Raw genomic sequence first — 57671 nt, 5'->3', positions numbered from 1 at the left:
CGCTGCCGGATATCCGCTTCTGCGGTGTCAGTGCCGTCTCGCCGTGCCGCAGCAGCAAAAGGGTGGTGGGGGTGCCGGTGCTCATGGGGTCGCCTTTTCCCGTCAGCGCAGCTCGGCGATGACCGGCGCGAAGTTCTCCATGTTGTATTCCATGACCGTGAAATAGGTGAAGCCGTAGCGTTCGCGGCGGTCCTCGATTTGTTGCGCCATCTCCGCCGGGGTTCCGGTCAGTACGCTGGGAATCTCCTCGGGGCTGTGTGCGGCATCAGGCGGCAGCGGCTCGAACCTGTCGGGCATCACGGACTGTGCGGCGGGCGGAATCACCTGCTGCACCAGAAGGTTCAGCTCCACGGCGTCGGCGCGGTCACCGAGCAGGCCGCGCACATAGGCGAGCCGTTCCTCCATCTGTGCGGCGCCGGCCAGATGAATGTCCTCGCCGTCGGCACTGGCCCAGCCGCCGGGAAAGGCGATGATGTCGGCGTGCGCGGCGGCCACCCGCAGCAGCCGGTCGCCCCAGCCCGCGATCAGCAGCGGAGGCCCGGACGGCTGGGCCGGACGCGGCTGGTATTCCTTGTCCGCGAACAGGGAACGCAACGTGGTGACCGTCCGTTCCAGCTGTTCGACCCGTTTCCCGCCGCTGGGGAACGGCATTCCCGCGGCGTCGTACTCGGCCTTCACATAGCCTGCGCCGAGCCCGAGTTCCATGCGACCGTCGATGAATTGGTCGGTGCTCGCCACGTCACGTGCGAGGAGGACGGGGTTGTAGAACGGCGTGTTCAGTACGAATGTGTTCAGCCGTACGCGTTCGGTCGCTTCGGCGGCGAGCAGCATTGCCGGGAAAGGCGCGGAGAACCCGAGGTGATCGGCCACTCCGATGACGTCGAAACCGAGTTCCTCGGCTCTGCGGAATTTCGCGCTCCACTCGCGGCGCGAACCGGGAACGAACATGTTGACACCGAAGCGTAATTGGCGCTGCGAAGGCATGACGTCTGTATATCAGACTTCCGGGGCGACCGGTCCTGCCGCACACCGCGGTTGCACACCCCCGCCCCGGGCCGCCGGGGGCCCGCCGTGCGCAGATTCCGCCACGCTGCCCGCCGGGCCGGCCGCCGGGGATGCCCGGTGGGCGACCGGCCCTGACGTACCCCTGACAGATGAAAGCAAGGTTTCAGGCCACGTTCACCTGACATGTGGTCAGAGAAGCGCGCGCTGTGCGCTATCTTCTAAGGCGTTCCCCCGTGACCGCGCGTCAGATCTCAAATCGTAGTCGCGTCACGACGGTGAGGATGCAATCCACGCACTTCACGGAACACCTTCGACAGTCGCGCGACGGGATCAACTGGCCAGACCCCGCCGCGCGTTGCTGTGCCACGAAAAACCGCACAATCTTCAACCAACCGAACGACCTAGGCAAAGGCCGTATGTCCGTCCTTCAACTTTCGGACCTCATCCGTTATGCCCGCCATAACTCCCCCTTTTATGCGGCGCTCTACGCCGGTCTGCCGCCCGGCACCGACCGGCTGACCGACCTGCCCGTCGTCGACCAGGACGCCTTCTGGGCGGCCAACACGCTGCACGGCAACCAGGTCCTGACCGGCCCGCTGTCGGAGGCGGTCGTCTACAAGACCGGCGGCACCACCGGCGCCCCCAAGTTCTCCTGCTACTCCCGCGAGGAATGGCGGGAGTTCACCGCCGCCTTCGGCCAGGGCCTCGTCGACGCCGGCCTGCGCGCCGGCCACCGGGTGGCGGACCTGTTCTACGCCGGCGAGCTCTACGCCAGCTTCCTCTTCGTCCTGGACTCCCTCGCCCAGGCCCCCGTCGACAACGTCCGCCTGCCCATCGGCGGCGCCGCCGACCCCGCAACCACCGTCACCGCGCTCCTGGACTTCGCGGCCCAGGTCGTCGCCGGCACGCCGACGACCCTGTGCCGCCTCGCCGAGCACGTCGTCGCCACGGGCCGCACCCTGCCCTCCGTCGAGCTGCTGTTCTTCGGCGGCGAGGCCCTCTTCGACGACCAGCGCAGGCTGCTGACCGCCGCGTTCCCCCGTGCCGAAGCGCGCTCCCTCGGCTACGCAAGCGTCGACGCCGGCCTCCTGGGCCGGCCCGTGCCCGGCCCGGACACCCGCCTGCACCGCGCCTTCACCCCGCACACCGTCGTCGAGATCCTCGACGAGACCACCGGGGAGCCCGTCCACGAGGCCGGCCGCCCCGGACGCGTCGTCGTCACCCAGCTGTACCGCCGTCTCATGCCCGTCATCCGCTACCCCGCCGGCGACCGCGCGGAGTGGATCGACCCCGGGGCCGGCACTTTCCGCATCCTCGGCCGGGCCGAGGAGGGCGTACGCGTCGGACCCGTCTCCCTCTACGCGCAGGACACCTTCGCCGCCGTCGCCGAGGCCGACACCGACGGCCGCATCACCGGCACCCAGCTCGTCGTCCGCCGCCGGGACGGCCGCGACGGGCTCGTCCTGCGCCTGGCCACCGCCCCCGGCGACGACGACCCGGCCGGCCTGGAAGTGCTGGCCAAGTCGGTCGTCACGCACCTGGACGAGGTGCGCCCCCTGTACCCCGACAGCGTCCGGGCCGGCCATGTGCACCCGGTCACCGTCGAATGGGTGCGCCACGGCGACCTGACCGTCAACCCCCGCTCGGGCAAGCTCGTCCGCGTCATCGACGAGAGGCCGACCGCATGAGCGCCTCCGTCCCCGAAGCCGGGCGTCGCACGCGTCGTACGCCCCTCGTCCTGCGCAACCGGGCCTTCGGCACCGTCTGGGCGGCCCAGGTGCTCACGCAGGCCGCGGTGCGCATGTTCCAGGTCGGCGTCTCCTGGTGGCTCGTCGCCTACGCCGTGAGCGGCGGCCGCGGCCTGGCCTCCGGGCTGTTCATGGCCGTCAGCACCCTGCCCGCGGTCGCCCTGGCACCCGTGGTCGCCCGGACCGTCGCCCGCCACGCCCACCGCTCGGTGCTGCGCACGGCCGCCGCCGGCGCGGGCACCACGGCCGCCGCCCTCGCCTGCTGGGCGTACACCGCCGGCCTGCCGCTGCCCGCCGCGTACGCCGCGACGCTGGCGCTGGCCACCTGCCAGGCGTTCTTCGACCCCTGCCTGACCACCTCCGTCCCCGAACTCGTCGACGACGCGGACATCGAGGCCGCCACCGGCTTCGAACTGTCCACCCAGTCCCTGGCGAGCCTGGGCGGCGCCCTCCTCGGCGCCCTGATCGTCGACCGCGCGGGCCTGGCCGGCCTCGCCACCGGCTGCGCCGCCGCCTACGGGACGGCGGCCGTCCTCATCACGACGGTCCGCTTCCGCCCGCAGGCCGCTCCCGGCTCCGACGAAGGCGCGGACGCCGCCGCCCGGCCGAACCTGCACCGGATCCTCGGCGGGCTCCCCTTCGTCCGCCGCATCCTGCTGTGCTTCACTGCGGCCAACCTCTTCACCACCGCCGTCTTCGTCGTCATCCCCCTCTACACCCGGTCCGTGCTGGAGGAGGGCGGCGGCACGGTGGCCCTGCTGGAGGCCGCCCTCGGCACCGGCACCCTCCTCGGGTCCTTCACCGGGGCCCGCGTCCCCGGCCGGCCCACGACCGCCGGTTCCTGCCTGCTGGCCGTCATGGCCGCCGCCCTGGCCGTGCCGGGCCTGCTGCCGGGCCGCCCGGTCATGGCCGGCTGCCTGCTCGTGGCCGGCTGGTGCGTCGGTGTCATCGGGGTGCGCTTCGTGGCGCTGTTCCAGCGGCTGGTGCCGCCGGCCGACAAGCCCGGCTTCTTCGCCGTCATGCAGGCCGTCCTCGGCGCGACCTTCCCCGTCGCCTCGCTGTTCTTCGGCCTGCTCGGCGACCACGTCGGGCCGCGCACCCTCTGCCTGGTCCAGGCGGCCGGACTGCTGCCGGCGGCCTGCGCGCTCGCGCTGCTCCGCGAGGAGCGCACCGCCGATGCCGCCCCCGCAACCCCCGAACCCCAGTTCACCGCCTCCGGAGGAGAGCGATGACCACCACGGCGAGCACCACCGCCACGACCACCGCCACCGCCACGACCACGACGATCGACCGGGCGGCCCCCGCCGACATCGCCGACCTGCGCCAGCTCTACTACGCCGTCTACGGCCCGCACTACCCGGCCGCGCTCGGCACCGACCCCGCCGAGATGTCCCGGCTCATCGCCGACCCGCACACCCTGTGGCTGGTGGCCCGCTGTTCCCGCACCGGCCACCTGGCCGGCTCGGCGGCGATCCACGGCGAGCCCGGCAGCCGCATCGGCCGCCTCGAAGGGCTGGCCGTGCACCCCGACCACCGGGCCGGCGGCCTGGCCGGCACCCTGACCGACGCGCTGTGCCGGCAGCGGCTCGGCACCGGCGCCGACCGCCTGGACTCGGTGTACGCGACCGTACGGACCGTCAGCCCGGGCCCGCAGCGCGTCGTCACCCGCAACGGCTTCCGGCCGCTGGGCGTCCTGCCCAACGCCGTCGACCTCAGCAGCCGCGAGAGCCTCGCACTCTACGCGCGTCACTCCCCCGGCGTCCTGGACCGGCGCCGCCCCGTGCCCGAGGTCCCCGCACCGCTCGCCCCGCTGCTGCGCACCGTCGCCCTCACCCTGGGCACCGACGGCCCCGAACCCCGCACCACCCCGCCGGCCCCCGCGCCCCGGGGCCACTCGGCGGCGCGGCTGGAGATCGTCGAGGCGCCCGCCTTCGTACGCCGCCGCTTCCACGAGCGCTTCCCGGACGCCACCAGCTGGTTCTACCCGCTGCACACACCCAACGCCCTGCTCGTCGCGGACGACGGCGCCTTCGAGGTGTACGCCTACCTCAACCGCACCGGCCGCTACTGCGCCCTGATCGCGGCCCACCCGTCCCCGGCCACCGCCGCCGGGTACCTGGAGGCCATCACCCGGACCCTCACCCGGGCCGGCACCGGGTACGTCGAGGCGCTCGTGCCGCTCGCCGAGCACGGGCCGCTGTCGGCCTTCCTCGCCCAGGGGTTCATCCCCAGCGCCCTGTACCCGGCGATGCGCCCCGACCCGGACGGCGACGGCTTCCACGACTACGTCGTGATGACCCGCACCGCCGAACAGATCGACTTCCGCGGCGTGGTCGTCGACACCGCCCTCCAGCCCTACCTGGACGCCTACCTTTCGGCCTGGGCGGCCACCTACCTGCCCACACTCGAGGTTGCCCCATGAACCCGAACGATCCGGTCAACTCCCATCTCGCACCGGTCGCCGTGCCCGACCCGGCCGCGCTCGCAGCGGTGCAGCGGCTGTGCGACCTGACCGACCCGTACGCCACCGGCCCTGCCGAGGACGAGCTGTTCGCCACCGCCATGGCCGAGATCAACGCCTGGCACGCCGAACGCTCGCCGTTCTTCCGCAGCCTGTACGAGGCCACCGCGGCCGGTGAGCCCTTCCGGGCGCCGCTGGTGCACGCGAACTTCTTCAAGCGGCACGAAGTGCTCTCCATCGACCGCGACGCCGTCGACCTGCACCTGACGTCCTCCGGCACCACCGGCCAGAAGTCGCAGATGTTCTTCGACACCTGGACCATCCGCTCCGCCCAGCGCATGGTGGCCCGCATCTTCGAGCGCAACGGCTGGATCACGCCCCACGAGGAGGTCAACTACCTGCTCTACAGCTACCAGCCGGCCCCCGACCTGAAGCTCGGCACCTCCTTCACCGACAACTACCTGTGCGACTTCGCGCCGGCCCGGCAGGTCGAGTACGCCCTGCGCCACACCGGGAACGGCCACGAGTTCGACCCGTTCGGCTGCATCGCCGCGCTCCGGCGCTTCGCGCAGGACGACGTCCCCGTGCGCATCCTCGGCTTCCCGGCGTTCCTGTGGTTCACCCTGGAGCGCATGCGGGCCATGGGCCTGCCGCCCGTGCGGCTGCCGGAAGGCTCCCTCGTGATCCTGGGCGGCGGCTGGAAGGGCCACGCCGACCAGCAGATCGGCAAGGACACCTTCTACGCCCGCGTCACCGAGCAGCTCGGCGTCCCCTCGGACCGGATCCGCGACACCTTCGGCTCCGTCGAGCACTGCATCCCCTACATCGAGTGCGCGCAGCACCGCCTGCACGCCCCCGTCTGGTCCCGCGTGTTCGTCCGCGACACGCGCACCCTGGAGCCGCTGCCGTACGGCGAGGTGGGCTTCCTGCACCTCGTGTCGCCGTACATCACCTCCGTGCCGGCGCAGAGCGTCGTCATGGGCGACCTGGCCGAGCTGCATCCGGGCGAGAGCTGCGGCTGCGAGCTGGACACCCCCTGGTTCGTCCACCGCGGCCGCGCCGGAGTGAGCCGGAACCGAAGCTGTGCGGTTGCCGCCGCCGAACTGATGAAGGGCCTGTCGTGACGACCGAGAACACCGAACACCACTACTGGCAGGGCGCCTTCGTCGACGACGAGGAGGCCGGCCGCCGCCTCGCCGCGCTGCCGGAGGCCGTCGAGGCCGCCCTGGCGACGCCGCTGGAGACCGAGACCGTCCTCGCCGCCTGTGACGCGCTCGCCGCCGCCCTGGCCGAGCCAGGCCACCCGGTCCGCACCCGCCTGGCCGGGCACCTGCCCGCCGACGAGGCGGACGCCGTCCTGGCCGAGCTGTCGGCGTTCCTGCGCCGCCCGCAGCTCACCCGGAAGCTGCGCCGCGAGCTCGGCGACGGCACGCCCCACCGGCTGACCCGTCCCGACGCCAAGGAGACCGTCTACGAGGCGTGGGCGCCCGTCGGCCTCGTCGCCCACATCGCTCCCGGCAACGCCGCCACCGTCGCGCCGCTGAGCGTTGTCGAGGGCCTGCTCGCCGGCAACGTCAACGTGCTCAAGACGAGCAGCGCCGACACCCTGCTCGCCCAGCACCTGCTCGCGGAGCTCGCCGCGCTCGACCCGACCGGTGCCGTCGCCGAACGCGTCGTCGTGCTGCGGTTCCCGTCCTCGCGGCAGGAGTGGCTGCGGCAGATGTGCGCGCCCGCCGACGCGGTCGCGGTGTGGGGCGGCGAGGCGGCCGTGGAGGGCGTCGCCGCGCACGTACCGCCCGGCTGCCGGCTCGTGGAGTGGGGCCACAAGATCTCGTTCGCGTACCTCACCCGTGAGGCGTGGCAGGACGCCGCCACCGTCGGCGCCCTCGCCGCCGACGTGTGCCTCCTGGAGCAGCAGGCGTGCTCCAGCCCCCAGGTCGTCTACCTCGACACCGAGGACGAGAAGGAGGTCTTCGCCTTCGCCGGGCGGCTGGCGGAGGCCCTGGCCGCGCAGCCGGCCGCCGAGGGGCAGCAGCCGCTGAGCCCGGGCGAGGAGGCCGAGCTCACCGCCACCGAGCTCGTCGCCCGCCTGGAGGAGCACCTCGGCCTGACCCGGGTCCTCGCGGCGCCCGACGGCTCCTGGCGCGTCATGGCCGACACCCGCCCGGCGCTGACCGCGTCGCCGCTGCACCGCAGCGTGTGGGTCAAGCCCCTGCCGCGCACGGACCTGCTGCGGACGCTGCGGCCCATGCGCCGCTACCTCCAGACGGCGGGCATCGGCGGCAGCCGGGCCGACGTCGCCGAGCTGTCCCGCCTGGTCCTGGCGGCCGGCGCGACGCGCGTCACCCCCGTCGGCGCCATGCTGGGCAGCTACGCGGGCGAGCCGCACGACGGCGTGTACGCACTGCAGCGCTACAGCCGCCGCGTCGCCGTGCAGGCCGACGAGCGCTTCGCCACCACCGCGTGCCTCGACGACCTCGTCCGTACGCCGGCGTTCCCGGCACCGGACGGCCCGCTGCTCGACAAGGCCGCGGTGCAGGTGCTCAACGACTCCGTCGCGGCGCAGGACGCCGAGCTGTACTTCCGCAGCGGCGGCACCACCGGCAAGCCCGCCCTGTCCCTGTTCACGTACGACGACTACGACACGCAGATGCGTGCCGCGGCCCGCGGCCTGATCGCCGCCGGCTACGACCCGGCCCGCGACCGCACCGCCAACCTGTTCTACTGCGGCGGCATGTACGGCGGCTTCATCAGCTTCTTCTCCATCCTCGAACGCCTGGGCGGCGTCCAGCTGCCCATGGCCGCGGGCCCGGACCACCGCGTCACCGCCGAGACCCTCGTCGCCCACCGGGCCGACACGCTCTTCGGCATGCCGTCGTACCTGTGGCAGCTGCTGCACGACCAGGCGGACCTGCTGCGCTCGTACGGCGGCATCCGCAAGATCTTCTACGGCGGCGAGCACTTCACGGCGGAGCAGCGCCGCACGCTCACGGAGGACTTCGGCATCGAGGTCGTCCGCTCCGTCACCTACGGCAGCACCGACCTCGGCCCGCTGGGCCACCAGTGCGCCGAGAGCACCGGCGGCGTCCACCACCTGCACGCCGACCTGCACACGCTGGAGATCCTGGAGACGGACGCGGACCGCCCGGTCGCCCCCGGCGAGACCGGCCGGCTGGTGTTCACCACCCACGCGCGCCGGGGCCAGAAGCTGGGCCGCTACGTCATCGGCGACCTGGGCCGCGCCGTTCCCGGCCCGTGCCCCTGCGGCAACCGCTCTCCGCGGTTCGAGCTGCTGGGCCGCGGCGGCGACGTGATGCGGGTGGCGTCGTACTTCCTCAACTACCGCCGCTTCCTGGCGATAGCCGGCAGCGACTGCGGCTACAGCGGCGAGCTCCAGCTGATCCTCACCCGCACCCCGGCCCGCGAGCACCTCACCGTCCGCGTCGAACGTACGACCACCGCGCCGGAGGCTCTGCGTACGGCGTTCCTGAGCGGCTACGAGGAGCTGCGGTCGGCGGTCGAGGACCGCCTGCTGGACCTGGAGATCGAGCAGGCGGACCTGCCGGCCTTCACCCGCACCCCGAGCACGGGCAAGCTGCGGACGGTGGTGGACCACCGCCACTGACCGACAGGACCGACGGTTCCGGGCATCCTCACAGGCCGCTGCGGATGCGGCGGCCGCTGAGGGTGCCGACCGGGATGCGCACCCAGGTGTCGCGGTCGCCGCCCGGCCAGGGATGCGGGTCGGCGCTGCTCCGCAGGCACTCCTGCTCCTGCGGGGTGGTGACCGGTTCGGCCACTCCCCTGACGAGGATGCTCCAGCCCTCGTTGCGGGCCTCGTCGATCCGGTCGATCTCGAAGGCGACGTCCCCGCCGACGACACCGGCGAGCGCGCTCCCGGCCGCCGTGCGGAAGACGATGGCGTCGCCCATGAAGGCGTAGTTGACGGGGACGGCCTCCGGCCCCTCCGACCGGGAGAACACCACGCGGCCGATGCCGCCCGCCGCCAGTTTCTCGCGGCACTCGGCGAGCGGCAGGTCCTCGAGGACCGGGCTGCGGGCGAGGGATCCCCTGCCCGGCGGCTGCTCGGTGCCCCCGCCCAGCAGGGCGGGGACCGAGGTCTCCAGCGCACCGGCCAGGCCGGTGAGGGCCTCCATCGGGACGACGCCGGCCTGCGACTCCGCGTACGCGACGTAGCCGGGGTCCATCCCGGCCCGGGCGGCGGTCTCCTCACGGGTCAGGCCGAGCTCCTCCCGGCGCCGGGCCAGCCGCCGGCCGAGGTCGCTGCCGGGGCCCGGCCGAGGAGGGCCGGTTCCGTCCCCTGGTTCCGTGGCCATGGCCGTGTCCCGCCTCCTGAGTCCTGGTGTGCCCTCCATCTTCCCGAGGGCGGCGGCCGGGCGCATGTCGGGACCCTGGGGCCCACCCCCTGCGGCGCGCTCGGGGTGCGGGGCGCCGGGCGTGTGGTCAGGCTGGCCGGGCGGGGGTCCGCCGACGGAAAGGACGGGACGTCGTCGTGAAGCGCAGTGGTGTGCTGGCCGCCATCCCCGAGGGGCCGCGGGAGCGGTTGATGGGCCTGAGCCGCGAGGTGTCGTTCGACGCGGGCACCCGCATCTTCGAGGAGGGAGGCCGGGCCGACCGCTTCTGGATCATTCGCACGGGCAACGTGGCCCTCGACCTGCACGTGCCCGGGCGCCGCGCGGCGGTGGTCGAGACCCTGGGCCCGGGCCGGATGCTGGGCTGGTCGTGGTTGTGCCCGCCGCACCAGTGGCACATGGGGGCCGAGGCCACGAGCCCCGTCCGGGCCTGGGAATTCACGGCGTCGGAGGTGCGCGAACTGTGCGAACGCGACCACGAGCTCGATCACGCCCTCCTGATCTACGTCGTCGAGGTGATCGGCCGCCGCCTGCGGGCCGCCCGCACCCGCCTGCTGGACCTCTACGGCCCGTACGGAAGCGGGGCCCCGGAATGACAGCTTCCGCCCGCCATGGCGGGGGGCGGCCGGGCGTGGTGTGATGGGAGTGGCGGGAGGACCCGTACAGACGCGGGGAAGCGGCGGTTGGGCCGTGCACCGCGCAATTCGGATCCGCGAGAAGCGGATGGGGCCCTCCCGTCCGGAGGCCGACGCGGAGGTCCGGCATGCACAGCGACGAGCCCGACGGGCCGGATCCCGGCTCCCCCGGCGAGCCGCACGAGGACACGGTGGCCACGCGCTGTGCCGTCCGCCGGGAGCAGCTGGGGCTGACCCGCGAGGAGCTGGCACGGCGCGCCGGCATGTCCGTCGCCTACCTGGGCCAGCTGGAGACGTTCAGCGGCGATTTCGACCCGGCGGCGCTCACGCGGGTGGCCGCCGCGCTGGAGATGCCGTACGACGAGCTGGTGGAGGGGCGGCGGGACGCGCCGCCCGGCCGGCAGGAGGCGGCCCGGCACCCCCTGCTGCAGCAGCTTCCCGAGGACGAGTGCTGGCGCCGGCTCGGCACCCACGGCATCGGCCGGATCGGCCTGACCGGCACCGGGTCGGCGCCCGTCGTCCTGCCCGTGAACTTCCTGGTCGACGGCCGGACGATCGTCTACCGCACGGAGTCGGACGGCGGCGCTGCGCCGGCGGAGGGCGAGCGGCTCGCGTTCGAGGCCGACCACATCGACGAGCAGCTCAGGCGCGGCTGGAGCGTGCTCGTCACCGGGCCGGCCGAACACGTCACCGACCCCGGCACGGTGGAGTCCCTGTCCACCCGGCCCGGCGCACGGCCCTGGGCCGGCGGGCAGCGCGACCTGTGGGTCCGCATCCGCCCCGGTGAGGTGACGGGGCGCGCGATCGAGACCCGGTGAGACGGCCGGTACCGGGGGCGCGTGAGTGTGGCAGTGCGCTGGTGGAGGCTTCCATGCGCTCACGTCTGCCGCATGGCTGTGCATCAACACCGGTAGCCATGGCACATGAGCAGACCTCTCATCTGGCGCCGCCGTCTCGCTGCTGCGTTCGTGTGCCCCCTGGCCCTCTGCCTGGGCCTGGCCACGGCCGCGTCGGCGCACACCCCCTCCCCCTCCCCGTCCTCCGTGCCCGGCTACGCGGCTCTGGGCGACTCCGTCGCCTCCGGGACCGGGGCCGGCCCCGGCAGTGGCGACTGCCGGCGCAGCCCGGGCGCCTACCCCGTGCTGTGGGCCGGGTCCCACCGGCCGGCGCAGTTCGCGTTCGCGGCCTGCTCGGGGGCGAAGATCCCCGACGTGACCGCCCGGCAGCTGCCCGCCGTCCCCCCGGACACGACGCTGGTCAGCATCACCGTGGGCGCCAACGACGTCGGTTTCGTCGACGTCCTCACGACCTGCGTCCTGGGCGGTGAGGACGCCTGCCTGACCGGGATCGCCCGCGCCGAGCAGGTCATGGACCGGGACCTGCCCGGCGCGTACCAGCAGCTGTACCGGGCCGTCGGGGCCAGGACCGCACCGGGCGCGCGCGTGGTGGTCACCGGTTACCCGCATCTGTACGCGGACCGCGCCTGCCTCACCGGTGGGCTGACGCAGCGCGAGGTGACGGCGCTCAACGCCGCCGTCGACCACCTCGACCGCGTCATCGAGGACCAGACCCGCACCCACCGCGACGTGGTCTTCGCCGACGTCCGCCCCCGGTTCGCCGGGCACGGCCTCTGTTCCTCCGACCCGTGGATCCACCCGCCGTCGCTCCTCGCCCTGTCCGTCTCCTTCCACCCCACGGCCGAGGGCCAGCGCCACGGCTACCTGCCCGCCTTCGCTTCGGCCGCCGCCGGCCACCGCTTCCCTCAGTAGAAGGGACCTCAGTAGAGATAAGGGATCACCTTCCAGCGCACCCGGCGGCAGTAGTCGCGGTAGGCGTCGCCGTACTTGGCCAGGCAGCGCCGCTCGTCCCGTCCCGTGCGGTCGGCCAGCAGCACCGCCAGGTACACCGGGTAGAACCAGGGCAGCACCCGCGCGCTGCCGGCCGGGGCGGCCCAGCACACGGCCAGCACCACTTCCGGCAGGTAGTGGAAGTGCCGGGACAGGCCCCACCAGCCCGAGTGGAGCAGCACCGTCGTGTGCTCGGTCCCGTCGCCCGTGGAGTAGCGTGCGCGCAGCGTCTTCGCCGGGCGGCCCCAGATCCGCGTGGCGCCGCCGGTGCGCCGTACCCGTTGGCGCTGTTCGTCGGCCGAGTAGTTGACGGCGAGCGCGGTGAGGCCGGTGGTGAGCAGCAGGACGGTCTCCCACGGCGGAAGGTGGCGCGGGTGGGCGACCAGGTACAGGGTGCTGAGGGGGTAGATCCCCGGCAGCCATACCGTCACGCCCCAGCAGAGGTAGTACCCGAAGCGGTCGTGCATGACGTCGAGGGTCGCGAAATAGCCGGTCTCCCAGACGAAGAACTTCACGATGTAGGCGAGCTGGAGCCCGGTCGCCACCGCCATCGAGGACGAGATGCCATGGGTCCGTTCGTGCTGTGCCGCGGCGCACGACACCAGTAGCAGGCCCCAGGACATCATGCCGACCCGGCAGTTGAAGAGCTGCTTCAGGTCGATGCCGCCGAGGGTGGGGTGCAGTTCCGTGCCCCAGAAGAGGTCGAGGACCCGGTGTCCTGTCGTCCCGTGGTCGGGTCCTGACGGCCGTCGCAGGCCCTTGACGTACAGGGCGGCCGACAGCGCCCAGGCCAGGACGCACGCCGTGGCCAGCAGTTCACCGGACCGGTCGTACAGGATCCCGGGCGGGAACCAGCCGAGCCCCAGGGAGGCGGCGAGGTACGCGGCGTGCGTCACGGCGAGCGCGGCCGGGCCGTTCGCCCGGTAGACGGGACGGACGCCGGCCGGTGTGACGGGCCCGTACCGTCGCGGTCCCGGCAGCAGCCGCAACAGCGCCGCCTCGAACGCGACGAAGCCCGCGATGGTGAAGGCCGCCCGGAGGGTCGGGCGGGGAAGCGCGGCCACCAGGGCGGGCCACTGGGCCGGGGCCAGGAGGGGGCGCAACGCACCGTCGAAGGCAGCCACCAGCGTCCATAGGAGCAGTACGACCGGCGGGGTGACGAGCAGCAGGGCCAGCGGGCCCACCGTGCAGCGCAGCACGGATGCGCGGGGCGCCATTCATCCGCTCCTTGGGCGGACGGTGCGGAAGCGGGCGCCGAGGCACATGCGCCCGTAGAAGTTGAACCAGCGGGTGGCGTCGCGGTTGGCGGCGAACGGGTAGTCGGCGCCCAGCTGGCGGGCCACGGCCAGGCCGGACAGGAAGGCGTGTTCCTGGCTGTTGAGGGTGGTGTGGGCGCCGCAGTACCAGGTGTTGCGGCGGCCCTGGAGCAGCGGCAGCAGCGCGTGCAGCACGAGGGTGTGGCGCACGTCGTGCACGACGTGCTGGAAGCGGTGGCGGGCGAGGACCTTCTCCGGGTCCGGTTGCCGGTGGGCGTTGTAGGTCACCAGGCAGGGCGACGCGGCGCCGTCGCCCCAGGGCTGCTGGTTGTGCATGATGTACGTGATCTCGTAGTCGTCGGGCCGGTCGTGCGGGCCGCCGGCGTGCCGTACGAACGTGCTGCGGGTGCCGGAGACGTCCAGCTCGTCGTCCGGCAGGAGCGAGGCGTCCGTGTGGACCACCGCCTCGCCGTGCAGCCCGGCCTCGTAGCGCACGGCGCCGAGCAGTCCGCGCTCCAGGGCCGTGGGCCGCTGGAGCAGGGCCAGCGCGTGGTTGGCGTTGCAGGCGAGGATCACCTGGTCGAATCGTTCCGTCACACCGTTCGCGTCCCGCACGTACACCCCGTCCGGCCAGCGGGTCAGCTCCGTGACCGGGCGTCCCGTGTGGATGCGGTCGGCGAATCCTTCGGTGAGCCGGGCGTAGACGGCGCGGGTGCCGCCTCGCCAGGTCACCATCGGCGTGCTGTGCTCGACGTCGAAGAAGTCCATGTAGCGGACGAACATCGACGCCGGCATGGCGTAGACGCCGGACGTGAGGACGAAGTTCACGAACAGCGGCTTGAGGACCTTGTGGCGGAACTCCTGCGAGACGCCCCAGAGGTCGAGGGCGCGGCGCATGGTGACGTAGTTGAAGGGGTTGAGCGCTGCGGTGGTCCAGGACGGGCGCTTGTTGAGGGTGTTGAACCGGTCGACGGTGCGCAGCAGGCGCCGGAAGGCGGCGATGTCGCCGGCCAGCCGGCGTCGCAGGGGGGTGTCCACGTCGTGGGCGTAGACCTCGTCGCCGTGGTGCACGGCGTAGCGGAAGCGGGTGCCGACGGTGTCGATGCCGAGGTGGGCCAGCAGCTCGACGTAGTTCTGGTAGACGGAGGGGATGAAGGCGGTGACGGCGATGTCCGCCGGTACGGTGCCGCCGTCCCGCTGCGGGAAGTCCGCGGTCCGGCCGTTGCCGCCGGGCGTGGGGGCGGCTTCGTACACCTCGATGTCGTAGCGGCCGGGGTGGCGGCTGAGGGCCCACGCGGCCCCCAGGCCGGCCACGCCGGCCCCCACGACGGCGATCCGTTGCGGTGCTGCTGCGCGCTCCACCGGCTCACCCGCCGGGGGTGTCCGGCGTGCGGGCCTCCCAGAAGTCGATGAAGAAGGCTCCTTCGCGGGCCGCTCGCGTCAGTGCTCGGGCGCCTTCGGCCATGAAGGCCCTGACCGGGTCGTCGTCGAGCTGTTCGCCGAGGTCGGCCAGCTGGTCCAGGTAGTCCCAGGTGGTGGAGAGGTCCTCCGTCGCTTCGGCGTCGCCCACGACGATGCCGGTGAAGCCGGCCTGCCGCAGCTGGTCGGCGAGCTGCGCCGGTGTGGAGAGGTTCGGCAGGGCGTAGAAGCGGCAGACCGGCTCGATGAGGCGCTGCATCTCTTCGGCGGTGAGTCCGTCGGCGGCGAGCCATTCGTATCCGATCGAGAGCCCGCCGGGGGCGAGGACCCGGGCGATCTCGGCGTGGCTGCGGTATTTGTCGGCCGTGTGGCACAGGCTTTCGAGGCAGTAGACGACGTCGAACGAGGCGTCCTCGAAGGGCATGCACATGGCGTCGCCTTCGACGAACCGGGTCCGCTCCTCCAGTCCGTGCTCGCGGGCCCGGCGGCGGGCCTGCTCGACACGGCACGGGGTGAGGTCCAGCCCCGTCACGTGGGCGCCGGTCATGGCGGCGATGTTGAGTGCCGGGCCGCCCACCCCGCTGCCGACGTCGAGGACCCTCATGCCGGGCCGCAGGCCGGCGCGGCCGGCGAGGTACTTCTGGCGGACGACGAGGGCTTCGGCGTGCGAGTCGCCGGGTTTCACGGGGCCGAAGTGGTGGGACGGGCCCCACCCTTCCACGTACAGGTCCGTGACCAGGTCGTAGTAGGACAGCACGAGTTCGCGGTAGTGGCCGCCGCGAGCGGAGTCGCCGCCCGAGGCCAGTCGGTGGTAGCGCTCCAGCGCCGCCTCGGTGGTGTCGGTGGTGTCGGTCATCGGGAGGTCTCCCCTTCTTTCACGGACCGGACGAGGGCCCGGAACGAGGCGGCGGCCATCCACAGGTTGCCCACGAGCCAGGGGAGGTTCGGGACGTAGAAGAGGACGTAGCCGCCGACGCTGTGGTGCGGCATGTCGGGGTATCCCGCGGCGTGGGCGTGCCAGAAGTAGAGGACGACCGAGCCGGAGAGATAGGAGCCGATGGCGAGCTGGAGGGGGTGGCGCCAGGCGCGCCGGCGGACGACGGCGTGGGCGAGTGCGCAGTTGAGCACCTGGACGACACAGAGGTTGATGGTCTCCAGGGCGAACGGGAGGTAGACGTCGCCCTGCCCGGCGTAGGTGCGGTCGCCTCGTCCGTAGAGCTGGAACCCGCGCGCGAACAGGTCGTGCCGCTCGTCGAGGTCCTGTGCGTGGAGGACGAAGTACAGCTCCAGGGTGAGCGCCGCCGTGAGGCTGAAGGCGAGGAAGCCGAGCACCATGCGGTCGCCGGAGGCCGGGGCGGGCCGGCGCGCCGGGGTGGGGGGCGAGTCCGCGAGCAGTGGCACGGTGATGGCCCTTCTGCGGGGTCAGTGGCAGCTGACCTTGTCGTAGAGGGAGAGGAAGGCGCCTTCGGCCCCGTATTTCTTGCGCGCGGCGTGGTAGGCCCGGCCGTCGAACATCGACCAGAACTCCTCGCGGGTGAGGTGCGAGGCGACGTAGGGGACCTGGAACCCGCCGTGGTCCAGCAGCCAGGTCTCGAAGGCCCGGACGGCCTGCCGGGCGTCCCAGGGCCGGCCGCGCCGGACGGGTTCCGGGGTCTCGAAGACGACGGCGACGTCGACGTACAGGCCGTCCTCGGTGGCGGGGCTCACCAGGCCGGGCGGCTCGGTGCGGCGCAGTGTCACCGGGCACAGCCACATGCGGTCGACGTGGAAGGCCTCGCGGCACGTCCCGATCGCCTCCGGCAGGGTGCGCAGGGGGACGAGGGCCTCCTGCGTCACGGTGTTCCGCAGGTACATGCGGCGGATGCCCGGCGTCTCGGTGCGTTTGAGGAACGCGACCTTGGGCGGCATGAGCCAGCCCAGGGGGTACCGGAACAGCGGGTGGTTACCGCTGGGGACGAGCATTTCGGCGGCCCAGTAGATGCTGCGGCTGTGCCGGAAGTAGTAGTCCCGCAGCGGCACGTACTCGGCGTTGTGCTGCCGCCGGCTCTGCGTCCGGACGTGCTCGTGGTACCAGGGCTTGTACCACCGGCCGATCCGGTTGACCACGCCGTCGCCGCGCGGGCGGTCGGCGAACGTTCCGGTGACCACGACGCTCTCGGCCGGGGAGAAGTGGAAGCCCTCCACGAAGTCGGGCGCGCCGGGGCCGGAGGAGTACGCCTCGATGCACTCGGTGAGGGCTGCCGCGCTGCCGAGCCGGTGGTGGGTGAGGCGGACCCAGGGGGCCGCCGGGACCATCCGCAGCTGCACGGACGTGAGCAGCCCCAGGGTGCCGCGGCTCCACGGCAGGGCGTGGAACAGGTCGGCGTGGTGGGTGCGGTCCGCGGTCACCACCTCGCCGTCGGCCAGCAGGACCTCGCAGGACGTGACGTTGTCGGCGAACAGGCCGTGGCGGTGGGAGGACGTCTCGATGCCGTAGCCCATGAGGAGGCCGCCGACGGTGAGGTCCTCCAGCTCGGGCACGACCGGCAGCGTCCAGCCGCGGGGCAGCCCGGCGATCAGGCGTCCCATGGTGATCGCGGGGCCGACCGTCACGGTGCCGCGGTCCACGTCCACGCCGAGAATGTCGTCCAGTTGCGTGGGCACCAGGAACGCCTCGTCCTTGTAGGACGTTTCGCGGGAGTGCGCCATCGACCGCCACGGCGGGCGCGCGGTGCTGATGAGCGCTCCTCCGCCGTGCCGTTCGCGCTCGCGCACGCGGGCCTGCATGTGGGCCACCCGCCACTGATGGCGTCGTACCACCCCTGTGCGGCGGCGGCGCAGCCGCGACGTCAGCGCCTCGGCCAGGGCGTACGCCTTGGACAGCGGCAGCAGGACGGGGACGACGTACAGCCAGCGGTGGTCGGCGAGCCACTGGGCGGAGCGGGGGACGGTGGTCCGGCTCGTGGTCCGGCTCATGGCTCAGCGATCCGGGGGCGGGGGGACGACGCGGCCGTCGGCGGCGGCGATGCGTGAGGGGCGGGGGCGGTCTCGGTCGCGGTCAAGGAATTCCTTCCATTTGCGGATGGTGAGGTCCTGGAAGAGGCCCACGGCGGGGTTGAGTTCGACGACGGGGGCGGCGTGGTGGATCTCGTAGCCGAGCTGTTCCGCCTCGACGGCCTGCCCGTCCTCGCGCAGCAGTGGCCTGATCACGAGTGCGCCGGCCAGGCGTACGAAGAGTGGCAGCAGTCCGCGGGGCAGCGCCCGCCGGGTTCCGGGGACCTTCACCGCGCCGGGGGCGAAGTAGAAGAGGAAGAACACCCGGGTGGTGCGCCGGTCCATCGGCAGCACGAAGCACCAGTGCTTGATCGATCCCCCGGTGTCGGAACGCTGGTAGGGGTAGTCGAAGGCGAGGTCGATGGAGGTGGTGTCGATCCGGTGGCGGTCCACGAAGCGGGAGGTGAGGGGCCCGCCGCCGACGCACGTCTCGTACGACAGCTCCACCCGGTCGCCGTTCAGCGCGTGGTGGGTGAGCTTGGCGTCCCAGAAGGGGCGGTAGCGGCGGTGCAGATAACTGTGGCTGAAGTCGCTGACGTTGTCGATGATCAGCGAGTGGTGGGCCTGCCAGGTGTACGAGGCGTCCAGCCGGGCCCATGGCTTGCTGCCCTCCAGCTCCGGGATGGCCGGGATGGTCCGTACGGGGGCCAGGGCGGGGTCGCCCGGGAAGATCCAGACGAGGCCGTGCCGGGTGGTCACCGGGTAGGCGGCCACCGTGACCTCCGGCCGGGCGCGGCCGAAAAGGTCGTGGGCGTAGTGGACGACGTTGCCGTGGCCGTCGTAGGTCCAGCCGTGGTAGGTGCAGGTCAGGTGGCAGCCGTTGACCTCGCCGCCGGAGAGCTTCAGCTGCCGGTGCGCGCAGCGGTCCTCCAGGGCGTGCAGGCTGCCGTCCGTGCCCCGGTAGACCACGACGGGGTGGCCCCAGAAGCGGGTGGCCAGGGTCGTGCCGCGGGGCAGTTCGCTCTCGTGGGCGACGGCGTACCAGTAGTCGGGGTCCATGCCGGCGGCCCGGACCCTGGCGCGCTTGCTGCGGGCCTCGGCGAAGGACGGAGGGCCGGACGGGACCGGACGCACCGGCCGGTCGCGCCGGGCGCCGCCGGTCACGACGGCCTCCCAGGACGCTTGCGGTACCGGACGGTGCACGGAGTTGCCGGGCCGGGGACCAGGGTCGAGTAGTCGGGCACGTAGCCGGACCGGGCGGGCCGGAGGTCCACCTCGCGCAGCAGGACGCTCCACGCCGCCTTGACCTGGAGGTAGGCGAAGGCGGGCCCGACGCACCGGTGCTTGCCCCCGCCGAAGCTGATGAGGCTGTACGGGCGGCGGTGCTCGGCGCGCCCGGCCGCGTAGCGCGACGGGTCGAAGCGGTCGGGGTCGCGGAACACCTCGGGCATGCGGTGCGCCACCGCGGGCGAGACCATGACCAGCGACCCGGCCGGCACGTGGTGCCCGAGGATCACGGTGTCGCGCAGCGCCTTGCGCATGAGGAGGACCAGCGGCGGGTACAGCCGTTCGGCCTCGCGCACACAGTGGTCCAGCAGTTCCATGCGGTGCAGGGCCCGGGTGCCGAGCGGGCTGCCGGGGGCCCACAGCTCCTCCTGTTCGCCGCGCAGCCGCGGGACGTACTCCGGGTGGTGCAGGAGCAGCACGCCGGTCCATGCGGCGAGTACGGCACTGGTGTGCTGGCCCGCGAAGACCATGGCGATCAGCATGCCGGTGACGATGTCGTCGGGCAGGGGGCGCCCGTCCTCGGTGCGGGCCGCGAGGAGCACGGCGAGCATGTCCTGTCCGTCGGCGGCCGGGCCCGCGGGCTCGTCGGGCGGACGCCGCCGGCGGCGTTCCGCGATGACCTCGCCGATGGCCTCGGCCAGGGCGGCGCGGGCCCGGTCCCGGCGCCGGAAGGCGGGGAGGGGTGCCTTGGCGCTGAGGATGCCCGCGAAGCGGATGCCGCTTTCCAGTTCGCGGTACAAGCGCGGCAGTTCCGGCCCCATGCGGCGGTGAAACTCCTCCCCGATGAGACAGCGCGTGGCGATGGCGACGGTCAGCCGGTTCAGCTCGGTGAGCAGATCGATCTCGCCCTCCGCCGGCCAGCGCGCCACCTGGGCCCGCGTCTCCGCCTCCATGACGCGGACGTACCCGTCGAGGTTGCGGGAGCCAAGCGCGGCCCGTAGAGGGGCGATCTGTGCGTCCATCTCCTCCGGTGTGGCGGCGTCGTAGGCGACGCCGCGCCCGAAGACCGGCTTCAGGAAGCGGTACGCCTCACGCGGGCTGAGGACTGTCTCGTCCGCTTCGAAGACCTCGGCGTGCGCCTCGGGCCCGCTGACGAAGACGACGTCCTGGCCCAGCAGGGGGAACGCGAAGGCGTTGCCGACGCGTTCACGGGCGCCGCGGAGCAGGGCGACGGGGTCGCGGTGGAACGCCGGCAGCGGTCCCAGCCACGGCAGGTGGCGGGCCGGCATGCGGGGCAGGGGGACCGTCGGCGGGCCGCCCGAGGTCCGGGTTCTCATCGCGGCCCCACGCCGGCGTGGTACGGGCGGCGGGCCGGGCGCGGTGCGGGCCTCGCCGTGCCGCGCCGTTCGATCAGCCGGCGGTCCACGAAGCAGCGGTACGCCTGCTCGACGGCCGTGGCGATGCCGGTGGGGCGATACCCCAGGACGTCGCGGGCGAGGGAACAGTCCGCCCGCCGCCCGGAGCGCAGAAAGCGCACGGCCGCGGGGGTGAAGCGGGCCTCCCGGTGCGGGGTCAGTACGGCCCGCGGCCCCTCGGCGAGCCGGGCCAGCGCCGCCATGGCCGGCGCGGGCAGGCGCAGCCGCGGCGGGCGGCACCCGGTGACCTGCGCGTAGAGGGCCATCATCGCGTCGACCGTGCGGAACTCCGTCGACAGCAGGTATTTGTGGCCCGAGAGGCCGCGCTCCATGGCCAGCAGATGGCCCTCGACGAGGTCCTCGGCGGAGACGAACTCGAAGCCGCCGGGGAGGTAGGCGAACAGCCGTCCGTGCGCGAAGTCGAGCAGCACGCGCCCCATCCGGGACGGGACGTAGTCGTGCGGGCCGATGATGGCCGTCGACACCGCGACCACGACCTCCAGGCCCTGGGCCGCGGCCTTGCAGCACTCGTGCTCCACCAGCACCTTGCTGCGCGTGTACGGGGTGTGGGGCCCGAACGGGTAGTGCAGGTCCCGCTCCGTACTGGCCCGTCCCGGCGCCGGGCCCGTGGCGCTGAACGACCCGGTCACCACGACCCGGCGCACGCCGTGCCGCCGCGCCGCGTCCAGGACGTTGCGGGTGCCGAGCACATTGACCGCGTGGATGCCGCGGTGTCCGCGAGCGGTGGTCGAGACGCGGGCGGCGCAGTGGTAGACGCGGTCACAGCCTTCGACGGCGGCAGCGACCGCCGCCGGGTCCCGGACATCGCCGACCGCCCGGCGGAGCGGAAGCCCGGCCAGCGCCTGGACGGCAGGGCCGGAAGGCTCCACGAGGGCGCGGACTTCGTGACCGTCGGCGAGCAGACGTCGCACAAGATTCGCGCCCAGATGCCCGGTTGCGCCCGTCACAAGAATCACGGCTCCGCCCCCTCCCCGACGTGGAACACATTCCCGTCGATTCACCGGAGGAAAACCCACGAAGGGGGGCGCACGGAAATCCATATCATCGGACCATCCGCCTTCCCTATCATGCCTAGTTCCTTTTCTCTTTCCTCGCTGGATTGTCGATCAGAATCCGCAGGCAGAATTCCCCGTAGCCGCTCCACTCCGGCCGAGGGGAAGCAGGAAGGGGGGTGCCCGGCGCATGGTGATGCCCGACGCGCGCCGCGTCCACGAAGCCGCTTGCGGGCGCCTGCTGGCCCTCCAGGGCGAGAACGGCGCGTGGGAAGGGGAGATGGAGTGGAGCACCATGATCCTCTCCCAGTACGTCATCGTCCTCCACATCCTGGAGCGCCCCCCGGACGAGCCGGAGCGGCAGGCGATCCTCCGGTGCTACCGCACGACCCGTACGGCGGACGGGGGTTGGGGCATGCATCCGCAGGCCCCGCCGTCGGCGTACGCCACCACGCTGGCCTACGTGGCCCTGCGCCTGCTCGGTACGGACCCGGAGGACCCGCTCACGGCCGGGGCGAGGCAATGGCTCCACGCACAGCCGGGCGGGGTCCGTGCCGTTCCGCAATGGGGGTTGTTCTGGCTCGCGTTGCTGGGCCTGGTGCCCTACCGGGACGTGGCGCCGGTCCCGCCCGAGATGATGCTCCTGCCCCCGTGGGTGCCCCTGCACCCCGGCCGGCTGCTGGGCTGGACGCGGATGCTCTACCAGGCGATGGCCTACCTGTACGGCGCGAAGTTCCAGGCGGACCTGGGCCCCGTCACCCACGACCTCCGCCGCGAACTGTTCGCCGGGCCGGGCCTTGGAGCCGGCGCCCCAGGAGCCCGGAACACGGACGTGTACGTCGCCGGCGGTCACGCGCTGCGCGTCTCGCAGTGGTGCCTGCGCGGATGGGAGAAGGTGCACAGCGGCCGCCTGCGCCGGGCCGCGCTGGAGCGCTGTCACCGCGCGGTCGTCGACGAGCAGCACGCCTCGCCGCACCACGGTCTGTCCTCGGTCAACGCCCTGGTGGAGTGCCTGGTGCTGTACGCCCACGACCGGAAGCACCCCCTGCTGGAGGACGCCGTCTCCCGTCTGCGCTACTGGTGCTGGGAGGACGGTGACCGCGGGCTGCGGGTCTGCGGCGACCGGTCCACCGTGTGGGACACGTCCTTCGCCGTGGAAGCACTGCTCTCCGCAGGAGACGGGGCCGCACGGGCGGGCCCGGCGCTCGGCCGCGCGCACGCCTTCCTGCGCGCGGCGCAGATCACCACGTACACCGGAGGCGTGCCGCCCCTGCGTACGGTCCGCCACGGCTGGGCGTTCTCCGACGGTCACAGCCGCTGGCCCGTGGGCGACTGCACGGCCGAAGCCGTGAGCGCCCTGCTGCGTGTGCAGGACGCGGCCGGCCCCGGCACACCCGGCCTCGGTGGGGCGGCCCTGCACGGTGCGCTCGACGTCATGCTGGACCGGCAGAACCCCGACGGCGGCTTCGGTACGCTCGACCGCCGCCGCGCCGGCACCTGGCTGGAGGCGCTCAACCCGACGGAGATGTTCGCCGGGTGCATGGTCGACACGTCGTCGGCCGAATGCACCGGCTCCGTCCTCACCGCCCTCTCCCGTATGCGGCCCCTGCTGGAGCCGGCCGCGCGCCGCCGCGCCGCACGGGCGACGGCCCGGGGCGTCGCCCACCTCCGCGCGCAGCAGAACCACGACGGCTCCTTCAGCGGTACGTGGGGCATCAACTACACGTACGCCGCCTTCCACGCCGCCCGCGGGCTGCGCGCAGCAGGGGTCCCGGCGGACGACCCCGCGTTGAAGGCGCTGGGGCGCTGGCTCCAGGAGACCCAGCTGGAGGACGGCGGCTGGGGCGAGGACTGGCGCAGCTGCCTCGAGCACCGGTACATCCCCCTCGACCGGGGCATGCCCGAGATGACCGCCTGGGCGGTCATGGCCGGTCTCGACACGCTCGGCCCGCGGCACCCCGCGGTCGAGAAGGGCGTCCACTGGCTGTGCACCCACCAGCAGCCCGACGGCTCCTGGGCCGGCGGGCACGTCAACGGTGTCTTCTTCACCACGATGATGCTCGTCTACCGGCTCTACCCGGTGTACTTCCCGGCCATGGCCGTCGGCCACTATCTGCGGGCGCTCGCCGGGCCCACTGCCGCCACCGCCACCACCGTTGTCGCGCCCGACGACACCGCAGACCCCGGGGAGCCCGCATGACCACCGAAGCAGAGGCCGTCACCCGGTCCGGAGGGCGGGAGATCCCCGTGGCAGACGGCGCGCTACCGCTGATCGGCCACGCGATCCCCTTCTTCCGCGACCCCGTGGGCTTCCTGCTGCGGGCCCACGAGAAGTGGGGCGAGGCCGTCGTCTTCCTGCTGCCGGGCCGCCGGCTGGCGTCGTTCTGCGGGCCACGGGGAAATGCCGCCGTCCTGGACCTGGAGGACGACACGGAAGCGGACCGCCGTCAGGTCTTCGACCCGCTCCTGACGCCCCTGCTCGGCCCGGGAGTGAGCTTCAACGTCCCCACCGACGTGATGACCTGGCAGCACTCGCTGCTGCTCCCCCACCTCCGGCGCGACGCCTTCGCCCGGCACCTGCCGCTCATGTCCGGCCAGGTCGAGCAGTACATCGCCGGATGGGGCGAGCGCGGCACGTTCGATGTCGTGACCGCGATGCGCGACCTGGCCCCGCGCATCACCGCCCACTGCCTGATCGGCCCGCGGTTCGGCCGCACCATGGGCCCGTCCCTTCCCAGGCTGCTGCGCCGGCTGGATGCCGGCCTCTTCCTGCCCGCCGTGACCGGCCCGCGGATGCGCCTGCACCACCGCTGGACCGGGCGCACACGCGAGGAGCTCGCCCGCGCCATCAAGGAGATCGCTCCCGACGACCGCCCCGAGGGCAGTGATCACAGCCCGTTCGGGGAACTCCTGCGCGCGGTGGGGCCGGGCGGCCGTTCCCTGAACGAGGACACCGCAGCCCACCTCGTGATCACCTGGCTGTTCTCCGGGGTCTCCACCTCGGTCCATGCCGCCTGGACGGGAGTCCTCCTGCTCCAGCACCCCCAGTGGCTCCCCGTCCTGCGCGCGGAACAGGAGACGGTCCTCGGGGACCAGCCACCCACCACCCTCTCGTCGCTCCGCAAGCTGGAGCGCCTGGGCCACTGCGTCCTCGAAGCCGAACGCCTGCACCCGGCCATCCCCGTACTGCCCCGCACGGCCGTACGGGACCTGTGCATCAACGGCTACCGGGTGCCTCGCGGCCAACTGGTGTGTGCCACACCGGGCCCGTCCCATCGCCTTCCGGGTGTGTTCCGCGATCCGGAGAAGTTCGATCCCGACCGCTACCTGCCCGGGCGCGAGGAGAACCGCGCCACGCCCCACGCCCTGATCGGTTTCGGCGGAGGCCGCCACCCCTGCCTGGGCTCGACCTTCGCCCAGCTGGAGATCAAAATCATCTGGAGCGTTCTGCTGCGCGCCTTCGACCTCGAGCTCGTCCGCCCCGAGGTGCGTGAGGCCCGCACCAGCACCATGCGCCCGCCCCGCCGGCCCTGCACGGTGCGCTACCGCCGCAGGAAACGATGAGCACCGATGAAAGCGCCGTGCGACGTCGCCGTCGTCGGTGCGGGCCCGGCCGGCTGCGCCGCCGCACTCGCCCACGCCCGCGCCGGCCACCGCGTCCTGCTGCTGGAGGCCGCGCACCGGCTGCCCACCCGGCTGGCCGGCGAGTGGCTCCACCCCGGCGGCGTCGCGGTGCTGCGCAGGCTCGGCGTCGACATGCCCACGACCGTCTTCCTCCCGTCCCTCGGTTTCATCCTGCACCCGGAGGACGGCAGCCCGCCGATCACGCTGGACTGCCCGGCCGGGGACCGCGCCGCCACCGTGCCCCACCACGGGCTCGTCTCCACGCTCCGGGCCGCCGCGGCGGACCACCCCGCCATCACCCTCGTCCTCGGCGCACGCGTCACCTCCATCCGGAACACCACGGTCACCTACACCCCGGAGGGCGGCGCCGAACAGCACGTCCGCGTGGGACGCGTCATCGGTGCCGACGGGCAGTCCTCGATGGTGCGGCGGGCCCTCCGCTCCCCCGCCCCCGCGGCGACCGTCTCCCGCACGGCCGGCGTGCTGCTGCGCGGCGTCGCCCTCCCCGCGGAGGGATACGGTCACGTCTTCGCGGGCGGCCCCGGTCCCGTACTGGCCTACCGGCTGGACGAGGACACCGTCCGGGTCACCGTCGACGTCCCCCTGTCGTCCCCGCGCTCCACGGACGTGCCGTCGTACGTGCGGCGCGCCTACTGCCCCCACCTCCCCACCGCCCTGGCCGGCCCCCTGTGCGCGGCCCTGGAGCGGGGGGCGGTGCAGTGGGCCGCCAACCGGGTCCGGCTGCGGACGTTCCACGGCCGGGGACCGTACGCCTTGGTGGGGGACGCGGCCGGCACCTGCCACCCGCTCACCGCCTCCGGGCTCACCATCGGCCTGCGGGACGCCGAGTGCCTCGCCGGCAGCGAGGACCTCGCGGCGCACGGGCGTCACCGCCGGGCCGCCGTGCGAGGGCACGAACACCTCGCCGCCGCCCTGCACCGCATTTTCTGCGACCCGGGCCCGTCCACCGGGGACCTGCGCCGCAGCATGTACGCCGTCCTGCGCGCCAGCGGACACGAACGGGAACGCATGATGCGGCTGGTGTGCGCGGAGGAGCGGAGCTCCCTCTCCCTGACGGCCGCCGTCCTGCACGTCGCCGGTCATGCACTGCACGAACACCTCGCGACGCGTCCGTGCCGCACGGCGTGGCGCACATCCCTGCGGGCGGGCGGGGACTACCTGGGCTGGCTGCGCTGGATGAGCCGCCCTCCCGGCCAGGAGGCCCGGTGGACTCAGTAGACGTACGGGAACATCCGGAACCGGGCGCGGCGGCAGTACTCGTCCCAGAGCTCCCCGTACTTGGCGCGGCAGCGCCGGTCGTCGCGGTGGGCCCGGTGCACGAACAGGACCAGGAGGAAAGCGGGGAGCAGGTACGGCAGGACGGACGCCGTGCCGCAGAGCAGCGTCCAGCTGAGGTAGACCAGCAGTTCGCCGGTGTAGTTCAGCTTCCTGCCGATGCCCCAGAAGCCCGACACGAGGAGCCGGCCGTCCAGTGTCTCGGCGGGACGGCCCCAAATGGTGGCCGCACCGTCGGTCTTGAAGCGGTGCTTCTGGTCGTTCGCTCCGCGGAAGAGCCAGAAACCGAAGACGAACAGGGCGCAGCACACCGCTGCCAGCCACGCCGGAAGGGGATCGCGGACGTGCAGGAGGGTGCGTCCCGCGATGCCGTAGAAGAACGGCACGAGGACGTAGTCGCCCCACACCAGCCCCCACCCGAACCTCTCGGCGACGAGGTCCCAGGTGTGCACCATGCCGCCCTCGAACTGGAAGTAGTTGGCCACGTAGACGAAGAAGAAGATCTGGTAGAGCAGCATGCGGCCGCTCAGCGAACCGTGGTCCGTGTACTGGGCGGCGGCGGCCGACAGGTTGAGGACGAGGAGTCCGATGAGGGAGGGGCGGTAGGAGAAGAATTTCAGGTCCACGCCCGCCCATTCGGGGTTGAGCTCCACTCCGTAGAAGTAGCCGGTGAGGCCCCGCCGCCCTCCGGGCGCGACGCCGGAGCGGAACAGCAGCCACGCGAACGTGAAGGCGAACACGTTGGCCCACAGGAGGAGTTCGCTCCAGTGCCGGTGCGGCCACGCGAGGGTGCGCGGGGACAGCAGCCCGCAGCCCGTCGCGACGCACGCGGTGAGGGCGAACAGCCATATCCCGTTGAGGCGGTAGGTCCTGCGGATTCCCGATTCGTCGGTTACGGCGGCCGGCACCGAGGGGCCGGGGATCCAGCGGGAACCCGCGAACAACACCAGAACGAAGGCCATCAGAGCAAGAGCAGCCATGGATGCGACTCTTTCCGTGGGTGTGCCTCGGGCTACCCGACGGCCGTACGACGGAAACGCCTCCACAGACCATTTCACTGAAAGCGTCATCTTCCAGGCCTTCCAGGTTGGTCACCATATTTCCGGGTAGCGACGGAGCGGAGCTCGGGGAGGGGGCACGTTGGCTCGGGGTGTTCTCCAGCTTTTTCGGGCCGCGGCCCGTTGGCGGCCCTGGCACGGCGTGCGGCTGACGCTGGCCGTCTGCGGTGTCGCGACCGCGGCCATGGGCGTGTTCGGCGCAGGGGGGCTCGACCGGCTCGGCATCACCGGACCGCTCCCGGCCGGGTCCGCCGCCGCCCGGGACGGCGCCGTGCTCGCAGAGCGTTACGGCGTCTCCGCCCCCGACCTGGTGCTGCTGGTGAGGGCCGCCTCGGATGTCCGCACGCCGGACATCGCGGCGGCGGGCCGCGCGGTGGAGGAGGACGTCCGGCGGGCGCCGGGGGTCGGGGCCGTCTCCTCGTACTGGAGCGCCGGCGATCCCTCGCTGCTCTCCCGTGACGGACGGTCCGCGCTGGTCACCGCCCGCCTGGCCGGAGGCGAAACGGTCCGGGTCAGGACCGCGCAACGGCTGGTCGCCGCCCTCGGCCGGCAGCGCGGGCCGGCGACTATCACACCCACGGGACCGGCCTGGACGTACGCCGAGACCCTGGAGGACAACCGTGCCGACCTGCTCCGGGCCGAGCTGGTCTCGACGCCGGCCTGCGCCCTCATCCTCCTGTTCGTCTTCCGTTCCCTCGTGGCCGCGTTGCTGCCGGTCGTCAGCGCGCTGATCGCCACGGCGGGCACCCTGGCGTTCCTCCGGCTGCTGACCTCCTTCACGGAGGTCTCGGTGTACGCCTCGAACGTCGCCACCGCTCTGGGGCTCGGCCTGGCGGTGGACTACGGCATCCTGGTGGTCTGGCGCTTCCGCGAGGAGTCCGCGGCCGGCGCGTCCGTGGAGGAGGCCGTCGGGCGCAGCGTCCGTACGGCGGGCCGGGCGGTGGCCGTGTCGGCGTGCATCGTGCTGGCGTCGGTTCTGAGCCTGCTGCTCTTCCCCTTGGGGTTCCTGCGCTCGGCCGCTTGGGCCGCCGCGGCCGTGGTGGTGTTCTCGGCGGCGGCTTCCGTGACCGTGACGCCGGCCCTGCTGGCTCTGGCCGGACGGCACGTCGACCGGTTCGACCTGTTCGCCCGGCTCCGCCGCGGGCCCGGTACGCCGGGGACGTCCGGTGCTCCGGCTGCGTCCGGTGCTTCGGCTGGGTCCGGTGCTTCGGCTGGGTCCGGTGCCGAGGGGAGCCCGGCCTGGCGCCGGGCCACGCTGGCCGTGATCCGGCGGCCCGCGCGGGCCGTTTTCGCCGCCGCGTGCGTGCTGGCCGTACTGTCCTTGCCCGCGTGGCATCTCGCCCTCGGCCCGAACAGCGTGGACGACCTGCCGCGGCACAGCAGGGCCCGTACCGCGGCGGTGTTCATCCGTGCGGAGTTCGCTTCGGTGCCGGACCGGCAGCTGGTCGTCGGACTTCCGGAGGGCACACCGCGGGGAGACGCCGACGGCTACGCCCGTACGGTGTCGGCGCTTCCGCAGGCAGCCGCTGTCCGCACCGTGCCCGGCCGGTACCCGGGGCCGGTCCTGGCCATCACCTCGCGGTTCCCTCCTGGTACGGAGGGGGCGGCGGCCCTGGTGCGGCAGGTGCGTGCCCTTCCCGCCCACGGCCGTGTCCTGGTAGCCGGGCAGCCGGCGGAGGCGGTGGACACCCTGTCCGCGATCCGGCGGACCCTGCCCTGGTGCTGCACCCTGGTCGCGGCGGCGACGTTCGTGCTCATGGCGCTGGCCATGCGCAGCCTGCTGGTGCCGCTCAAGGCCGTCGTGGTCGCCGGGGCCGGCCTGGCGGCAACGCTGGGCTGTCTGGTGTACGTGTTCCAGGACGGGCATCTGCGGGGCGTCGCCGGTGACTTCAACGCCCCGGGATACCTTCTGGCCGAGACGACGCTCTTCCTGCTGGCGACCGCGTACGCACTGTCGGTGGACTACGAGGTCTTCATCGTCGCGCGCATCAGGGAGGAGTACCTCGCGTCGGGCGACAACACCGCGGCCGTCGCGACGGGCATGCAGCGGACGGGCCGCCTGGTCACGGCGGCGTCCCTCGTCTTCGCGGCCGCCATGGCCGGCCCCGCCACGTCGGACGTCACCGCGCTGAAGCTGGTGGGAGCGGGGCTGGCCGTGGCGGTCCTGCTGGACGCCGTGGTGGTACGCGGGATCCTGGTGCCCGGCCTGATGACCCTGGCGGGCAGGGCGAACTGGTGGCTCCCGAGGGGGCGAGGGGGCCGCGGCCGGGCCCGGGACGGCCCGGCCGCGTGCCGCTCTACTTCTCCTCGGTGACGCAGGTGGTGCGGTTGAGGACGCCGACCGTGTCCGTCCCGCAGTTGTTGCTGGAGCCGGAGGCGTTGCGGGAGTCGATGTTGGAGAGCAGGCCGCCGCTGGGGCCGGTCACGCTCTTGTCGTGGTGGTGGGAACCACGCCGGACCACGCACGTACGGTCGTTGAGGACGCTCACCCGGCCGGCGCCGCACAGGTTGGAGTGCGTCGAGGTGTTCCTGCTGCCGATGTCGGACAGCAGGCCGCCCGCTCCCAGGTCGATCGTGTCGGCGCTCGCGGCCACGATGCCCGCGGGGGAGGCCAGGACAGCCACGGCCATGCTGGAAAGAACCGCGAATCGCTTCAGAGAACCCACTGGTCCGCCTTGTCATTTCGGTGGGATGGAGAGGGTGGGAAACGCGGCCCGGGCCGTGCGGCGCCAGGCCCGTTCCTCACCCGTCCGGCTCAACGGCGGGGCGCGACCGGAGTTACGTTCCGACGGCACATTGCACGCGTGAAATCACCGGCAGGGAAAGGCACTTGGCTTGCCCCCGGTCCCCTCCGCCAGGTCGATGAGGGCCCACAGGTTCCGCCACCACTGTTCGAGGAAGCCGTAATGGCGAACGGTGTGGGCCACGAAGTAGAGCCCGAAACGGTTGACCGCCAGGTCCCTGAGAGCGAGGCGGTACCCGGATTCCCACTGCTCCTTGTCGATGGTGGTCCGGGCCTGGGTCTCCAGCGACGTGCGGTGGATCTCCGACAGCTCCGCGACCACCGTGGCGTTGATGTCGGCAGGGTCCAGCGCGGTGCAGAGCAGTTCCGCCAGATCGTGCTGCGGAATGTGCAGGGTGGCGAGCTCCCAGTCGTACGCGCACAGCCTGCCCTCGGCCCGGATGGCGAGGTTGCGGGGGTTGAAGTCGTTGTGCACGAGGGTCCGTGGCATCGCCTCGATCCGCGGCCACCAGTCGTCGATGGTGCCGATGAGGGAAACCAGCCGCTCGTGGTGGCTTCCGTCGACGAGCTCGGGGAATTCCTGCGCCGAGTGGTCGGCCAGGGCCTGCCACAGGCCCTTCATCTCCACCATGTCCGCGGCGTTGGGAATGTGCCCGATCCACGGCATCCGGGAGAGCGACGCTTCCTTGCCGTACCAGACGGAGTGGAGTTGCCCGAGGTCGCGCGCGGCGATGCCGAGGTGCCGGCGGGACCAGCCGCGGGCACGCTCCGACGTGTCCATCAGCTCCATGTCGCCGAGGCACTCCATCACGACGATGTACGCCTCCCGCCGGTCGTCGCGCCAGGTCCGGTACTGCTTCGGCACCAGGCTGGTGAAGCGGGGGTCGGTCTGCTCGTACAGGGCCAGTTCCCGGATGTCGCATCCCACGAAGCCGAGGCGCCGGTCGAATCTGCGGTACTCGGCCGCCACCGGGCCTCCGCACAGGGCGGCGGCCAGTCCGGCCATCTTGATGACCTCGCGGTCGGTGGGCTTGACCTTGACCATCACGTCGAGTTTCTGCTCCTCGCCGGCGTGGTCGATCCTCAGCTGCATCGGGAAGAGGCCGACGGTCTTCTTCACCGTCCGCGACGTCAGCTCCGACAGGACGCTGGGCCCCATGGGAATGTCGACGGGTTCGACGCTCCTGACCTCGACCCCCGGCAGGGCGGAGTGGCCCAGCGCCGATTCGAAGAACCGGGCGTCGAGTTCGTCCAGCTGGAACCAGCGGACCGGCCTGTTGCGCCCGAGACGTTCATGGGCACTGGCGAACTGTCCGGAGACGGCCGCCGAGACCGTCGAGAGGTCCAGGGCCAGGGCGAAGCCCGCGATGACTTCCGCCAGCCGGGCCGCGCTCCCCGGGCCCGTGCATCCCATCATGCCGAGCAGTTCGTGCTGGGCGGGCAGGTGGGTGCCGCCGCCGACCGTGCCGACCGCCAAACCCGGCAGGGTGATGCTCGCGTAGACGCCCTCCGGCGTCCGTTCGAGAATGAACTGTGCCAGGCTCGACTCGTGCACGCAGGCGATGTCCTGACCCGTCGCGGTGAAGACGGCTGCCACGATGTTGGCGGTGTTCGCGTTCGAGCCCAGGACTCCGCTGTGCACGGCCCCCGCCGCAATGTGCTGGTAGCCCCTGACCAGCTCGTCGGGCGTCGTCTTCAGGACGCGTTCGACAATGCCTCCCGGCAGGAGGCAGTCGGCGGACACCCTGATCCCGCGGCCCTCCCCCATGGCCTGCGACGACGCCTTTTTGTCACCCGACGTGTTGCCCTCGATGATGAAGGATTCGAGTTCCCCGTCCCCGACCAGGTGGGGCTGCTGCAGAATCCACTGACAGGCCTGCCACGTGCAGGCCGTGGTCATGTTCTGCCCTGCCGCGTCCCCGGTCGTGTACTTGAATCCGAGGTGGACGGTCCTGCCGAGGACGACGGGTTCGGCCGACCGGAGCTCGGCATGGCGGGAGACGTGCCGGACGGCCGTACGGAGGTCGTCGAGGTGCTGGTGGATCGCCGAGGCGAAACGGCCGGCGGCCGCCAGCCGGGAGAAGGCGAAAACGGGTGCACGCGTCATCGTCTGGGAGACGGCGTGCGTACTGACGCCACCCCCCATGGTGACGGCCAGGGCTCCCCGTGTCACCGAGGAGACGAGGGCGCCCTCCGTGGTCGCCATGGGGGCGTAGATCTCACCCTGGACGTTCTTCCCGCGGAACAGCAGGGGGCCGGCCACACCGACCGGGATTTCGACGGCGCCGACGAACCCTTCGATGTTCCCGGTCAGTTTGCAGGCGTCGAGCTGCGTGTGCTGCAAGGAATCCAGTCCCAGCCGGGTCGTGGAACGGAGCCAGTCGAGACGCTGGAGCCGCGCCGACTCCGTGTAGATGCCCCTGGCGGGAACGTACCGTCCGGCAGGCCGGGACGGACGGGACCGGGGACCCGGGATTTCGCCGGAACTCATGCGGCATCACTTTCCTTTACGGGCTCGGGTTCGGGCCCGGGCTCGGGGTGGTCATGGGCTTCTTCGGGGGCGGCGCCGCCCTGGGACGCGCCGGGGAGCGAGGAGCAGCGCAGCACGAGGAGGGGAACGGCGAGGGCGAGGGTGCCGATGGCCAGGCCGTTCCACAGCCCCAGCCAGGTCCCGGCGGCGCCGGCGAGGAGGGCGGCCACGGGCTGCGATCCGTAGACGGCCCACCGGCTGGTGGCGAGCATCCGGCCCTGCAGGGCGGGGTCACAGACGGCCTGGCGGACGGTGCGCTGGGTGGAGCCCTGGACGACGGCGCATCCCACCTGGACGAACAGTCCCAGGCCCACGGCCGTCTGCCAGGGGCGGCCGGGCGTGGCGAGCAGGAGTGGTACCTCGGTGAGCGGGGCCAGGGCCAGGGTGGTGAGCATGACGCGCCTCGGCCCGTACCGCGCGACCACCGGGCGGACGACGGCGGCGCCGCAGAAGCCCCCGAACGCGGCCACGCTCAGCGTCATGCCCAGGGCCGTGCTGGAGTAGTGCAGTTGGCGCAGCAGGTAGACGGACCGGAGCGTGGTGAGGAAGGCCATGACGCCGACGTACGCGGTGGCGGCGAGCACCAGGGGCCGGATCGTGGGGTGGGACCGGACGTAGCGCAGTCCCTCGGCGATCTCGGCCCGGATGGTGGTGTTCCACCTCTTCTTCGACGGGGCCGCGGCCGGTTCGGGGGCGGCGCCGATGCGGGCGAGGAGGAGGGAACAGGCCAGGTAGGAAGCGGCGTCCAGGTAGATCGAACGCGCGGCGCCGAGGACGGTGACCATGGCGCCGCCGAGCTGGGAGCCGACGCTGTCGGCCAGGGAATTGACGCCGCCGAGCACGGAGTTGGCGTCCAGCAGCCGCGAACGGGGCAGCAGTGAGGGGAGGAAGCTGATCCGGGCGGTGGCGCCGAACACCGCCGACACCTCGCTCACCAGGGCCACTCCGTACAGCAGCCCCATGGACAGCTGCCCCAGTGCGTCGGCGAGCGGGATGACGAGGAGCGCGGCACCGCCGATCAGCGCGGCGCCCACCATCAGGGGGCGCTTGCGGTGCCGGTCCGCGAGCGCCCCGGCGGGGAGCGACACCAGCAGGGGCGGAAGTTTCTGGGCGAACGACAGCAGCGCGACCTGCCAGACGGAGGCGTGCAACTCCACCACCGCGACCAGGGGAAGCGCCACCTGTGTGACACCGCTGCCCACGAGGTCGACGGCGTTCGCGCTCCAGTACCGGAGAAAGCCCGGATGCCGCCAGAGACTGCCCCCCGCCGTGGTGCTGCCGCTCACCCCACCACCCCGCCCGCCACGCTCGCCCTCCCGCCGCCGCACCAACGACAACGATCAACAGGGCGAAGGGTTCGGGGTGCGGTCGTCGCCGGCGTGGGGCCCGACGTGAGAAGGGCCGGAATCGGTGCAAAACTGGGAACGGAAGGGGTGATCCTCGTGCCGGACCCGCCGCTCGTGCCCGCCGGCCCGGACAACACCCTGGACGAGCACCGGCTGGAAGAGCTGATCATCGAGGCACAGACCACCCTGCCGGTCGACATGCCCGGCCTGGCGAACCGGTGCGCCTCGGCCCTGGGCCTGGACAGCGCGCTGGTCTACCTCGTCGACCTGCAACAACAGCTGCTCATCCCCCTCGACGAGGCCCTGGAGCCACTGCCGGTGGACGGCTCCCTGGCCGGCTGGGCGTACCGCACGGTCTCGCCGCGCGTGGCCGATGCCGACGAGGGGCTGATCATCTGGGTGCCTCTGATCGACGGTGCCGAGCGGCTGGGCGTGCTGGCGGTGCGGACGGGGTCACTCGACGGGGTGCGGCTGCGCCGCAGCCGCATTCTGGCCTACCTGTTCGCCATGCTCATCACGTCCAAGCGCGCCTACAGCGACTGGCTCGCCGCCCGCACCCGGACCTCGGTCATGCAGTTGCCCACCGAGATGCTGCGGGCCTTCCTGCCGTCCCACACCATCGGCAGCAGCAGGTGCGTCTCGACGGCGGTGCTGGAGCCGGCGTACGACGTCGCCGGCGACGCCTTCGACCACTCGGTCGTCAAGGACATCCTGCACACCATGATCCTCGACTCCATGGGTCATGACCTGAACGCCGGCCTGACGACGTCGGTCGCCATGGCGGCGGCACGGAACGCCCGCCGCGGCGGTGGCGACCTGGCCGACATCGTCCGCGCCGTCGACGAGGCGCTCGCCCAGTGGCTGCCCGACCATTTCTGCACCGGTGTGCTGTGCCGGCTCGACGCGCGCACCGGGGAGCTGTGCTGGGCGAACTGCGGTCACCCGCCGCCGCTGCTGATCCGTGCCGGGCGGGTGCTCGACGGGGCGCTGAACAGCCCCCCGCAGCCGCCGATCGGCCTGGGCCCGCTCGCCCCGGTGCCCCGGGAGGTCCACGAGACGAAGCTGGAGCCGGGCGACTGCGTCCTGCTGTACACCGACGGTGTCGTGGAGGCCCGGGACGCGGAGGGGGCGGAGTTCGGCCTGGACCGGTTCACCGACTTCATCATCCGCTCCTCCGCCGCCGGCCAGCGCCCGGCCGAGGTACTGCGGCTGCTCATCCACGCCATCCTCGACTACCAGCGCAACCAGTTGCGGGACGACGCGACGATCCTGCTCTTCGAGTGGCGCCCGCAGTGCCAGTGACGTCGTCAGACGGGCACCGTCACGTGGGCCTGCGTGATGAGCCGGTCCAGCAGGGAGAGCAGGCAGCCGCGGACGTCGTCGCGGGAGCGGGCGTCGAGCAGGAGGACGGGGGTGTCCGGGTCCCGCAGGTGCAGGGCCGCTTTGATCTCCTCGGCGGTGTAGGGCTGTTCGCCGTTGAAGCAGTTCGCGCCGACGACGAACGGCAGTCCGCGGTTCTCGAAGAAGTCGATGGCCGGGAAGCTGCGGTCCAGCCTGCGGGTGTCGACGAGGACGATCGCGCCGAGCGCCCCGTACAGCAGGTCGTCCCACATGAACCAGAAGCGTTCCTGGCCCGGTGTGCCGAAGAGGTACAGGACCACTCCGGCGTCGGTGAGCGTGATGCGGCCGAAGTCCATGGCGACCGTGGTCGCCGTCTTGCTCTCGATGCCGTCGAGGTCGTCGACCCCGACGCCCGCGGACGTCAGCCGTTCCTCGGTGCGCAGCGGGTCGATCTCGGAGATCGCTTCGACGAGGGTCGTCTTGCCGACGCCGAAGCCCCCGGCGACGAGGATCTTGACGGGGGAGGCTGCCGGGCCGGCGGTGTCGGCGGTGTCAGAGGCGGGCAAGGTTGTCCCTGATTTTCATGAGCAGGTGGACATTGGAGGTCTCGGAGGCGTCCAGCGGCGGCCGGTGGCGGATCAGGCCGCGTTCCAGCATCTCGCCGAGCAGGACCACCATGGGGGTCAGCCGCATCCGCATCCGGGCGGCGATCTCGGCGACCGCCCGCCCGTTCGGGGACGGGCACATGGCGAGGATCTCCTGCCATTCCGTGGGCAGGCTGCCATGGCCTCCGTGGCCGGTGCCGGCGGTCGCCGTGATGACGGTGTCCATCGTCAGGCCGTGGCGGGACGCGGCTGTACGCCCGTCCGTGAGGGCGTACAGCCGGGTCCGGCGGCGCCGTCCGGGCTGCGGGTCGGCGGTCATTACGCTGTGGGTGCCTGGGAACGTTCGGGGGTGTCGAGCCACTCGCCGAGCGCCTGGGCGGCGCGGACCGTCTCGCCGCCCAGTTCCCCGAGCCGTGCCTTGCGGGAGGCCACCACGATCAGCGTGCTGCCGGCTCCGCACCCGACGATGCACAGGTAGCGCTCGTCCATCTCGACGAGCTGGCGGATCACTCCGCCGCCGTCGATCTCGCGCGAGATGGCCTTCATGGTGGAGGCGATGCCGGAGGCCGCCGCGGCCACCCGTTCGGCCTGGTCGCGCTCCAGCATGTAGGCGCTGAGCTTGAGCCCGTCGTTGGAGAGGAGGACGGCTCCCTGGATTCCCGCGATCCTGCTGAGGTTGTTGTCCAGGATGCTGTAGATCGCGTCGTTCTGTGTCGTCGTCATGGCTGGTCCTGTCGGAGCTCGAGTTCCACTTGCCTGGTGCTGTGTTCGTAGTCCGCCCAGGCGTCGGCCACTTCTTCGGGCGTGGCGGCGTCCTGGCCCACGTGGCCCACCGGTTCGGCCGCACGGCGGGATTCGCGGAGCCGCTGGGCCATGTGGGTCTGCGGTACGCGCTCGGGGAGGGCCGGCCGGCCGGGGGTGCCCCCGGTTGCGGGTGGGGCCGGTGGCTTCGGTGCCTGCTCCTTGCGGGGGCGGCGCGGCAGGCCGGACGGGGCGGGGGTGGGGGCGGGGGCGGAGGGGGCCGGGGCTGGGGCCGGCGCGTCCGCTGGTCCGCCGGACCGTTTCTGCGGGACGAGTGTCGGCCGCCGCTCCCCGGCGGGCTCCTTGGCCGGCTCCTTGGCCGGCTCGGGCACCGCGGTGCCCTGCTGTGCGGGCCGCTGGGCCGGCACGAGGTGCTCGCCCGGGACGATCACCACGGCGGACGTTCCGCCGAACGCCGACCGGCGCAGCGTGACCGTGGCGCCGAGCTGGTCGGCGAGGTGGCCGACCACGAAGAGGCCGAGCCGGTGCGCGTTGCGGGCCAGTACGGAGTACGGCGGGGCCGAGTGCAGGCGGCCGTTCATCTCCTCGTACTTCTCGGCGGTCACGCGCGGGCCGCGGTCCTCGATCTCGATGCAGAGACCGTCGCCGACCAGTTCGGCCCGGATGGCGACCCTCGCGGTCGGCGGGGAGAAGCGCGTGGCGTTGTCGAGCAGCTCTGCCAGGAGGTGGCTGAGCTGGCTGATCACGCCGGGCTCCACACTGGCCTCGTCCATGGCGTGGCGGTCGATGCGCCGGAAGTCCTCGACCTCGGCGGCCGCCTCCCGCAGCAGGTCGGCGATGCGCATGGGTTCCATGTGCGGGTCGGTGATCTCGCCACCCGCCAGAATGAGCAGGTTCTCGATCTGCCGGCGCATGCCCACGGTGAGCTGGTCGGACCTCATGAGCTCGGCGAGGAGCGCCTCGTCCTGGCCGAAGGTGTCCTGGATGCGCTCGGTGAGGGCGAGCTGCCGGCTGACCAGGTTGCCGGTGCGTGCGGCGATGCCGGAGGCGAACACGCTGAAGCCGTGTCGCTCGTCGGCGAGCTTGCGGTGTCCCTCGACGGATACGGCGACGGCGTGGGCGAAGGCGTCGCTGATCCGCCCGACCTCGTCCTGCTCGCCTCTCGGCCGGGGCAGCACGTCGGTGCCGACGGCCTCGCCGCGCTGCAGGCGGTCGACGACGTCGGGGAGGGTCTTCTCGGCGACGGCCACGGTGCGGTTGTGCAGGTTCCGCAGACGGCGCAGGACGGAACGGGTGGTGAACACGACGACGGCGATGACCAGCAGGAGCGCCGCACCGCTGGCGGCCACCAGCAGGACGACCTCGTTCTCCAGCTCTGCCGCCCGGTCGCCGGCGTGGGCGAGCAGTTCCTGCAGCTCGGTCTCGTCGAGGGTGTTCAGCCGGGCGGCGAAGGTGCTGTGGGCCGCCCGCCAGTCCTTGACGTCCGGCGGCAGGACGACGCCGGTGGACACGTCCCGGTGCTCGGAGACGACCGCCTGCTCGATGCGGTCCTTGGTCTGCCAGGCGCTGGAGGTGAGGATGCGCTGGAGGGCGTCCTGGTCGTCGAGGGGGAGGTCGAGGGAGATCGTCTCGTACAGGTAGTTGCTCGCACCGACGGCCTCGACGAATTCGCGGTACCGGGCGGACGTCAGCTTCCCGGAGGGGCCCGACAGGGCGAGGATGGAGTCCTCACGGGCCACCACCTCCGCGGCCGAGAACAGGCCGACGAGCGAGGTCGCCTCCTGCGTGAGGCCACCGTCGTCGAGGTGGTTGAAGTCCCCGAAGCAACGGATCGTTCCGCTGATCAGGTCGGTGTAGTAGTCGACGGTGTCGTCGGGGCTGCCGTGCCGTGCGTCGGCGCGCTCGCGCTGGGCACCGAGGTCGGCCAGCCGCTGCCCGATGTCACGGACCCGGTCCTTGGCCCGGCCGGTGTGGAGCTGATCGGAGTCCGAGGACTTCAGGAACTGGGCCACGGCCCGGTCGGTGTCGGCCCGGCGGTCCCGCAGATCGGCCCCGGCCACGGGCGTGCCCGACCACCAGGCGGCGGTGATCGCACGCTCGGCCTGAAGGGTGGTCATGAGCTGGTACAGCGGCACCCCGGTCTGCCGCCCGGCCGCCACGTCCTGGCGCAGATGCCGGGACTCCTGCACCGACCGGTCGGAGCTGATGAGAACCTGAGCGCCCATCGCCACGGTGGGCACCACCGCGAGCCAGACGAGCAGGGTACGCAGCCGCACGGCCCGCCACCGGCGGCGCCGGCCGCTTCCTGCCGGCTCGCCCGGGTCTTCGGATCCTGTCGGAGTCATCAGTCCTCGTAAAACCAGCCGGCCATTTCGGAATGGATGCCGATCATAACCAGCCAATTCAAGGAAGAGCGGTTGAGGTTCGAATGCAGGATTGGTATCCGCCCTCAAGAGACATTCATCGCCGGTTGCACGGGTTTCCGGCTTTGCCTCCCTTTGCGCCGAGGGGGCTCCCGGCGCGGGGGACCGCGCCGCGCGTCTACCGGATGGTGTGGTTTCCGGCAGCGAGGTGGTCACGCGTCTCCGTGACCGGGCACGGGCCTTCCAGGGGCGGCGACAAGACGGCACGACGGCAGCACTCCTACAGGATTCCCACGGGCGCCGCCCCGGGGAGGGGAAACCGATGGTCACCACCCGCGGCCCGGCACCACGGCACCGCACCGGTCCCGTCCCACCGGACGCGGTCGCCGTCGACATCGCCGGTCTGTGGGTCTCCCGCGGCCGGCACACGATCCTGCGCGGCATCGACCTCACCATCGCCCGCGGCTCCATCACCGGACTGGTGGGCCCCAGCGGGTGCGGCAAGACGACGCTCATGCGCGCCGTCACCGGCACCCAGCGGATCGCCCGCGGATCGGTCCGCGTCCTGGGCCGGCCGGCCGGTGACGCCTCCCTGCGGGGGCGCATCGGCTACGACCCCCAGGCGGCCGCCCTGCACACCGACCTCACCGTCACCGAGGAGCTCCGGTACTTCGCCGCGGTGCTGGGCGCCCCACCCTGCGACGTGCAGCGCGTCATCGCCGAACTGCGCCTCCAGGACCACGCCGGCCGGCTCGTCGGCAGGCTCTCCGGCGGCCAGCGCAGCCGGGCCAGCCTCGCGGTGGCCCTGCTCGGCACACCGGAGCTGCTCATCCTCGACGAGCCGACCGTCGGCCTGGACCCCCTGCTCAGGGACGAACTCTGGCAGCTGTTCGTGGCCCTGGCCGAGCGCGGCATCACCCTGCTCGTCTCCACCCACGTGATGGACGAGGCGATCCGCTGCCCGCGTGTCGCGCTGATGCACCACGGGACGGTGCTCGCCTGCGCCGCCCCCGCCGAACTGTGCGCCGGCACCGGACGGTCCGGCCTGGAGGACGCCTTCAAGGACCTCATCACGGCAAGCACGGGCGGACCCCGATGACCGGGGTGCGGGCCCTGCGGGCCTCCGCGAAAATCACCCTGTGCACCACGCACCGCGTCCTGTGCCAGCTCCGCCACGACCCGATGTCCTTGGGCATGACGCTGGCGGTCCCCGCCCTCCTGGTCGTCCTGGTGCGTTTCATCCTGCCGACGCAGGACGCCTTCCAGCGCTCCGCGCCCGCGCTGCTCGGCCTCTTCCCCCTCGTCCTCGTCTTCACCCTGGCCTCCATCAGCACCCTGCGGGAGCGCTCGGCCGGCGTGCTGGAACGCCTCATGCTCATGGCCCCGCGCAAGGTGGACCTGTATTTCGGCTACTCCCTGGCCTACGCGCTCATCGCCCTGCCGTCGACCGCACTGACCATCTGGATCTCCGTCGACCGGCTCGGGCTCCGCGTCAGGGGCCCGCTGTGGCCCCTCGGCCTGGCAGCCCTGGCCTCCGCGTTGTTCGGCCTGGGGCTCGGCCTGCTCGCCGGGGCCTTCGCCCGCAGCGAGATGCAGGCCATGCAGTACGTTCCCGTCCTGATCCTCCCGCAAGCCCTGCTGTGCGGCCTGTTCGCTCCCCGCCACGCCATGTCCCGGCCCCTGGAGACCTTCTCGGGCTTCATGCCTCTGTCGTACGCGGTCGACAGCCTCAACGCGTCGGCACGCGCGGCCGGGCCCGACGACACCTACGTCCGCAACGTGGCCATCCTGGTCGGCAGCGCCCTCGTCACCGTCGTCCTGGGAGCACTGGCGCAGCGCAGAACCCTGTGACGCCGTCACCCCTTGGGCTGACGGAGTACGCACATCGGCACGCGGACCGCTGCCGGACGGCACACTGACACCGTGCCAAGAAGGCTTCTTCACCAGGTGATGAGCGCCCTCTTCCGTGACGATGTACGTGACGACAACGAGCACGACCGCCTGCCGCTGACGGTGGGGGACCACCTCCTGGCCCTCCACGCGCGCAAGGTGAAGCACGCCTCCCACGCACAGGTCGCGATGGTGGCCCGCCTTCCGGGTCCGGTTCCCAGCCGGGCGGAGGGCGAGCGGCTGGTGCGCGAGGCAACGGACCGGGCCCCGGTTCTCCGTTACCGCGTGGCAGGAACGGCATGGCGGTCGCGTTTCGAACCCGACCCCCGGTTCGACCCCGTCCGGCATCTCGACCTCGTCCGCGTCCCGCCGGGCAGGACCATGGAGCAATGCCTGCGGGAAGCACTGGACCGGCCACTGCCGGCGGACAGACCCTTGTGGAGCCTGCAGTTCGTCCACGGTCATGCCCCGGACGAGCACCTCGTGTGCCTGCGCATGGAGCACACCATGGGCGACGGCATGGGAGCGCTCCTGATCCTGGCCGCTTTCCTCACCCCGCAAAGCCTGCCGGTTCCCGCTCCGCAACCACGGGCCGGCTTCCCCCCGCTCCCCGTCCTCCGGCGCACGCTGCCGCCCCTGCTCCAAGGGGCCCGGCTCCCCGCCCGATGGCTGCCGGCCAAGTCCTCGCGCAGGCACGGCCTGACCCACCACGACTTCGCCCTCGACGCGACGCTCTACCAAGGCATCAAAGACCGTACGGGCGCGACCACCGCGCAGGTCAGCACCGCCGTCCTCGCCGGCGCTCTGCGCGCCTGGGCACCCCGGCACTGGGGTGCTCCCCTCCCCCGCCGGCAGCGCCACGGTCTGCGTACGGGGATGACGCTCAATGTCCGCCATCCCCTCCACCCGAGTGTTCTGGGCAACCACGTGGGAATGCTGCCACTGACCCTCCCCTGCCACGAACCCGATCCGCTGCGCCGCCTCCAGCACGTCATGGCACACGCCGATCCGAGGGAGAAGGACGACTACCGGCGGCTGTGCCAGTACATCAACACCCTTGCGCCCGTCCCCGCGTGGTTGCTCAGCCGAACCGTCCGGTGGCTGACACGCCTTCTCCCCCGGAACGTCGGCGTCACGATGATGCGGGGCCCCGGTACCTGCCCCACCCTCCACGGCATGCCGTTGTCCCTGAGCGGCCGGGTCGTCCTGCGTCCCGCTCTCGGCGTCGTCGGGTTCGTGGCCTTCCGCGACACCGTGACAGTGACGCTGACCTTCGAGCACATGCCGCCCGCGGAGGTCGGCCGGCTCGCCCGTCTGCTGCCGCATGCGCTCGCCGAGTTGCACGACCGCTTGTGCGGTACGGACTGATCCCGGGCTCGCGCGTGTGGTCACTGCGGTGGCGAGAAAGAGCAGCAGTGGGGCATCACGCCTTGGCGCGCCCCTTGCGGCCCTTCGGGGGCTCGCATTCCTTCGCGGCGGCGATGAAGGGCGCCAGCGCCTCATGGAGTTTGTTCAGTGAATCCGGTCCGAGTTCGATCTGGTAATACTGGACGGACGGCACCAGCCGGGTTTCCAGTTCACCGCTCCCGTCCTCGCCGCTCTTCGCGGCCCCGACCCGTACGTCCATGCCCGGAACGGCGAACGTGTGCAGATGGACGTCCTCGGTCACGGCCGGGTCGAGGTCGTCGTAGGCCTCGACCTTCACCCATGTCTCCTGGGTGATGGACTGATCGCCCACCGTCAGAGTTCTGCCCCCTTTCCGCACACCCGGCTCGCCTTGCCGCGATTCGTCCACTTCGATAAATCTGGTGCCCACCTGCGCCCCTTCTCAAGAACGGTGAAATCCTAACCGCAGGCGAGTAGTTGTACTCGACCGGGAACGCCGAGGCCGGCTTCCCCGCGGCCGGGACCACCGGTTTCAGGATCGAGGCCCCGGCCTCTCGCAGATGACGTTGTCGAAGTCGACCGCCGTCGCGACACTCTCGACGAACGCACGCACCCTTTCGCCGTCCTCGTCGCCGAGTTCCATATAGAAGGTGCAGCTCGGCAACTTTGCGTAGCACAGGGACAGCAGAGCCGCGACGAGAGTGTCCCCCTCCGGGTCGGCCGGGTCGACCGGGCCTCCGTCGACCTCCAGGTCGTCACCGCAGAGGACGTCGTCGAGAAGCGCCACACCCGCCACCGTGCCCCCGTCCCGCCGCGCCACAGCGAACGGCGAGTACCAACTGCTGCACCGCGCCCGCAGGCCCTCGACCGTCTCCTTCTCCACGACGTGGAGGCGCCGTCCCCTGGCGTCCTGGAAGTCCAGCCACGCCTGAAGCACGTCGTCGGGAGCGTCTGCCGTCCGTTCGTGCCACTCCATCGAGCAACCGCGGCCGGCCACCGGAATCGGCTCGCGGGGCAACCGCAGCGTGCGGTAGCGGTTCACCTGGCGAAAGTCCCGTGACAGCATCCAGCGATGCGCCGGAGACCCGTGCGCGGCACTGCCCCTCAGCCGGCGTCCCTCTCCGGCGGCCAGCGCCGCCTCGGCCGCCTCTTCGTTCCAGGGAACGAACGTCAGCGGCGGTTCGAAGGCGGCATGTTCCGGCATCGCAGGAGCATAACAACAGGTCACCGCGTCGAAGCGGCCGTCTTCGCAGACACGGAGGAACGTACTGATGCCGGGGGCAATCCGCCGAGCCGCCGCCCGAGTGATCCGGCCCGGCGGCCGGGGTCGTTCTCTCTCACCCCGGCCCCGGTATCACGCCTCAGCCGCCGGCCGGAAGCACACTGCCGGCCGCGGAACCCACCGTGGAGACCGTCCGGCCGACCCCGGAAGAGGCACCGCCGGCGCCGGCGGCACCGGCGGCGGCGCCGGCGGCCGCAACCTGGCCGACCTGGGAACCCGCAGCGGAGACCGCCTGACCGGCGCCCGCCGCCGCACCACTGACAGCAGAGCCGACGCCCTGCGCCTGTGCCGGCCCGGCCGCAGCCATGCCGGCCACCACCAGACCGATCGTGGACGAGATGACCGGAACCCACCGTCGCCAACGGTTCACGTTTCCTCCCGGATGCCTGCGTACCCTGCCGGAACGCCAGAAAGAGGCTGCCCACCGCGGAGCACCCGAGTCCGGGCCCGCGGGGCTCGCGGAGGCATCCACGAGGCGCACCGTCCGGTGTGTGCCTGCTCCCCGGTTGTGTCCACCCCGCCCGCCCGGAAGTATGGCGTCAGTGACGTTCCATCAACTCCACTCTCCCGGCGACGTACCGTTCCTGCTGCCCAACGCATGGGACGTCGGATCGGCCCTCGCCCTCGTCGAGGCCGGTTTCCCCGCGATCGGGACCACCAGCTTCGGGATCGCGGCCGCGGCCGGCAGCCCGGACGGCCGGCACGCGACGCGGGAGGCCACGCGCGCCCTCGTCGAACGGCTGCGAGCACTGCCCGTGTACGTGTCCGCCGACATCGAGGACGGGTACGACGAGGATCCCGAGCAGGTGGCGGCCTACGCCGCCGGCCTCGGGGCGGACGGCGTCAACATCGAGGACAGCGCCGCCGACCGCCTGCTCCCCGCCGACGTGCACGCCGCCAAGGTGGCCGCGGTCAAGCGACGGGCACCCGGTCTGTTCGTCAACGCCAGGGTGGACACCTACTGGCTGGGCGAGGACGCCACCGTCGACGCCACCCTCGCCCGGGCCCGTGCCTACGTGGCGGCCGGCGCCGACGGCATCTTCGTCCCCGGCGCCACCGACCCCGACCACGTACGTGCGTTCACCTCGCAGCTCCCGGTGCCGGTGAACGTCCTCGCCGTCCCCGGCGTCCCGCTCGCCGAGCTCGGCCGGCTCGGCGTACGGCGGGTCAGCACCGGTTCGCTGCCGTACCGCGCCGCGGTCGACACGGCCGTCGCCGTCGCCGAGGCCGTACGGGACGGCAAGCCGGTCCCGGCCGCGACCCCGTACCGCGACGCCCAGCAGCGGCTGCTGGCCCACCAGGACCGCCTGGACGGCCCGGCCCGCCCCTGAACACGCGCTCGGCGTGCCCCGGGCCTCGGACGCCTAGTCCGAAGCCGGGCCCCCGCCGTCGTCGAGGTGTTGCGCCTCGCGCTGCCAGACGTCGTGCAGGGTGTTCATCTCCGGCAGCGCCGCGTCGGTGACGAACACCACGGCCGAACGCCCCTGGTAGGTGTAGAGCAGCACCAGCGCCGGCACCCACGCCGGGAGCAGGACCAGGGGGTCGACGGCGCGCACCGGATCGCCCTGCCACGCCAGCGGGTGCCGGAACATCACGTGCGAGCAGAGGATGGCCGCTCGCTCCGGCTTGAGAAGCGAGCGCATCAACGGGTGCATCAGCCATCGCGGCGCGCCCTGGACGAACCGGCGCAGCGCCTCCCGGTGCGGCGCGGACTTCAGCGCGGCGGTGGCCGCGACCGTCGCCGTCAGGTACTGGGACGCGGGCAGGCCGGGGCCGGGCAGGAGGATGCGTCCCCCCAGCGTCCGGTTGCCGGGCGCATCGGCATGGGTGGGGCTCCGGACGTTGACGGCCACGGTCAGAGGAAGCGTGGCCCGGGAGGCGTGCGTGGCGTGCACGGCCGTCCAGCGCGTGAAGGTACGGGCCACGGACGCCACGTAGGCGTCGTTGACCGTGCCCCGGTGCCGGCGGGCCGCCGCACGCAGGACATTCGTGGGCACGGCCGCCCAGTGCAGCGCCCGCTGCTGTGAACAGCGGTCTGCGGGGTGGGGCCACAGGTCGGTCCTCGCGACCGTCCGGGCCACGAACCGTACGGCCGCCGCCGTGTGCCGCAGGGACGGCGTCGGCGGGTCGACCAGTGCCCGCGCGACGCCGGAGGACCGCTCCGGCGGGATCGGGGAGGCGCTGAACAGCGTCTCCAGGGTGTGGGCGACGCCGCCGGCGTCCTGCAGACCGTGATGGGCCCGGAACACGAGCGCGTAACGGTCCTGGGCCCACCCGCGGGCCAGGGTGAGGTCCCAGCGCGGACCGTCCACGGGGAACGGGGCCTGGCTCAGCTCCCGCGTCGCCTCCTCCAAGGACCCGCCGATGGAGAGCTGCCGTTCCCGGACGTGGTCCGCCACCCGCGGAGGGCGCCGGGCCCACCGCGATCCCAGGCCCTCGCCGGTGAGGACGGACGACAACGCAGGCAGCGCAGGCAGTTTCGCGGCCACGTGGGCACGCAGTCGGCCCAGGCTCGGAGGCACTCCGCTCAGGTGCAGCACAGCCCCGACCGTCAGCCCCGGCTGCCGGTGGAAGACCAGGTCCAATGGCGACGGACGCTGCTCGCCACCACCCATCGCCGCCTCTTCCGCACGCCGCCGGGAGCCTTCACGGCACCCCCTCACTCGTCTGTCCCAGTGTGACCGTCGCTCGCCTTCCGGCGCCATCGGCAGCGGCTGCGAACTGCCGGTGGAACGCCGAAGCCGCGCCGCGCATGCGGCAGGGTCATGGGGCCCGAGATACATCATTTGCAGTCGGTTACCAGGCTTGGACAGCCGTGGAGGCAAGCGGGCCGATTTCGCGCTTGTGGCGGCCAGGCGCGCACCGGAACCCTGTTGGCTCTCACCGCTGGCATATGCACGCCTTCAGGAGGGAACCAGCCATGCCCTTGAGACACACGGCCGTCGGCGCGTTCGTCACGGGTCTCGTGCTCATCGCCGCGCCCATGGCCCCGGCCGCGACGGCCGCCCCGGCGGCCGATCCGCCGGGCTGCACCCGCACCCCCCTGCGGAGCGGCGGCGTCCACATCGTGTGTGCGCAGGGCGTCCCCGTCGACACGGTCGTCAACGGCACCGACAAGGCGGACATCATCGAGGTCAGGGGCGGTGACGCCGTCACCGGGCACCTTTCCGGCACGGTCAACGGCCTCGGCGGGGACGACGTCGTCCTCGTCGACAGGATCCTCGGCAACGGCGGCGGGCGGCACATCCCCGGGGTCGTCGACGGCGGTGACGGCGACGACGAGATCACCGTGGCCGACAAGGACAACCAGCCCGTCCAGGGGCACATCCTCGGCGGCGCGGGCAACGACACCATCACCACCGGCAACGTGACCCATCAGGCGTACATCGACGGTGGCGCCGGGAACGACGAGATCACCACCGGTCGCGTGTTCACCACCAGTGTCAAGGGCGGTGACGGGGACGACGTCCTCCGCCTCGCCGCCTACGACGTCCCCGGATACGACAGGACCAGCAGCCTCGACGGCGGCGCGGGCAACGACACCATCACGGTCGGGGAACTCGGCGGCCCGCTCCACGGCGGCCCTGGTGACGACGAGATCACCGTCGACAGGTTCGCCCGCGTGAACTCCCGCCTCCCCAAGCCCGCCACCATCCACGGCGACGAAGGCGACGACGTCATCCGCGCCGGCGCGATCGGCGCCACCGACAACGTGCGCACCACCCACATCGGCGGGGGCGCCGGAGCCGACCTCATCGAGGTGCCCTCGGTGGGGCAGGGCAAGGCCGCCACGGTCTCGGGGGACGACGACGATGACGTCATCCAGGGCCCGGGCGGCACCGCCGTAGCCGTCGGTCCGTACGGGACCGTCGACGGCGGACGGGGCGACAACGTCTGCCGCACCGACAGTCGTGCCGGCGGTACGGTCACCAACTGCCCGGCCTGATCAGGCCGGCGCCCCGGCGCATGGCAGCGGTGCCCCTGGGCATTCCTGTCGCTACGCCGAGTTTCATGGAGTGCGATGGGAACGCTCAGGAGCGGGACGCTTCCGGTGCCGGGCGCGCGGCTGTACTACGAGGTGCGGGGCGCGGGCCCGCACCTGTTGCTCATCACCGGCGGCAACAGCGACGCGGCCGTGTTCGAGGGCCTGGCCGCCGCGCTGGCCTCGTGCTTCCGCGTCATCAGCCACGACCCGCGCGGCAACTCCCGCAGCACGCTCGACGGGCCGCCGGTGGACCAGCGGGTCGAGGTGCACGCCGACGACGCGTACCGTCTCCTCGCGCACCTCGCCCCGGCCGGCGAACCGGTCCACGTGTTCGGCAGCTGCGCCGGTGCGCTCGTGGGGCTGGAGCTCACCGTGCGCCACCCGGAACGCGTACGGGCGCTGGTGGCGCACGAACCGCCCGCGCTGGGCCTGCTGCCCGATGCCGACGAACTCCTCGCGCTCGTCGACGACGCCGTCCGGACTGCCGAGTTGCGGAGGCTCGACCCGCTCTTCGGCGGCCGTTCCGCGCCGGTGCTGCCCGAGGAGCGCGACAACACCACGTTCTTCCTGGCCCATGTGCTGCGCCCCACCACCCGGTTCCTACCCGACCCCGCCGCGCTGGCGGCGGTTGCGGACCGGGTCACGATGGCGGGCGGCCAGGATTCGCGGACGTACGTCATCCACCGTCCGGCGGCCGTGCTGGCGCAGCGGTTCGGGCACCGGCCCGTGCTGTTCCCCGGCGGTCACGTCGGCTACGCCAAGCACCCCGGGGCGTTCGCGCGGCAGCTCGTCGAGGTCTTCGAGGTCTTCGCGCCGAGGGGGCGGGCGTGCGCATCGTGATGGGGGCGCAGAACTGCGGCTTCGGGCCGGTCGCGGAACTCACCGCGGTCTCCCGGCTGCTCGCCGGCCACGAGCGGGTGTTCGTGGGGGACGGTGTGGCGTCCGCGTTCGCCCGCGCCAATGCGGACGCCTTCGACGACATTCGGACGGGCGGCGGCCGGTCCGCCGAAGCCCTCGTCGAGTCGAGTGATCGCGTGGTGTCGGCGATGGACGCGGACCTGGCCTTCCGGGCCGTGGTGGCGGGGCGGCCGGTGGTCATGGTGGACAGTCTCTTCGGCTTCTGGCAGTTCGGACGGCCCCTGGCCCGGATCCGTGACATGTGCGAGCGCCTGCCGCGCTCCGGGACTTTTGCCGCTGCGGACGCGCACCTGCGGGAGCTGTCCCCGCACGAACGCATCCTGGCCGCCCATCTTCTCGCCACCGACAGCGTGGTGCAGAACTTCCCGGGCGTGGGTGCACGGCTGGCCGCGTTCGCGGCGCTGGGCCCGGGGCCCGTCGTGCATCTGACCGGCCCGGTCATCGATCACGCGGGGCTGCCGCCGGACACCGCGGGTCCAGAGCCTCCGGAGTACGACCTGCTGGTCAATGTCGGTGGCTTCACGAACTTCCTGCTGGATGTCGAGGCGAACAACGACTACCTGTTGCTGCTGGAACGCTGGCTGGGGGATCTCCTGCGGGACCGGCCGCAGTTCCGGCGCGTGCTGGTCTGCGGTGGGCCGTTCGCGGGGAACCGGGCGCGGACCGTCTCGTTCGCCGGGCGGCAGGCCGTCTGTTGCTGCCTGCCGCAGCGGGAGGTGCTGCGGCAGGTGGCGCGCACCCCCGTCTGTCTGCTCGCTCCGGGGCTGACCGCCCTGCACGAGTCGCTGGCCCTGGGACGGCTGCCGCTGGCCCTGCACGAACAGCACTACGCCCACGTCTTCACCGTGCGGCACCTCGACGGCACCCTCTTCGGCCGGCTGGCCAACCGCTTCTCGGACGTCGTGCCGTACGACGACATGCCGGAGGACGACCACGCCGGCACGGCGGCCCTGGTGAGGATCGCCGGCCGGATACGCACGGACGACGGCCTCTACGCCGCGTTCCGGCGGGCCTTCGACGAGCGCCTCGACGAGCATCTCGGCCTCACACCGGCGCAGCAGCGGCACGGCGTGCAGGAGCTTCGGGACCTCCTCGGCGGCGAGTCCGTCGCTTCCGTGGTGGCCAGGGTCTTCGCCCGGTAGGGGGCCGCCGCGTCGTTCCGGGCATCGGTCCCGTCAGGTGATCGTGAGCGTCGTCACTCCGGTCGCACCGGTGAAGCCGGTGGTGAGGCACTGCAGGGCGTTCGGTTGTGGCAGGGCGATGATCTCGACCACGGTGCGTCCCTCGAAGCGGCCCTCGACGACCTTGCCGGTGATGGTGGTGACCACCTGCCCCGCCACCGCCGTGCTGTCCCCGCCGATCTCGGCGACGCTCGCGTCGCCGGTGCTCCACCGGAAGGTGCGCCGGCCCGTGAACCCGTCGAGCAGGTCGTCGCACCCGGCGAAGAGACTGAAGCTCTCCCCGTACGTTCCGCTCTTCACCTTCCCTCCCGCGTCGACGCAGGACACGAACCGTCCCTCGGTGGTGACCTGGAAGGGCCGGGGTTGGAAGGTGAAGCCGGGGCTGTAGGCGACGGACTCGGTGCCCTGGCACTGAAGGAGGGCCGGGCCCTGGTCATGGCCGTCCGCGGAGGCGGACGTCACGGGCGTCGTCATGAGGCCGAGAGCGGCAACCGCGGCCAGGACACGGGACCGTGATCTCTCAAAGGGCATGGTGGACCTCCTTGGTGGTGGGCGGCACGGGGCATGGCATTCCCCGCGGGGAGAGCGCGAACATCCGGGAGACGGGCGCACGGGAGTGACCGCAGTGCGCGCCGTTTCGCCGGCAGGCGCTCGGCGAGCGTCGTGCGCACCCGGCCGGTACTCGGCCGGCAACTCCCGGGTGACCCCTCGTCCCTCCCCCGATGTGTAACGTTCGGCATGCGTGACGCCCGCCGACGGGCCGGTGACCGACGGCGGAGGGAGGAGGGGACCGTGCGCGGGATTGTCGTTCACCTGCCGGGGAGCAGCGATACCGGCGGTGCTGGTGAGCCGTGCGGTGACGCCGTGACGCTGCGGCTCGCCCCCGGCGAAGTGGCACGGTTCGGGCGTGGGTCCCCCACGACCCCCGTGGAGCTGCGGCTCGTCGATGCCGCGATCTCCCGGCTGGCCGGCGAGATCCGGGTGACCGACGACCACTGGCAGCTGAGCAACCACAGCACGACCCACAGCTACCTGGTGGAGAACCCCGAAGGGGCGGGCGAGTACCTGCGGGTGCCGCCACGGCGCGCCGGCGCCCCCATCCCCTTCGAGTTCTCCCGCGTCGTGCTGCCCACCCGCGGGAGCGCGACCGTGTCCTTCCAGGTCTACGCGCCCGACCACGTCTACCTCGACCCCGACGGCATGGGCGGCCCCTGGGGGAGCCGTACGGTCACCGCGTACTCCCTGGACGAGACGGCGACCTACTTCCTGGTCCTGGTCGCGCTGTGCGAACCGCGGCTGCGCGACGAGTCACCGGTCGCCGTCCCGACGACCCCGCAGATCGTCGAACGGCTCGGCGGCCACCCGGCCTGCCCCCGGCTGACGGCCCGGGCCGTCAGCTCGCACATCGACTACCTGGCCGAGGAGAAGATCCGGATCAGCACCCCGGCAGGGGCCGACGCGCGGCGCGACGCCCGTCGTAACGGCAAGCGCGAGGCGCTCGTCGGGCTCGCCCTGCGGTTCGGGCTCGTACGGGAGGAACACCTGGCACTGCTGCCGCCCCGGGCGGGGAACGGTCCCCGGGATGCGGAGCCACGGACGGGAGGAGGGAACGGTGCAGGGGTCGTCCGGCAGACCGGGGAGTGACGGGACGGGGAGTGAGGGGACCCGGCCGCTGCCGCCGGGCCACCGTATCGGCAGCTGGGAGGTCACCGGCCCGATCGCCGCCGGCGGCTGGGGAACCGTTTACGCCGGCCGCCCGGCCGCTCCGGGAACGGACGCCCCCGGTACCGTCGCCCTCAAGATCCTGCCGACCGGCGGGCTGGCGCCCAGCCAGGCCCGCAAGGTCGCCGAAGTCGCCCGCCGCGAGGTGGAGTTCGGCCGCCGGGCCAGGCACCCGCGGCTGATCCGCCTGCTCGACTCCGTCGAGGTCAGCGATCCGGACCAGCCGTTCCTCGACGGCGCGATCGTCCTCGTCATGGAACGGGCCGCGTGCAGCCTGCGGGAACGGCTCGGCAGCGCGGTGACCGGGGCCGAGGGCGCCCGGCTGGTCGGCGGCATCTGCGAGGGTCTGGCCCACCTGCACCGCAGCGGCTGGGTGCACGGCGATCTCAAGCCGGACAACGTCCTGCTCATGGCGGACGGTTCCGTCAAGCTCTCCGACTTCGGGCTCGTCACCGAACTGACCGGCACCCACGGCACGCACGGCTACGCCCCTCCCATGGGCACCTTCGACTACCTCCCGCCCGAGCGGTGGAACGCGTCGCTCAGCGAACAGGGCGTACAGGTCCGGCCGAGCGCCGACATCTGGGCGCTGGGCATCGTGATCCACCAGGTGTTCGCCTCCGGCGCCTCTCCGTTCCCCGGTGCCACACCGGTCTCGCGCGCCGCCGCAGCGCAGGAGTACGCGGACGGGCGGGCGTCCCTCCGCCTGGACCCGGCGGTACCGCCGTTCTGGCGCGAGCTGGTCACCGACTGCCTGGCCCCGGCCCACGCCGCACGCGCCGGGCACACGGCCGAGAGCCTGCTGGCCCGCATCGCCGCCCACATGGCCACGGCGGACACACCCGACACACCCGACACCCCGGCCGCTGGAAAACCCCGTCGCCCCCGCCGCCCGCGTACCCTCCGTACCGCCCTCACCGCCGCCGTCGTCTGCGGCGCGCTCGCGGCGGGCTGGTGGTACGCCGCCCGTGACACCGCTCCCCCACGGCCGGGCCCCGACGAAGTGTCCGCCGCCGCGGCCGGCCCGTCTTCCGGTGCCGCCGGCCGCGTACGGGTGTTCAACGCCGAGCAGACCTGCCGGGACCGCGCCGGCGGGCGGGACCCCAACTGCAGCCTCGGCCTGGCCGTCGACCCCCTCCACCCCTACACGCCGGACAACGTGGTGCCGACGCGGGTGTGGCACGGTGACGTCCTCGCCGTCGACTGCCAGTACCCGCAGGGGCTGCCCATCGTCGACGAGACGGGCCTGCGCTCGTCCCAGTGGTTCCGCGTCCGGCTCCCGGCCGGCTCGTCCGGGCCGGGCACCGCGTGGCTGCCCGCCGTCCGCACCAAGGACCGGCCCTCCGTCCCCGTGTGCCCGCGCCCCACTCCCCTACCGTGAGGCACGCGGGGCCCGGCCGTCACTCCGGATCGTTCCGGATACCGCCCCCGTAGCCCCGCTACTACCTTCCGGGCCGTCGGTCACCTCACCCACACGGAACGGAAGACAGCATGCGCCGGATATGCACGCTCCTGCTCGGCGGGGCCCTTGCCGTCACCTCCTTCCTCCCTGCCCCCGGTGCCCTCGCCGCGGCGAACGGCGCGGGCCACGGGCAGCCGCCCCCGGCGCGCAGCACCGCCACCGTCCCGGGCCCGCTGGGGCACCCCGCGCCCGCCATGGCCTTCTGCGACATCCCCGCCGAACGCGACATCGCGGTGACCCGCAAGGTCTACGAGGTGGGCCAGCGCCGCAACGTCTCCGACAAGGTGATGCTCGCCGGGTTCGAGACCGGCTGGGTCGAGTCCCGCATGAACAACCTGAACTGCGGTGACCGCGACTCGCTCGGCGTCTTCCAGCAGCGGCCGTCGCAGGGCTGGGGCACACCCGAGCAGGTCCTCGACGTCGACTACGCGGCCAACAAGTTCTTCGAGGTCGCCCAGCAGATGGAACCGCGCATGGAGGGCAGCACCGCCGGGCAGCTCGCCCAGGCCGTGCAGCGGTCCGCCTACCCGGCCCGTTACGACCAGGCCGAGGGCGTCGCCCGGGCGATGCGGGACGAGGCGTTCCAGCCGTACGGCTCGATCGGCGCGAAGTACCACAGCCTCGGCGGGCCCGGCGGCCCGCTCGGCGAACCGCTGCGCGCCGAGGAGGACGCCCGGCTGGGCGGCCGCTTCCAGCTGTTCCGCAACGGGATCGTCATCTGGCACCCGGACGCGGCCTTCGCGATCTACGGCGACATCCTCGCCAAGTACTGGGCGACGGACTCCGAGCAGCGCTGGGGCTTCCCCACGATGGACGAGGCCGACGCGGGGCGGGCGCCCGACGGGACCCGCGGCCGCTACCAGTTCTTCGAACGCGGGCTGTTCCTCTGGTCGCCGCCGACCGGCGCCCACACCGTCCACGGCGAGATCCTCAAGGCCTTCCAGAACGCCGGTCACGAAGCCGCGGTGGGTTATCCCCTGACGGACGAGACGGACGAAGCGGGCGGCAAGGCCCAGAAGTTCCAGAAGGCGACCATCCACTGGAACCCCTCCAAGGGCACCTGGATCACCAACAACTGAGCTGTTCCCCTTCCCCCTCTTCCCCTCTTCCCCCCCCTCACACTCACCGACCAGGGAGTCGCGTTGAACGAGCAGCAGCACCCCACCCGCCGGGGCATCCTCAAGGCCGTCGGCGGCGCCTCCGCGGCGCTGGCCCTGGGCGCCGGAGGCGTACTCGCGTCGGCCGCGTCGGCCCACGCGGCCGGCGACGGCTTCGGCCTGCGCATCGTGGACCGCAACGAGTCCGACCCGCGCATGTGGTACTACCGGTTCGCGACCCGGGAGATCGCCTGGGCACCCGCCGTCAACGTCCTGCTCCCGGACGACTACCACACCAGCGGTCGCACCTACCCCGTCCTCTATCTGCTCCACGGCGGTCTGGAGGACTTCATCTCCTTCGACGTCAAGGGCATCCGGCCCTGGACCGCAGACAAGCCGCTCATCGTGGTGATGCCCGACGGCGGGCCCGCGGGCTGGTACTCCAACCCGGTCAGCACCAACGTCGGCCCCCGCAACTGGGAGACCTTCCACATCAACCAGCTGATCCCGTGGGTCGACGCCAACTTCCGGACGTACGCCGAGTACGACGGCCGCGCGGTCTCCGGGTTCTCGATGGGCGGCTTCGGCGCGCTGAAGTACGCCGCCAAGTACTGGGGCCACTTCGCCTCCGTCAGCTCCCACTCCGGCCCGGCCAGCCTGCGCGGCAACGCCGCCGGGATCCCCGGCGGCGTCGTCCACTGGGCCAACCTGTCGTCCGCGGCCAAGGAGCTGGGCGGCGGCACGGTCTACGGCGCGCCGTTCTGGGACCAGGCCAGGGTCACGGCCGACAACCCGGTCGAGCGCGTCGAGAGCTACCGCAACAAGCGGATCTTCCTGGTCTCCGGCACCAGCCCCGAACCGACCTTCTGGGACCGGTTCAACGAGACCGCCGTGCTGGAGACGCAGCGCGAGTTCCGCGGCTTCCTCGGCCGGGCCGGCATCCCCCACGAGTGGCACGAGGTGCCCGGCGGCCACTTCGTCCGCCCGGACCTGTTCAACGACGACCTCAACGGCATCATCGACCGGCTGCGCAAGGCGTAGGCCCCGGCAGACACGACCGGACACAACCGGACACTGCAGGACATCGCAGCTCCCGGGCGCGGCGGCAGCCCCCGCCCCGCGCCCGGGAGGGTCCCCACGGAGGAGGAACGCCACGTGTTGCACCGCCTTTCCCGACGCGCGCTGAGCGTCGTCGTCGCGGCGGCAGCCGCCGTACTGCCGTCGCTCGTGCTGCCGTCCCCGGCGGCCGCCCGGGCCCAGGTCGCGGGCTTCGCCGCCGCATGCCCCACCGCCGGTTTCGTGTCCGACCACTACGGCGGCGCCCGGAACCACGACGGCGTCGACATCGCCAACAACTACGGCACGCCCATCTTCGCCGTCGGTGACGGCGAGGTCATCGCGTCCGGCCCCGCCCAGGGCTACGGGCAGTGGATCCGGATCCTGCACCCCGACGGGACCGTGACCGAGTACGGGCACATGTCCCAGCGGGACGTCGCCGTCGGCGAGCGCGTGACGGCCGGCCAGCGGATTGCGCTGATGGGGGCCGAAGGCGAGGCGGACGGACCGCACCTGCACCTGCGGGTGCGCCGCGACACGTCCATGAACCGCGGCATCGACCCCGAGCCCTACCTCGCCGAACGCGGCGTGACCCTGCCGTGCACCCCGGGGGCCCGCCCCGGGCCTGCCCCGCTGGTGCATCCGGCGGAGTCGGGACGGGTGGTCTCGGCCCGGTCGGCGGACGGACGTCTGGAGGTGTTCGCTGCGGCGGCCGACGGTGTGCACCACGCCTGGCAGCTCCAGGCGAACGGCGCCTGGTCGCCCTGGGAGCAGCTGGGCGGCCCGGGCGGCGCGGAGCTCGCGATCGCACCGAACGCCGACGGCCGGCTGGAGGTGTTCGCGATCAACGGAAAGACGTTCCAGCACCGCTACCAGATGTCGCCGTCCGGTGGCTGGTCCGGCTGGGAGGGCTTCGGCACGGGCGGGCGCGACACCGCCGCCGGGGTCAACGGCGACGGCCGCATCGAGGTGTTCGCCTCCGGCCCGGAGGGAGTGTTCCACCGGTACCAGAACGCGCCGAACGGCGGCTGGTCGCAGTGGGAGGGGACGGGTGGCGGCCCGGTCGGCGCCCGGCTGGGGATGGAGAAGTCGTCCGACGGCCGGCTGGAGGTCTTCGCGCTGAACGACAAGGTGTTCCGGCACCAGTACCAGACCGCCGTCAACGGAGGGTGGTCGGCGTGGGGGGAGTTCGGCGAGGGCGGTCGCGACCTGACCGTCGACCACAACGCCGACGGGCGCCTGGAGGTTTTCGCCTCCGGCCCGGAGGGCGTCTTCCACCGATACCAGTCGGACCGGGGCGGCTGGTCGGGGTGGGAGCCCACGCGCGGCCCCGCCAATGCGCAGCTCACCAGCGACCGCACGGCCGACGGGCGCGTCGAGGTGTTCGCCGCCAACAATGACGTGTCCGTGCACATGTGGCAGACGGGCGTCAACGCCCCGTACGGCGACTGGACCGCTTTCGGCGCCGGCGGGAGCGAGATCACGGCCGCGACCAATGCGGACGGCCGTCTCGAAGTGTTCAGCACCAGCGGCGCCGGGGTCCGCCACAAGTGGCAGACCGGCTTCAGCACCTGGTCCGAGTGGTCCTGGGTGAACGCCACCGCCGGCCCGGTCATCCCCTGACGCCGGAAGGCGGGCCCCATGCATTCGATCTCCCGACGGCAGCTGTTCCGGGGCTCCGCCGCGGCGGGCGCGCTCACCCTGCTGGGTTCCGGCCTGCCGGGTTCCGGCGCCGCCACTGCCGCTGCCGTACCGGCCGCCCCCGCACCGCCGCACCCGTGGATCGGCGCGGGGCCCTTCACCCACGTCTACGACCCGTCCACCTCCGGACGCAGGCGCTATCTCAACGACCACACGCTGATCAAAGCGGCGGGCCGGTGGCACCTGTTCAGCATCGTCGGGGCGAGCGCCGCCGACGGCCAGTCGCCGGACAGCGGGGCGGAGGTGTCGTTCGCGCACGCCTCCGCACCGGCTCTGTCCGGGCCGTGGACCACGCACGCCGACGCGCTGACCGTCGACCCGTCGTACTTCGGCGAGGAGCACCTGTGGGCGCCGTACGTCGTCGAGGCGGGCGGGACGTACTGGATGTTCTACGCCGCCGGCGGGCGGGACGGTGCCGCGATCAACCTGGCCACGTCCACCGACCTGTTCACCTGGAGGCGCCTGCCCACGGGCCCGCTGTTCCGGGGGCTCGTGGCGCGGGACCCCATGGTGCTGCGCGTCGGCGACGAGTGGGTGATGTACTACACCGAAATCTCCGGGGCCACCGGGGCCTCCGGCACCTCCGGTCAGGAGGGCCGGCACGTCGTGGCCTGCCGGCGGTCCCGCGACCTCGTGCGCTGGGGCCCGCCGGCCGTCGCCTTCACCGACGCGACCACCACGGCGACGCTGTCCGTCACAGAGTCGCCCTTCGTCGTCGAGCGCGACGGCTGGTACCACCTGTTCGTCGGGCCCCGCAACGGCTACGACGGCACGGACGTGTTCGTGTCGCGCGACCCCTTCCGCTTCGGCATCGACGGTTACGCCGGCCACGTACCCGGCCACGCGGTCGAGGTGGTCACCGACGGGCAGCAGTGGTACGCCAGTGCCGCGGGCTGGTTCCACCAGGGGCTGTACGTGGCCCCTTTGCTGCGGCAGGACACGCCACCGCCC

The 57671-nt window shown here is 72.5% G+C and carries 49 protein-coding genes and 1 pseudogene (2 of these 50 only partly in view); 26 read left to right on the top strand and 24 right to left on the bottom strand.

Features of this window, described 5'->3' with window-relative positions:
• Positions 1-82 (bottom strand): annotated as a pseudogene (locus IE305_RS19165) (histidine phosphatase family protein) (its annotated part extends 557 nt beyond the left edge of the window); the annotation flags it as partial.
• Between the two features lie 20 nt (positions 83-102).
• Positions 103-984 (bottom strand): LLM class F420-dependent oxidoreductase, encoded by an 882-nt coding sequence (locus tag IE305_RS19160; protein ID WP_190130872.1) that lies wholly within the window; start codon positions 982-984, stop codon positions 103-105.
• A gap of 437 nt (positions 985-1421) precedes the next feature.
• Here IE305_RS19160 and IE305_RS19155 point away from each other — a divergent pair, with 437 nt between their 5' ends.
• The 5 genes from IE305_RS19155 to IE305_RS19135 are packed head-to-tail and all read left to right on the top strand — an operon-like array spanning position 1422 to position 8839.
• Positions 1422-2693: a phenylacetate--CoA ligase family protein gene (locus IE305_RS19155; protein WP_190130871.1), complete on the top strand. Its 1272-nt coding sequence runs from the start codon at positions 1422-1424 to the stop codon at positions 2691-2693.
• Positions 2690-3985 carry an MFS transporter gene (locus tag IE305_RS19150; RefSeq protein ID WP_190130870.1) on the top strand — a complete coding sequence of 432 codons (1296 nt, stop codon included), beginning with the start codon at positions 2690-2692 and terminating at the stop codon, positions 3983-3985. Before IE305_RS19155 ends, IE305_RS19150 begins: the two co-directional genes overlap by 4 nt.
• A complete protein-coding gene (locus tag IE305_RS19145; protein WP_229891198.1) occupies positions 3982-5175 on the top strand; it encodes a GNAT family N-acetyltransferase in 1194 nt (397 codons plus the stop codon). Before IE305_RS19150 ends, IE305_RS19145 begins: the two co-directional genes overlap by 4 nt.
• Complete coding sequence (locus tag IE305_RS19140) at positions 5172-6338, top strand: LuxE/PaaK family acyltransferase (RefSeq protein ID WP_190130869.1); 1167 nt, start codon at positions 5172-5174, stop codon at positions 6336-6338. Before IE305_RS19145 ends, IE305_RS19140 begins: the two co-directional genes overlap by 4 nt.
• Positions 6335-8839, top strand: a complete 2505-nt coding sequence (locus tag IE305_RS19135; protein WP_229891196.1) for an acyl-CoA reductase — start codon at positions 6335-6337, stop codon at positions 8837-8839. The genes IE305_RS19140 and IE305_RS19135 overlap by 4 nt, the downstream gene beginning before the upstream one ends.
• Positions 8840-8867: 28 nt before the next feature.
• Here IE305_RS19135 and IE305_RS19130 read toward each other — a convergent pair whose 3' ends face one another.
• Complete coding sequence (locus IE305_RS19130) at positions 8868-9551, bottom strand: helix-turn-helix domain-containing protein (RefSeq protein WP_190130868.1); 684 nt, start codon at positions 9549-9551, stop codon at positions 8868-8870.
• A gap of 176 nt (positions 9552-9727) precedes the next feature.
• On the opposite strand from IE305_RS19130, the gene IE305_RS19125 reads away from it, so the two are divergent.
• The 3 genes from IE305_RS19125 to IE305_RS19115 all read left to right on the top strand — a co-directional run bounded on the left by IE305_RS19125 (position 9728) and on the right by IE305_RS19115 (position 11991).
• Positions 9728-10183 (top strand): cyclic nucleotide-binding domain-containing protein, encoded by a 456-nt coding sequence (locus tag IE305_RS19125; protein WP_229891194.1) that lies wholly within the window; start codon positions 9728-9730, stop codon positions 10181-10183.
• A 167-nt stretch (positions 10184-10350) separates the two neighbouring features.
• On the top strand, positions 10351-11040 hold the full coding sequence (locus IE305_RS19120; protein WP_190130867.1) for a helix-turn-helix domain-containing protein: 690 nt from the start codon (positions 10351-10353) through the stop codon (positions 11038-11040).
• Between the two features lie 105 nt (positions 11041-11145).
• The gene (locus IE305_RS19115) at positions 11146-11991 is read left to right on the top strand and encodes an SGNH/GDSL hydrolase family protein (protein WP_190130866.1); all 846 of its coding nucleotides are present in this window, start codon (positions 11146-11148) and stop codon (positions 11989-11991) included.
• A gap of 8 nt (positions 11992-11999) precedes the next feature.
• On the opposite strand, the gene IE305_RS19110 is transcribed toward IE305_RS19115, so the two are convergent.
• From IE305_RS19110 to IE305_RS19075, 8 genes are read right to left on the bottom strand one after another with little or no spacing between them, the layout of a single operon-like run.
• Positions 12000-13286, bottom strand: coding sequence for a phosphatidylethanolamine N-methyltransferase family domain-containing protein (locus IE305_RS19110; protein WP_190130865.1), 1287 nt, complete (start codon positions 13284-13286; stop codon positions 12000-12002).
• Positions 13287-14687, bottom strand: a complete 1401-nt coding sequence (locus IE305_RS19105) for an FAD-dependent oxidoreductase (RefSeq protein ID WP_190130864.1) — start codon at positions 14685-14687, stop codon at positions 13287-13289.
• A gap of 4 nt (positions 14688-14691) precedes the next feature.
• Positions 14692-15600 (bottom strand): class I SAM-dependent methyltransferase, encoded by a 909-nt coding sequence (locus IE305_RS19100; RefSeq protein ID WP_190130863.1) that lies wholly within the window; start codon positions 15598-15600, stop codon positions 14692-14694.
• Positions 15597-16145 (bottom strand): EXPERA domain-containing protein, encoded by a 549-nt coding sequence (locus tag IE305_RS19095; protein ID WP_190130862.1) that lies wholly within the window; start codon positions 16143-16145, stop codon positions 15597-15599. Before IE305_RS19095 ends, IE305_RS19100 begins: the two co-directional genes overlap by 4 nt.
• Positions 16146-16166: 21 nt before the next feature.
• The gene (locus IE305_RS19090; protein ID WP_190130861.1) at positions 16167-17699 is read right to left on the bottom strand and encodes an FAD-binding oxidoreductase; all 1533 of its coding nucleotides are present in this window, start codon (positions 17697-17699) and stop codon (positions 16167-16169) included.
• A 3-nt stretch (positions 17700-17702) separates the two neighbouring features.
• Positions 17703-18881: a Rieske 2Fe-2S domain-containing protein gene (locus tag IE305_RS19085; RefSeq protein ID WP_229891192.1), complete on the bottom strand. Its 1179-nt coding sequence runs from the start codon at positions 18879-18881 to the stop codon at positions 17703-17705.
• A complete protein-coding gene (locus IE305_RS19080; RefSeq protein ID WP_190130860.1) occupies positions 18878-20281 on the bottom strand; it encodes a cytochrome P450 in 1404 nt (467 codons plus the stop codon). Before IE305_RS19080 ends, IE305_RS19085 begins: the two co-directional genes overlap by 4 nt.
• On the bottom strand, positions 20278-21420 hold the full coding sequence (locus IE305_RS19075) for an NAD-dependent epimerase/dehydratase family protein (RefSeq protein WP_268255940.1): 1143 nt from the start codon (positions 21418-21420) through the stop codon (positions 20278-20280). Before IE305_RS19075 ends, IE305_RS19080 begins: the two co-directional genes overlap by 4 nt.
• 142 nt (positions 21421-21562) lie before the next feature.
• On the opposite strand from IE305_RS19075, the gene IE305_RS19070 reads away from it, so the two are divergent.
• From IE305_RS19070 to IE305_RS19060, 3 genes are read left to right on the top strand one after another with little or no spacing between them, the layout of a single operon-like run.
• Positions 21563-23572, top strand: coding sequence for a squalene/oxidosqualene cyclase (locus IE305_RS19070; RefSeq protein ID WP_190130858.1), 2010 nt, complete (start codon positions 21563-21565; stop codon positions 23570-23572).
• Positions 23569-24936, top strand: coding sequence for a cytochrome P450 (locus IE305_RS19065; protein WP_190130857.1), 1368 nt, complete (start codon positions 23569-23571; stop codon positions 24934-24936). The genes IE305_RS19070 and IE305_RS19065 overlap by 4 nt, the downstream gene beginning before the upstream one ends.
• Positions 24937-24942: 6 nt before the next feature.
• Positions 24943-26235 carry an FAD-dependent oxidoreductase gene (locus IE305_RS19060; RefSeq protein WP_190130856.1) on the top strand — a complete coding sequence of 431 codons (1293 nt, stop codon included), beginning with the start codon at positions 24943-24945 and terminating at the stop codon, positions 26233-26235.
• Here IE305_RS19060 and IE305_RS19055 read toward each other — a convergent pair.
• A complete protein-coding gene (locus IE305_RS19055; RefSeq protein WP_190130855.1) occupies positions 26229-27272 on the bottom strand; it encodes a DUF1295 domain-containing protein in 1044 nt (347 codons plus the stop codon). The two genes, IE305_RS19060 and IE305_RS19055, sit on opposite strands and share 7 nt — an antisense overlap.
• A gap of 220 nt (positions 27273-27492) precedes the next feature.
• Between IE305_RS19055 and IE305_RS19050 the strand changes: the two genes are divergently transcribed.
• Positions 27493-29664 carry an MMPL family transporter gene (locus tag IE305_RS19050; RefSeq protein WP_190130854.1) on the top strand — a complete coding sequence of 724 codons (2172 nt, stop codon included), beginning with the start codon at positions 27493-27495 and terminating at the stop codon, positions 29662-29664.
• Here the strand turns inward: IE305_RS19050 and IE305_RS19045 are convergent.
• From IE305_RS19045 to IE305_RS19035, 3 genes are all read right to left on the bottom strand, one after another.
• Entirely contained in the window at positions 29648-29980 is a 333-nt protein-coding gene (locus IE305_RS19045; RefSeq protein ID WP_229891190.1) for a hypothetical protein, read from the bottom strand. The two genes, IE305_RS19050 and IE305_RS19045, sit on opposite strands and share 17 nt — an antisense overlap.
• 180 nt (positions 29981-30160) lie before the next feature.
• The gene (locus IE305_RS19040; protein WP_190130852.1) at positions 30161-32584 is read right to left on the bottom strand and encodes a hydroxymethylglutaryl-coenzyme A reductase family protein; all 2424 of its coding nucleotides are present in this window, start codon (positions 32582-32584) and stop codon (positions 30161-30163) included.
• Positions 32581-33909 carry an MFS transporter gene (locus tag IE305_RS19035; protein WP_190130851.1) on the bottom strand — a complete coding sequence of 443 codons (1329 nt, stop codon included), beginning with the start codon at positions 33907-33909 and terminating at the stop codon, positions 32581-32583. Before IE305_RS19035 ends, IE305_RS19040 begins: the two co-directional genes overlap by 4 nt.
• 156 nt (positions 33910-34065) lie before the next feature.
• Here IE305_RS19035 and IE305_RS19030 point away from each other — a divergent pair, with 156 nt between their 5' ends.
• Entirely contained in the window at positions 34066-35271 is a 1206-nt protein-coding gene (locus tag IE305_RS19030; protein ID WP_229891186.1) for a PP2C family protein-serine/threonine phosphatase, read from the top strand.
• Positions 35272-35276: 5 nt separating this feature from the next.
• On the opposite strand, the gene IE305_RS19025 is transcribed toward IE305_RS19030, so the two are convergent.
• Genes IE305_RS19025 through IE305_RS19010 form a run of 4 tightly spaced genes read right to left on the bottom strand, consistent with a single transcriptional unit; the run spans position 35277 to position 38953 of the window.
• A complete protein-coding gene (locus IE305_RS19025; protein WP_190130849.1) occupies positions 35277-35876 on the bottom strand; it encodes a GTP-binding protein in 600 nt (199 codons plus the stop codon).
• Entirely contained in the window at positions 35863-36234 is a 372-nt protein-coding gene (locus IE305_RS19020) for a DUF742 domain-containing protein (RefSeq protein ID WP_190130848.1), read from the bottom strand. Before IE305_RS19020 ends, IE305_RS19025 begins: the two co-directional genes overlap by 14 nt.
• A complete protein-coding gene (locus IE305_RS19015) occupies positions 36234-36638 on the bottom strand; it encodes a roadblock/LC7 domain-containing protein (RefSeq protein WP_190130847.1) in 405 nt (134 codons plus the stop codon). The genes IE305_RS19020 and IE305_RS19015 overlap by 1 nt, the downstream gene beginning before the upstream one ends.
• On the bottom strand, positions 36635-38953 hold the full coding sequence (locus IE305_RS19010; protein ID WP_229891184.1) for a sensor histidine kinase: 2319 nt from the start codon (positions 38951-38953) through the stop codon (positions 36635-36637). Before IE305_RS19010 ends, IE305_RS19015 begins: the two co-directional genes overlap by 4 nt.
• Positions 38954-39362: 409 nt before the next feature.
• Between IE305_RS19010 and IE305_RS19005 the strand changes: the two genes are divergently transcribed.
• The 3 genes from IE305_RS19005 to IE305_RS18995 all read left to right on the top strand — a co-directional run bounded on the left by IE305_RS19005 (position 39363) and on the right by IE305_RS18995 (position 42298).
• The gene (locus IE305_RS19005) at positions 39363-40139 is read left to right on the top strand and encodes an ABC transporter ATP-binding protein (protein ID WP_190130845.1); all 777 of its coding nucleotides are present in this window, start codon (positions 39363-39365) and stop codon (positions 40137-40139) included.
• Entirely contained in the window at positions 40136-40891 is a 756-nt protein-coding gene (locus tag IE305_RS19000) for an ABC transporter permease (RefSeq protein WP_190130844.1), read from the top strand. The genes IE305_RS19005 and IE305_RS19000 overlap by 4 nt, the downstream gene beginning before the upstream one ends.
• Positions 40892-40963: 72 nt before the next feature.
• Complete coding sequence (locus IE305_RS18995) at positions 40964-42298, top strand: wax ester/triacylglycerol synthase domain-containing protein (RefSeq protein ID WP_190130843.1); 1335 nt, start codon at positions 40964-40966, stop codon at positions 42296-42298.
• Between the two features lie 55 nt (positions 42299-42353).
• Here IE305_RS18995 and IE305_RS18990 read toward each other — a convergent pair whose 3' ends face one another.
• The 3 genes from IE305_RS18990 to IE305_RS18980 all read right to left on the bottom strand — a co-directional run bounded on the left by IE305_RS18990 (position 42354) and on the right by IE305_RS18980 (position 43968).
• The gene (locus IE305_RS18990; protein ID WP_190130842.1) at positions 42354-42746 is read right to left on the bottom strand and encodes a hypothetical protein; all 393 of its coding nucleotides are present in this window, start codon (positions 42744-42746) and stop codon (positions 42354-42356) included.
• Positions 42747-42848: 102 nt separating this feature from the next.
• Entirely contained in the window at positions 42849-43520 is a 672-nt protein-coding gene (locus IE305_RS18985) for a hypothetical protein (RefSeq protein ID WP_190130841.1), read from the bottom strand.
• Positions 43521-43677: 157 nt separating this feature from the next.
• Positions 43678-43968 (bottom strand): hypothetical protein, encoded by a 291-nt coding sequence (locus tag IE305_RS18980; protein ID WP_190130840.1) that lies wholly within the window; start codon positions 43966-43968, stop codon positions 43678-43680.
• Positions 43969-44131: 163 nt separating this feature from the next.
• On the opposite strand from IE305_RS18980, the gene IE305_RS18975 reads away from it, so the two are divergent.
• Positions 44132-44929, top strand: coding sequence for an isocitrate lyase/PEP mutase family protein (locus tag IE305_RS18975; protein WP_373311673.1), 798 nt, complete (start codon positions 44132-44134; stop codon positions 44927-44929).
• A 33-nt stretch (positions 44930-44962) separates the two neighbouring features.
• Here IE305_RS18975 and IE305_RS18970 read toward each other — a convergent pair whose 3' ends face one another.
• Positions 44963-46213 carry a wax ester/triacylglycerol synthase domain-containing protein gene (locus IE305_RS18970; protein WP_229891182.1) on the bottom strand — a complete coding sequence of 417 codons (1251 nt, stop codon included), beginning with the start codon at positions 46211-46213 and terminating at the stop codon, positions 44963-44965.
• A 305-nt stretch (positions 46214-46518) separates the two neighbouring features.
• On the opposite strand from IE305_RS18970, the gene IE305_RS18965 reads away from it, so the two are divergent.
• The 3 genes from IE305_RS18965 to IE305_RS18955 all read left to right on the top strand — a co-directional run bounded on the left by IE305_RS18965 (position 46519) and on the right by IE305_RS18955 (position 49643).
• The gene (locus IE305_RS18965) at positions 46519-47544 is read left to right on the top strand and encodes a hypothetical protein (RefSeq protein WP_190130837.1); all 1026 of its coding nucleotides are present in this window, start codon (positions 46519-46521) and stop codon (positions 47542-47544) included.
• 75 nt (positions 47545-47619) lie between these two features.
• Entirely contained in the window at positions 47620-48423 is an 804-nt protein-coding gene (locus IE305_RS18960; RefSeq protein ID WP_190130836.1) for an alpha/beta fold hydrolase, read from the top strand.
• On the top strand, positions 48411-49643 hold the full coding sequence (locus tag IE305_RS18955) for a hypothetical protein (protein ID WP_190130835.1): 1233 nt from the start codon (positions 48411-48413) through the stop codon (positions 49641-49643). The genes IE305_RS18960 and IE305_RS18955 overlap by 13 nt, the downstream gene beginning before the upstream one ends.
• A 33-nt stretch (positions 49644-49676) precedes the next feature.
• On the opposite strand, the gene IE305_RS18950 is transcribed toward IE305_RS18955, so the two are convergent.
• Positions 49677-50213, bottom strand: a complete 537-nt coding sequence (locus tag IE305_RS18950) for a hypothetical protein (protein ID WP_190130834.1) — start codon at positions 50211-50213, stop codon at positions 49677-49679.
• A 261-nt stretch (positions 50214-50474) separates the two neighbouring features.
• Here IE305_RS18950 and IE305_RS18945 point away from each other — a divergent pair, with 261 nt between their 5' ends.
• From IE305_RS18945 to IE305_RS18920, 6 genes are all read left to right on the top strand, one after another.
• Positions 50475-51326, top strand: coding sequence for a serine/threonine protein kinase (locus tag IE305_RS18945; protein WP_229891180.1), 852 nt, complete (start codon positions 50475-50477; stop codon positions 51324-51326).
• Positions 51295-52785 carry a serine/threonine-protein kinase gene (locus IE305_RS18940; protein WP_229891179.1) on the top strand — a complete coding sequence of 497 codons (1491 nt, stop codon included), beginning with the start codon at positions 51295-51297 and terminating at the stop codon, positions 52783-52785. Before IE305_RS18945 ends, IE305_RS18940 begins: the two co-directional genes overlap by 32 nt.
• 119 nt (positions 52786-52904) lie before the next feature.
• Positions 52905-53945, top strand: a complete 1041-nt coding sequence (locus tag IE305_RS18935) for an LGFP repeat-containing protein (RefSeq protein WP_373311679.1) — start codon at positions 52905-52907, stop codon at positions 53943-53945.
• A gap of 63 nt (positions 53946-54008) precedes the next feature.
• Positions 54009-55004: an alpha/beta hydrolase gene (locus IE305_RS18930; RefSeq protein ID WP_190130831.1), complete on the top strand. Its 996-nt coding sequence runs from the start codon at positions 54009-54011 to the stop codon at positions 55002-55004.
• Positions 55005-55118: 114 nt separating this feature from the next.
• Positions 55119-56642: a DUF8189 domain-containing protein gene (locus IE305_RS18925; protein ID WP_190130830.1), complete on the top strand. Its 1524-nt coding sequence runs from the start codon at positions 55119-55121 to the stop codon at positions 56640-56642.
• An 18-nt stretch (positions 56643-56660) separates the two neighbouring features.
• Positions 56661-57671 carry the 5' portion of a DUF8189 domain-containing protein gene (locus tag IE305_RS18920; protein ID WP_190130829.1) on the top strand. Its footprint extends 1074 nt past the window's final position, so only the first 1011 of its 2085 coding nucleotides appear in the window; it begins with the start codon at positions 56661-56663; its stop codon lies beyond the right edge, outside the window.

Source organism: Streptomyces mashuensis (genome assembly GCF_014654785.1).
Lineage (GTDB): Bacteria > Actinomycetota > Actinomycetes > Streptomycetales > Streptomycetaceae > Streptomyces > Streptomyces mashuensis.
The sequence above is the reverse complement of the archived record's forward strand: the minus strand, read 5'-3'. Positions and strand labels throughout refer to the sequence as shown.

What these genes read in the sequence shown, in the direction of transcription:
- IE305_RS18970 (WP_229891182.1), bottom strand. Translation starts at nt 46,213, where the DNA reads ATGGGTGGTGGCGAGCAGCGTCCGTCGCCATTGGACCTGGTCTTCCAC.
- IE305_RS18950 (WP_190130834.1), bottom strand. Translation starts at nt 50,213, where the DNA reads ATGCCCTTTGAGAGATCACGGTCCCGTGTCCTGGCCGCGGTTGCCGCT.
- IE305_RS18975 (WP_373311673.1), top strand. Translation starts at nt 44,132, where the DNA reads ATGGCGTCAGTGACGTTCCATCAACTCCACTCTCCCGGCGACGTACCG.
- IE305_RS19100 (WP_190130863.1), bottom strand. Translation starts at nt 15,600, where the DNA reads ATGACCGACACCACCGACACCACCGAGGCGGCGCTGGAGCGCTACCAC.
- IE305_RS19115 (WP_190130866.1), top strand. Translation starts at nt 11,146, where the DNA reads ATGAGCAGACCTCTCATCTGGCGCCGCCGTCTCGCTGCTGCGTTCGTG.
- IE305_RS19110 (WP_190130865.1), bottom strand. Translation starts at nt 13,286, where the DNA reads ATGGCGCCCCGCGCATCCGTGCTGCGCTGCACGGTGGGCCCGCTGGCC.
- IE305_RS19130 (WP_190130868.1), bottom strand. Translation starts at nt 9,551, where the DNA reads ATGGCCACGGAACCAGGGGACGGAACCGGCCCTCCTCGGCCGGGCCCC.
- IE305_RS19080 (WP_190130860.1), bottom strand. Translation starts at nt 20,281, where the DNA reads ATGAGAACCCGGACCTCGGGCGGCCCGCCGACGGTCCCCCTGCCCCGC.
- IE305_RS19145 (WP_229891198.1), top strand. Translation starts at nt 3,982, where the DNA reads ATGACCACCACGGCGAGCACCACCGCCACGACCACCGCCACCGCCACG.
- IE305_RS18985 (WP_190130841.1), bottom strand. Translation starts at nt 43,520, where the DNA reads ATGCCGGAACATGCCGCCTTCGAACCGCCGCTGACGTTCGTTCCCTGG.
- IE305_RS19150 (WP_190130870.1), top strand. Translation starts at nt 2,690, where the DNA reads ATGAGCGCCTCCGTCCCCGAAGCCGGGCGTCGCACGCGTCGTACGCCC.
- IE305_RS19040 (WP_190130852.1), bottom strand. Translation starts at nt 32,584, where the DNA reads ATGAGTTCCGGCGAAATCCCGGGTCCCCGGTCCCGTCCGTCCCGGCCT.
- IE305_RS19070 (WP_190130858.1), top strand. Translation starts at nt 21,563, where the DNA reads ATGGTGATGCCCGACGCGCGCCGCGTCCACGAAGCCGCTTGCGGGCGC.
- IE305_RS19090 (WP_190130861.1), bottom strand. Translation starts at nt 17,699, where the DNA reads ATGAGCCGGACCACGAGCCGGACCACCGTCCCCCGCTCCGCCCAGTGG.
- IE305_RS19005 (WP_190130845.1), top strand. Translation starts at nt 39,363, where the DNA reads ATGGTCACCACCCGCGGCCCGGCACCACGGCACCGCACCGGTCCCGTC.
- IE305_RS19140 (WP_190130869.1), top strand. Translation starts at nt 5,172, where the DNA reads ATGAACCCGAACGATCCGGTCAACTCCCATCTCGCACCGGTCGCCGTG.
- IE305_RS19075 (WP_268255940.1), bottom strand. Translation starts at nt 21,420, where the DNA reads ATGGATTTCCGTGCGCCCCCCTTCGTGGGTTTTCCTCCGGTGAATCGA.
- IE305_RS19000 (WP_190130844.1), top strand. Translation starts at nt 40,136, where the DNA reads ATGACCGGGGTGCGGGCCCTGCGGGCCTCCGCGAAAATCACCCTGTGC.
- IE305_RS19155 (WP_190130871.1), top strand. Translation starts at nt 1,422, where the DNA reads ATGTCCGTCCTTCAACTTTCGGACCTCATCCGTTATGCCCGCCATAAC.
- IE305_RS19065 (WP_190130857.1), top strand. Translation starts at nt 23,569, where the DNA reads ATGACCACCGAAGCAGAGGCCGTCACCCGGTCCGGAGGGCGGGAGATC.
- IE305_RS19055 (WP_190130855.1), bottom strand. Translation starts at nt 27,272, where the DNA reads ATGGCTGCTCTTGCTCTGATGGCCTTCGTTCTGGTGTTGTTCGCGGGT.
- IE305_RS19060 (WP_190130856.1), top strand. Translation starts at nt 24,943, where the DNA reads ATGAAAGCGCCGTGCGACGTCGCCGTCGTCGGTGCGGGCCCGGCCGGC.
- IE305_RS18960 (WP_190130836.1), top strand. Translation starts at nt 47,620, where the DNA reads ATGGGAACGCTCAGGAGCGGGACGCTTCCGGTGCCGGGCGCGCGGCTG.
- IE305_RS19045 (WP_229891190.1), bottom strand. Translation starts at nt 29,980, where the DNA reads ATGGCCGTGGCTGTCCTGGCCTCCCCCGCGGGCATCGTGGCCGCGAGC.
- IE305_RS18965 (WP_190130837.1), top strand. Translation starts at nt 46,519, where the DNA reads ATGCCCTTGAGACACACGGCCGTCGGCGCGTTCGTCACGGGTCTCGTG.
- IE305_RS19120 (WP_190130867.1), top strand. Translation starts at nt 10,351, where the DNA reads ATGCACAGCGACGAGCCCGACGGGCCGGATCCCGGCTCCCCCGGCGAG.
- IE305_RS19015 (WP_190130847.1), bottom strand. Translation starts at nt 36,638, where the DNA reads ATGACGACGACACAGAACGACGCGATCTACAGCATCCTGGACAACAAC.
- IE305_RS19160 (WP_190130872.1), bottom strand. Translation starts at nt 984, where the DNA reads ATGCCTTCGCAGCGCCAATTACGCTTCGGTGTCAACATGTTCGTTCCC.
- IE305_RS19020 (WP_190130848.1), bottom strand. Translation starts at nt 36,234, where the DNA reads ATGACCGCCGACCCGCAGCCCGGACGGCGCCGCCGGACCCGGCTGTAC.